We start from the raw sequence: 57671 nt of genomic DNA, 5'->3' as shown, positions 1-57671 counted from the left end.
CTCAAAGCCGTCGGGCCTAGCTTCGGTAAAAAACCTGAACCCGCCTACGCCAAATATCACGCGGTTTGGAGGTGGATGAATATGTCGGTTGTTGGCCCTGAAGCGAAGTCCGCGCGAGTTCTGAAATGGTCTGCTTATCTGGGCAAAACGGAAGCGACTGGCTGCCTTCCTAAACGGCGCTTTTGACCCCTTAGCGGACATGCTGTTTGTAAGCTTCGATGTCGGCTTTGCGCTGTTAAGCGGACATGGACCGCGCGGCTCGACTGAGGTCAGCTTTGCGCCAGGAGGCGCACTAGCGCTCTCCAGAGACGGTTTAGCACCCCAAAACGACCGGTGCCCGCTGATTTCCTGGATCCCGATGGCAATTCACTTCCTGAAGGCAGCTTCAACGGAATTGGAACAATGTCCAGGCGATCTGATTGGAAATTGTTAGAGCCGGGCTAGACCTATTCCTGGTGAGGCGTCTTTATCAGGGAAGGAGCATCAAATGGAAGACGAACGAAAATCATCAAAAGCGGGGGATCGGGCCGCTGAAGACTTGCGCGAGGCGACTGCTAAGGAAGAAGCGAAAAACGAGAGCAAGACGGGGCACGATCTAGCTAAGGGCGCTGATCGCTTCGAAGAACGCTCTAAAAGCTCCGATGGAAAAAGCGCAGAAGAAAAGCAAAAAGGGTGAATGTATACAGCAGACCGGGCGGAGCGTTTCCTCGCAAAAGGCCTCCCCAGTGACGCCGGAGACCTTCACTACGAGGGCCTCGCAAGCCGTTCGGCCCTCGCTTAGAAAGCGTCGGCGGCTCGCTTGCGCTCTGCCAATGTTTTCTCCGCTTCGGCCCGCAGCTTTTCTTGCCTCGCCTCCCTCGAACACCTTAGTGGCGGCGCTTGTCTGGCATTCGTCCAAGGCTGATCTGAGCTGGCGCCAGCCAAAGTCCGCTTGTGACCGATTCTGTTGAAAAAGTCTTCGCCGCTGTCGGGGCCAAATTTTTAAGGGCCGCTGATGCGTTTGACGCCTTCAGACACGGTGGACCGCATCGACCTGAACAGAACCTTTCGACGACGTTCTTCTTCGCATGAAGAACCTGTCCTCAGAAAGAAATCTGCCGCCGGCAAGTTTTTGCGAGAATTTTGCCTTGGCAGCATTTTCGACTTTTTCATAATCGACCCTAATGCGACACAGCCAAAACCCTGACCAGAAGTTAATTGTTCGTAAAGGCTAGTCATCCGCCACGTGCGCAAGCACGGCGTCGAGCGGCGGCCGTAGCATTCGCCAACAAGAAGAGTCGTGTTGCCTTTGTGAAATTGATGACCGCCGCGCTACGCACTTTTCGCTGCACGGACCGTGGGTTCCCCTCCCAAACAACCGACGGTCAGTCCGAGTGATGCCTAGAAGACGCCTGGAAAAAGTCGTGAACAAGGTAGCAGATAAGGCGTCAAACCTGCGACTCAAGGCTTTGCCCGTTGGGGCTTGGGGCTTTCATCACTCGACCTGGGGAGGGTTGTGATGGACAGACTGAAGCACTCGCTGGAAGACCGTGAAGCGCCAACCTGCCCAACCTGCGGCAGCGAGATGCAGTGGTGTCGATCGGAGCTTGTTAGATTTGTCCCCGCAACCAATCTGCATCTGTTCAACTGTCCGACCTGCCTTCTGTTGGCAGAGTCAGAGACGGTTAGCGAGCCGGTTCAGGTATCTCCCGACAACCTCGCGGTAGCCGGTTTCCGGTTTTTTGCCGTGGCGGCATAGGGGGCAGCGGGTTACGAAGAGCGATGTCCGCTGTTACGTCCGGTTTAAGAGAAGACCGCGGCTAAATTGGCTGCCGAGATGCGGGCTGGCGTGCCCTCGATGTTCTTCCGGCGTCTATAAGCCGGAGCGTGTCGCCGCGGCCCGCGAGGGCGACGCCTGCAATGGCCGGGGCAACCAACTCGCCCTTATTCGCGCCGGTGCCGAAGCCGACCATTGAAACCGGTGTTGAGGCTATGACACTTGCCGTGCTGAGGGTGTTCGACCAGCACGCGCGGGCAAAATAACTGTCGGCGACGACTGATCTCGTTCCAGCACTGCTCGTCAGGCGCCCGGCAACGTAATCGAAGAGGACAATTACTGCGATGAAGGAGTCCGGTGATGGCCCGTTTGAGACGCGCCGAGGGACACCAAGAATGTCCGGTTATTGGGGAAGACGAGAAGTAGACGGCGCCTGTTGAATTCGACGCGAATGACCCGAAGCCGACTCCGGCGAGGCAGCGGAAACTTCAGCACGTTCGACGAGTGTGCGGTAGCGCGCGGGCCGCGAGCTGTCGAAGACAATCCCTACAACTTCTCAACCGAACCCCGCACTATCGAAGACAATCCCTACAACTCCTCAATCGAAATTCGCACGGTCATCCAACGCATTGGATGCTGGATTCTGAATTTTTGGTCTTGTGATTGGCGAGCTTCGTTCCAACTACGCCGATGCAATTCCGCCACCTTGGAAGCCCATCCGATCTATCAAAGGAGTCTCCGATGTCCTTGCATACCTCGCTGTCACGACGCGGCTTCTGCACATGCTGTGCCGTAGCCGCCGCCGCTTTCGCAACCAACCGTGGCTGGTTGAAGCCTGACGAGGCCTACGCCGAGTCACGCAACATCGTCGATACGATCCGCGACGCCGCCGCAACGATGCCCCTCCAGGTCCACAAGCTGCGTGGCAACGTGACGGTCCTCGAAGGCTCCGGAGGCAATATCGCGGTCCTCACCGGCGAAGACGGCAAGCTGTTCGTCGATGCCGGCATTACCCCGACACGGCCGCGGATTCTGGAGGCGGTCAACAGCCTTAGCCGCGATCCGATCAAACACCTGATCAACACCCACTGGCACTTCGATCACACGGACGGCAATCAGTGGCTAAACGAAGAAGGCGCTGCCATTCTGGCTCACGAGAACACGCATAAGCATTTGCTGACTGCCCAGAGGGTCGAGGACTGGGACTACAATTTTCCTTCGCCGCCCTTGGCCGCGGTGCCGACCGAGGTGTTCGCTTCGGAAAAACGCCTCAGCCTCAATCGCTCCACCCTCGATCTGAAGCACTATAGCCCCGCGCATACGGACAGCGACATCTCGGTTCGCTTCGCTGAGGCTGATATCCTCCATTGCGGAGACACTTACTGGAACGGCTTCTATCCGTTCATCGACTATTCGACCGGTGGCAACATCGACGGGATGATCCGGGCGACCGAGCAGAACATCGCCGCCACCAGCGGCGAGACCATCGTCATTCCCGGCCACAACATGCCGGGCCAAGCCAGCGCCGTGAGCAACAAGGACGAGTTGATCGGCTATCGCGATATGCTCGTCGCCATCAGGGAGAAGGTCACAACGCTCAAGCGGTCGGGCCGCTCGCTCGATGAGACCATCGCAGCCAAGCCAACCGAGCAGTTCGACGCGAAATGGGGCCGGTTCCTCATTACGCCGGCCTTGTTCACCAGGCTGGTCTACGAGGGCGTCTGATGGCAAATCCTGTCGTAGGTTCGAAGGCCCCGCGTTGGCCGGTCGCACCATCAGCGACGGCACCCGCGACGGCAACGCCGCCGCCGCTGCTGGCATTGCCGGTGGCGTCCGTAGCGAGGACAGCTTCCGCGGTTTCCCGCTACGCGGCTTGTGCGCCGGCATCGGCACAAGATGGCGATTATGGGCGCTCACCTGACCTGCTCGCCGTCCTGAAATGCAAACAATATCTCCGCCGCGGTATGCACGGTGAAGCGGCTTTCGTCATTGAACGAACGCATGAGTGCCCAATCCTCGGCGGGCGCCTTCTTGGCGAAGGCCGCCACACGGTGCTCCTGCCCGCTTCTAGGCGCCGGGATTCCCGCACTTGTGATCGGACTAGGCTATGGCGCTTATTGGCTCGTCCGCCGCCGCCGTAACGCTAGCTGATTTTCCGAGAGACTTACATAAATTGAAACGAGGCCGCTCTTTGGCGGCCTTTTCGTTTTTCCTTTGCGAGCGTGCTGTCCGTTCATGGCCCGAATGCGAAGTCCGCGCGGGATCGGAAATCGTCTGCTTATCGGGGTAGATCGGAAGTGACTGGTCGACCTTCCAATCGGCGCTTTTGACCCAAAGGCGACGTGGCAAGTTGCCACTGCAATCAGGCGAAATCATAGATGTCCGGAGTACCTCGATGTAGAGGATAGCATTTTCGCATCGGTATCGCCTGCAGGATCAGGAAGGTTCTGCTTGTTCCATCAGTCCAGCGAGGCTGCGTCTTGGGCGGCCTCTGCCTTCACGGCGCTCTTCAGCGAACGGATCCATTCCGTGTCGCCCACCGATTGAGAGAGAAGCCGCGCTCCGATCATGGCCGCGAACAGAACCTTGGCTTCCTGATCGGACGACGCGCCGTTCGTACCGCGCGACTTCGCCAAGTGATCGAGAAACTGTGCGTACAGAGCCTCCGTCCCGTCCCTGTAGGACTCGCGCGAGGACTCGTCGGCGGCCTCGGCCGTCACGTGAGGAGCGAAGGCGATCATCGGACAAGCCTGATCGGCCCCTTCCTTCGTCAGATAGTAGTCGACGATGGCGGCCGACCGGACGCCCGGATCGTCGTACTTGCGTTCGCAGACCTGCCGCCAGGCGGCGGATGACTGCTCGAAGGTCAGGGAGAAGACTTGCTCGACGAGGGCGTCCTTGGACTTGAAGTGCTTGTAGAAGCCGCCAACCGTCATGTCAGCGGCGTTCATGACCTCGGCCACCGAAACGCTGTCCACACCGAACTCGCGGAAGAGGCGGGACGCGCACTTCAGGATCTTCTGCCGATTCTTCTGCGCCTGCTCCTGCGATGAGCGACCCATGTCCGTTGTTCCTTTCCGAACTCGATCGAGATCCGCGACTTTACGCCGGCCTCGGTCGTAAGAAACCGCCGTCCCGCAAGCAATCGTGACTGGCTAGAATAGATTATATATATTATCTATTTTTTTGAAAGTCTCCAAAGCCACGTTTTCGCGAAGGAACTCGACATGGCGACCACCTACGACCCCAAGATCACGGCGCTTCTCTGCATCGATTTCTACAACGATTTCCTCCATCCAGACGGCAAGCTTTGGCCTTCGGTCAAGGACGTCGCCGAGCAGGTGAACCTGCTCGACAATCTCCGTGCGATCGTCGTCGCCGCGCGGGAGGCCGGGATCAAGATCATCCATGTACCGCATCACCGCATGGAGCCCGACACCTACAAGGACTGGAAGTATCCGTCGCCCTATCAGTTGCAGGCGGCGAAGAACATGATCTTCGCCCGCGGTCAGTGGGGCGGCGAATTCCACGATGATTTCAAGCTCCGGCCGGGCGATCTCTGCTGCACGGAGCATTGGGCTTCGAGCGGCTTCCCCAATACCGACCTCGATCAACTGCTGAAGCGGCACGGCAAGGAAAAGATCATCTGCGTGGGTCTGCTCGCCAATACCTGCCTGGAGGCCACCGCCCGCATCGGCATGGAGCTTGGTTATCACGTCACCTACGTGCGCGATGCCACCGCTGCCCGCTCGCCCGAGGCGATGCATGCGGCGGTCAACATCGACGCGCCGACCTATGCCCATGAGATCGTGACGACCGCCGAACTGATCGCGGCGATCAAGGCTTCCCCGGCGGCGGCCGCGGCGTGAGAGGAAGCGACGTGACTGCCGATATCGAGACTGCGGTCCACTATCGGTACGTGGAGCCGCTGCCAACCGAAGGAGGTTTTTGAGATGCCCGTAGCCAAGATTCATGTGCACGAAGGTGCGTTCAAGGATAGCGAGCTCGCCGCAATCGGGACGGCCGTACAGGCAGCACTGGAGGAAGTGCTCTCGGTCCCGCCGGAGGACTACTTCCGCATCACGCACGTTCTTCCGAAAGGACAGTTCGTCCACACGCCGGCTTTCGTCGGCTGTACGTACAGCGATCGCTTCGTCCTCCTCGAGCTGACCTTTATCTCCGGTCGCCCGAAGGAGAAGCGCCTGGCGTTGCTCGCCGCGCTGAACCGGCTCGTCGTGGAGAAGGCCGGCGTGAGGGCGGACGACCTCGTCGTTCTGATCTATGAGATGCCCGGCGAGAATATCTCCTTCGGCCAAGGGCTCGCGCAGCGAGCGCATATCTCGACCTGAGGGGCTCCGCGCCCCGTCATGTCCGGCCGTGCAGACGAAATGATCGAATAGCTCGACAGTGTGCTGCAGTGCATGAGTCCGAAAATGGCCCTTCGCGACAGGTTGCGCAGCGCGGAGACATGTCCGCAGTTTGGGGTAGACCGGAAGTCTCGGGCTGCGGGGGAAACCGGCGCGATTGACCGCACCGGACATCGCGCCCTATCGCTGCCATGCCGCGCTGATGAACGGCGCGGAAGCAAAAGCCAGCGCCCGCTTTGCAGTGATGCCCTTCCCCTGTACCATCATGAAGACGACCGGCGTTCAGCGGTCGCTACAGCAAGGGGAGGGTTTTCATGCGTCGCAACATTATCGCCACGCTCGCGCTCCTGTTGTGGGGAGTGGGGCTCACCGCCTCCGCGGTCTCGCAACCTGTTAAGCTTGGTGTCCTCAACGACCAGACGGGACTGTACGCGGATCTGACCGGCATGGGCTCGGTCCACGCCGCGCGCATGGCGGTCGAGGATTACGGCGGCAAGGTGCTGGGCCGGCCGGTCGAAGTCATCTTCGCCGACCACCAGAATAAGCCCGACGTCGGCGCCAACATCGCGCGGCAGTGGATCGAGACCGAGGGCGTCAACCTCATCCTCGACATTCCCAATTCGGCCGTTGGGCTCGCCGTGCGCGAGGTGACGCGCACGCACGACGCCGTTGACATCAATACCGGCGCCGCCACGTCGGATCTTTCCGGAAAAGCCTGTTCGCCGCACGGCGTGCACTGGAGCTTCGACACCTACGGCCTTGCGGCGACGATCGGCCAGGCGTTGGTGAACCAGGGCGGGGATAGCTGGTTTTTCATCACCGCCGACTATGCATTCGGGCATGCCCTCGAGCGTGACACTTCAGCATTCGTCGTGGCCGCCGGTGGCAAGGTGGTGGGGGCCGTGCGCCATCCGCTCAATACCGCCGATTTCTCGTCCTTTCTGCTGCAGGCGCAAGCCTCGAAGGCGAAGATCGTCGCGCTCTCGAACGCTGGCGGCGACACCATCAACGCGATCAAACAGGCCGCGGAATTCGGCTTGACCCGCAGCAGCGACCAGCGCGTGGCTGCGCTCCTGCTGCAGTTTCCCGACACCCACGCCCTTGGGCTCGAAGCGGCGCAGGGTCTGACCGCGAGCGAGACTTTTTTCTGGGACCTCGACGACGTGACCCGCGCCTGGACCAAACGCTTCCTCGCCCGCAACGGCGGGAAACCGCCAAGCATGATCCATGCCGGGACCTACGGGGCGACGTTGCATTACCTCAAGGCGGTGGCGGCAGCTGGCATGACCGATGCGACCAAAGTCGTCGCCAAGATGAAGGAACTGCCGGTCGACGACTTCTACACCAAGGGCACGGTGCGCGAGGACGGGCGTGTGATGCGGCCCTATTATCTGCTGCAGGTGAAGAAGCCCTCGGAATCCAGATACCCGTTCGATTATCTCAAGATCCTTGCCACAGTGCCGGCTGAGAAAGCGGCGCGGCCGCTGAGCGAGAGCGCTTGCTCGATGGTGAAGCACCTCTGAGATTGGTCGCGGTGACGTGTCGGCGGCTCGCACGCCCGTCGGGCGTCGCTATCATCGGTTGTTCTCTGACCTCGACGGGCCTCCGTTCCGCCCGCGCACAAACGGGCGCTGTTCTGTAGCGGCCTTCGAAGCGCGGCGCCCGGACCAGAGATGGATTGGTTCGCCTGCGCTCCGCTCGGCGCCCCTGGAATGGCTCGCTCGCGACCAGAGCAGTTCGGGCATGACCGCTTCTGGCCCTGATGCGAACTGCGAGCGGACTTTAAAATGGTCCGCTTATCGGGTGAGACCGGACGTGACTGGCCGACCTTCCAGACGGTGCTTTTGGACCCACAGCGGACGTTGCCCATCGCCCGGCGTCCCGTTACGGCATTGTCCCTGACCGGTTCGGGCAGGAATGACTTCGGGGGACATGTCTAACACGGGCTACGCACTGACAGGCTTCGTCTTGTGGGCGCTGTTTCTGGCACTAATGCAAGCCATCCGAACCTATCTCGTCGCGACAGGAAAGGTCCCGGCCAACGCCTTTCACGCCAGACAATGCCAGACGTCCCCTCCGGGGGTGCCCAGCGGAACGATGCATAATCACGCGGCCATTAGACGCACTATGCAAAATCGTTCTGTGCAGTCCTCCCTGGAACGAGTGGTATGATCGGCATCGTGGAAACTCGATCATGGAGGTATTTGCTCCGACTAGATTTGTAGTCTGTAAACCTGCAACCCATCTGGGAGGAAACCATGAGGTATCATCTCAATGCATCGCGGATGTGGGGTTGTGTTGTACTTGCTTTGGCGTTCCCGGTGAACGCTGACCCCGCTGTGGCGGAAGAAGCAGGCCAATGGTTCGGTCGAGCCGTTCTGGTCACCCTGTCGAATAAGAGCGTGAAGCTCGAAAACCGGGCCGACCATACGGTGTCGGTCACCGAATACGATGGCGCCGTGTTCAATGCAGACGGCAAGCCCTTCCTCGACAAAGCTCGCTATCAGGTGGTTGATCTGACGGATGCTGGCACTTCCAGCGGCGGCTACAAGACATTCACAGAGGCCGACGGGTCCAAGGTCTTTGCCAAGTACGTTCTGAAAGACGCGAAACTGCCGGAGCTACGCGGCACCTTCGAGTTCATTGGCGGCACGGGGAAGTATGCGGGGATCACGGGCCGCGGCGACTACCACGTCGTCCTGATCAGCGACACGGCGTTATGGGATGAACTCCGCGGCGAGTACAAGATTCCAGGGACCGTTGGAAGGTCGCGACCTGATCCGGCCAGATGAGCGTTGAGAACTCGCTATGGCGAGCGCCGTGCATTCACGGGAGAGGTGCTCAACTTGGGCACAAAACCAACATAAGCACCCCACTAGATACGAGCGGGATGTAATGACTAAGGGTCGGCAGCGGTCGGTCTGGCACCGCCCAATCTGATTTCCGCTGTTGGCCCATGGCCGAAATCTGGATTGAAGATCGCCACGTCAGCTCACCGGGGTAGACCGGACGCCGCTCAGCGCGGCGTCAAATGCCGCTTGTGACCCAAAGCGGGCAAGAGTTGATCTAAATCAACACAAGTCGTCGGCCGCCTCCGGAAACTCGATGTCGGAGAGCACACGAAGCCGCGGTGCCGCCCAAGGATGAAATCGTCGATGATAAAGATCACTCTGATGATTTGCGTCGCCCTCATGCTGTTGGCGTCGAGTGCGACTGCGCAAAAGCCAGTAGGACCCTGCACAGCGGACGAGATGAGGTTGTGCGCCGGAATACAGCCAGGTCGAGACAGTCTCCGCGCCTGTTTTCGAGAGCACATCCAGGAACTTTCAGATGCGTGCCTCTTGGCACTTGCTAGGCTTAGTGCGGTTGACAAGACATGCAGGGAGCGGCTCAACCGAGAGTGTGCCAGCGTCGAACCCGGACAGGGCCGCCTCGAGTCTTGCCTGAGGTCTGCTGCCGCCAAGCTGGACGATTATTGTAAAGGTGCTCTTAGTCGCGCTATCCCCGGCGCCGGCAGTACCCGGTGATGATCGCGGAATTGGACCTTCGTTGCTGCGAAGTCCGGAAATGGCCCGACTGCGAAGTCCGCGCACGATCGGAAATCGTCTGCTTATCGGGGTCGATCGGAAGTGACTGGTCGACCTTCCAATCGGCGCTTTTGACCCAAAGCCGACGCGGCCATCGAACAACGGCACGCCGCCAAGACTCGGCGGTTGTTGCCAGCAGCATCCTATGACACCATCCAGGTGCGTTTTTATGGCTTCTGGATGCCTATGCCACGTCGGAAATATACTTGGGAAAAGCTGTCGGACGAGCAGTTGCTCGAGCAACGCCTCAGTAGCCTGAAGGTTTCGGTCGAAGACACCTGGCTCGAGGATTGTCTCAGAACTCTATACGAAGAGCTTCAGGCGCGGGGCATCCGGCTGCGGCCACACGCATGGATATCGAGCGAATGGTTTAGTCCGGCAAATGTGCCGGGCATCGCCATCCCATTCTATCTCGCCCATCCCCGACTTATGAAGATCGAGAAGAAAATGATGCTCGACGTGGAGGGTGGCACCTGGTCCGAGTGCATGGCCATTCTCCGTCACGAGGCAGGCCATGCCGTGCAGCACGCCTACCAGCTGCAACGCCGCCGGCGTTGGCAGCAGTTGTTCGGCCCGTCTTCGAAACACTACCCCCTCTACTACCGGCCCAATCCGGCTAGCCGGCGTTATGTCCAGCATCTTCGGCTCTGGTACGCGCAGAGCCATCCGGACGAAGATTTCGCCGAAACCTTTGCAGTGTGGTTGCGGCCGCGGTCGAACTGGCGGACACGGTATGCCGGTTGGCCAGCGCTGAAGAAGCTTGAATATGTCGACGAGCTGATGGGCGAGATAGCAGGGAAGCGGCCGCCAGTCACGACGCGCGAGCGTACCGATCCGCTGCATAAGCTCAGTCAAACGCTTGGCGAGCATTACCAAAAAAAGCAGGCGTTCTACGCCTTCAAGCCACCGAAGACATACGACCGCGACCTCTCCCGCCTGTTCTCTGCTGACCCACGGCATCGGCGGCAGCAACCGGCTTCGGTTTTTATCAGACGGCACCGCGCCCAGATCAGACAGCTGGTTGCGCGGTGGACGGGCGAGAACCAGCTTACGCTCGACGCCGTTCTTGACGATATGATCTCCCGCTGCCGCGAACTCGATCTGCGTGCCCCCGGCTCCGAACGGAAGCTTGTGCTCGACTTCACCGTCCTGTTGACTGCCAAGACCATGCACGCGCTGTTCGGCCCGTCGCGGCGCAAATGGATCGCGCTATGAGACGTCTGCGCATTCTAGTGCTGATGCATCCGGACTGCGTGCCCCCGGACTCGACCGACGGATACACCGCGCGGGAAGTCAACGCATGGAAAACGGAATTCGACGTCGTGAGCACCTTGCGTGGGGCTGGCCATGACGTTCACCCGCTCGGCGTGCAGGAGGAAATCAAGCCGGTGCGCGACGAGATCGAAGGTTTCAAGCCCCATGTGGTATTCACGTTGCTGGAGGAATTCCACTATGCGTCCGCGTATGCCCAGCATATCGCCAGCTATCTCGAGCTGATGAAAATCCCGTATACCGGGTGTAACCCGCGCGGCCTGATCCTGGCGCGCGGCAAGGATCTATCCAAGACACTGGTGCACCATCGCCGGATCGCGGTGCCCGCCTTTGCCGTGTTTCCGATACGCCACAAGGTCAAACGGCCGGCGCGCCTTGCGCTGCCGCTGGTCGTCAAGAGCCTGAACGAGGATGGGTCCTTCGGAATCTCGCAAGCATCCATCGTCGATACGGACGAGCAGCTCGCAGAGCGCGTCGCGTTCGTTCACGAGCGGCTCGGTACTGCCGCCATCGCCGAACAGTACATCGAAGGACGTGAACTATATGTCGGCGTGCTCGGCAACAATCGGCTGCGCGTTCTGCCGGTCTGGGAATTGAAGTTCGGCAGCATGGGCGGTCAGGGGGCACGGCAGATAGCCACCGAAAAGGCCAAACACGATCCGAGTTATCAGGAACGCGTCGGAATTGTAGATGGGCCGGCCAAGGACCTTGCGCCGGAGGTATCCGCCGGCATTCAGCGAACGGCGAAACGCATCTACCGGACGCTGGGGCTCGATGGATACGCACGCATCGACTTTCGCCTTTCTGCCGACGGCACTCCGTATTTCATCGAAGCCAATCCCAACCCTGAAATAGCGAAGAGCCAGGAGTTCGCTACAGCCGCTCGGTATGACGGGCTTGATTACCCCGACCTGTTGCATCGCATTCTGGTCCTCGGAATCAGCCGGGCAAAGGCAGGCGCATCCGTAGGCTGAAAGACCACGCGAAACGGGCCATTGCGCGAGCTGGTCTGCTTCTGGCCCCGAGCCGACCAACGCTCAAGCCGTTGTTACGTCGGCTGTCGGTGGCAGACCGGACGCCTGTCCATGCTGGGATGCACCGCCGCTTTTGGACCCAAACCGGACACTGGGGCTTGCTGCCGCAAGAGAATGGTCACCCCCTGAACGCCTCCAGCGGCATCCTTAGTTTGCGGAAACAAGTTTCAATCCGATCACGCCTGCCACAATCAAAGCAATGCAAAGCATCCGCGCCGGCGACGCAGAGTCGCCCAGCACTGCGATACCCAGAACCGCGGTACCGGCGGCGCCGATACCGGTCCAGACGGCGTACCCCGTTCCTACGGGAAGTGTGCGGAGCGCCTGCGAGAGAAGAAAGACACTCGATAAACCGGTGGCAGCCGTAAACACCGCGGGTATCAGCAGCGTGAATCCTGCGGACCACTTCATACCGAAGGCGAATCCGATCTCGAGAAGGCCGGCGGAGACCAATATCATCCATGCCATGTGGGTCAATCCATTCGCTAGTCGCCGGGGTTACGGCCTGGCGGCGCTCGTGAGGGGCCCGGATGCGCATGGACGAATCTCCGTGCGCGACGCGTTGCTGATGGCGCCTCAAGCCTTACTGGCGGCGGCAGGGATCGAGCGGAACGAAATTCCCAATCGATTGAACGCGCTCATCAAGCCGATCGCATAGGTGAGGTCAGCAAGTTCCTTGTCGCTGAATTCGCGAGCGGCGGCCTCATAGTCGGCATCGGGAACGCCGGTTTCGGCGACCCGCGTCACAGTTTCGGTCCAAGCCAGCGCAGCGCGTTCGCGCTCACTAAAGACATCCCCTGCGTCGCGCCATACAGGCACCAGCACGAGCTTGTCTGCGGCGACGCCAGACTTGAGCAGATCGCGGGAGTGCATATCGATACAGTAGGCACAGCCATTGATCTCCGACACCCGCAGGTACACGAGATTGACCAGTTGCTTTGGAAGGCCGCTTTTTTGAAGATAGACGTAGACACCTCCGAAAGCCTTGAAGCCTTCCGGTGAAGCCTTGGCGTAATCGATGCGCTTGTTCATGATTGAAATCCTCATCTGGTTGAAGGATTCCATCGTCTCGTATCTTGGCCTATTCAAGAAGGTCCAAGATCGGCCTTTGTAGCTGGGCCATGATTCCAGGCTCCAGAAGATCGGGCCCAAACTGCCGTTACATCAATTTTAAGATGCGCCGTCCGAAATTTTCGGCCGTGCGCCGAGAGTCAATATTCGTAAAATTCAGAAGAAGGGCCGAAACTCCGTCGTTACGCGTCGTCCAGTCCGTGAGCGCCTCCGCGTACAGATTCTGTTCCCGCATGCTTGCAACGAGCCGGCGGTCTGAACGGTTGCCTCGCAGACGCAAGATCAGGTGCATGCCCCCGGGCTGCAAATCTATGCGCACATATTTTCCCAGCACGCTTTCCAGGCCTGCCGCGGTCGCTTCCCGACGCTCCGCATAGAGTTTTCGCATCCGCTGGATATGGCGTGCAAAATGTCCCTCACCGATGAATGCAGTGACGATGGTTTGCGTCAGCCCGGGACAGCCCGCCGAAAGGCTTTCAGTGACCTGCTCAAACTGCTCGACCTGCCCTTCCGGCACCACGAGATAGGCGAGGCGGATGCCTGGAAATAGCACCTTGCTGAACGTGCCAGCATAGAGCACCCGCCCATCACGATCGAGGCTCTTCAACGCAGGGAGCGGGCGGCTGACATAGCGGTATTCGCCGTCGTAATCGTCTTCGATGATCCATGCCTTGTTTCGCGCGGACCAGTCCAACAGCGCGAGGCGCCGGGGTAACGACAAGGACATGCCGAGCGGGCTCTGATGCGCAGGTGTGACCACCGCCGCGTGCGCCCGGGGCGCCCGCTTGACGGCATCGGAAACAACCATGCCCTCCCCGTCGACCGGCACGGAGACGCCTTCAATGTGCATACGGTTGAATATTTCCCGTGTGGGCGGGTAGCCGGGGTCTTCGAGCCAGACGCGATTACCCGCTTTCAATAGGGCATGACCAATCAGTTCAACAGTTTGACGATATCCCGAGGTAACGAACACCTGTGATGGCGAGCAGCTGAGTCCCCGCGAAACCTGGAGGTACCTGGCGATTTCCGCACGCAGCAGCGGCAGGCCGTACACAGAAGGATGGATCATATTAGAAGGCTGCATGGCTCGCACACTGCGCGCGCCAAGGCGCGCCCAGATCTTGCGGGGGAACGCATCCAAGGCCGGCAAGCCCATCTGGAACGGCAGGATGGAATCCGGGCGAAAACTGGCAGTATCGATGTTGGGATTCGGCAGCGGCACCGGGCCAGTAATGGCCGTTCGCGGCTTGAGCTCCGGGCTGACAATGGTCCCTGCCTGCCCCCGTGCCTCGATATACCCCTCCGCGGCCAGCAAGGAATAAGCAGTTTCAATGGTACCTCTGGCCAGCCCCAATTCCTTGGTCAGCGACCGCGCCGAGGGAATGCGGTCACCAGGCTTCAGCATTCCAGTTGCGATAGCGTCGCGAAACCGATCGTAAATTTGCCGGTAGAACGGTGCGGCCGCCGTTGGATCAAGCGGGGAGATTTTTTCAGGTTTCACGGCAGGCATGGCCCGATCCGACCTGTGGAGGAACGAAACCTACTATGCCACAACGGCTCGGATCGGTCTCCACCTCTCGCGGGCTGCAACGCCGAGACTATCGCACGGGCAATCATGGACCACTCGCAAAGCTCATTTATGGCCCTTGGATGCAGGCTGCAATTGCTTATCGTTGATGAACAGAGTTAGACCGCAGCGATTGGAAAGCAGATGATGAAAATACTGCATTTGATTTGCAGCCCCCGCGGACAGGCATCGGAGAGCTACAGATTATCTCAAAAAATCATCGACTATTTGCTGGATAGCGAGCCCACGGCAACCGTCATCATTCGACCGATCGGCCGCGCCATCGCCGATCTCGATGAAAGCTACGCGACTGCTCTTGGCAGCACCGAGCGATCGTCCGCGGAACTGTTTGCCGAGGGCTCCATGTCCCGGTCAGAAGAACTGATTCAGGAACTGGAGAGCGCGGATTTCGTGGTCATCGCAACTCCAATGCATAACTTCACGGTGCCCGTCGCTCTGAAGGCGTGGATCGATCACGTCGTTCGAGTCCGTCGCACTTTCAACGTGACTGCCGAAGGAAAACTGGGCGCACTGCGCGACCGTCCAGTCTTTGTCGCGGTGTCCTCGGGCGGAAGATTTTCTGGCGAGCGCACGCACCAGCCGGATTTTCTCACGCCGTATCTGAAAGCTATCCTGAGCACCATCGGCCTGCATGACCTGACGTTCTTCTCCGTTGAAGGCTCGGCCCTTGGTCCTGATGCGTTCGCCAAAGCCCGCACCAGAGCCGATCAAGCGATGCAGGGGTTCTTTCTCCGTTTTGCGCGTAATTCAAAGGTGTCGTTCCAGCAAGTGGTATGAGCAGCGGTCGCATCGATTCAATTTGCATTCGTGGAGAACAGCATGACTATCGTCAAAGCCGCTGCCGTACAGATCAGCCCCGTGCTCTACAGCCGGGAAGGAACGGTGCAAAAAGTAATTCAGAAGATCGGGGAACTCGCCAAGCTGGGGGCTCAGTTCGCCACGTTCCCCGAAACGGTGGTGCCGTATTATCCCTATTTCTCATTCGTGCAGACCCCTTTCGAGATCAGAACCGGCAAGGAGCACCTCAGGCTGCTCGATCAGGCGGTAACGGTACCCTCGGCCACTACAGAGGCTATCGCCGAGGCTGCGAGGCGGGCCAGGATGGTCGTGTCGATAGGCGTCAATGAGCGGGACGGCGGCACGCTCTACAACACGCAATTGTTGTTCGACGCAGACGGCGACCTAATCCAGCGCCGTCGCAAGATCAGTCCCACTTTCCATGAGCGCATGATTTGGGGCCAGGGCGACGGCTCCGGGTTGCGCGCGGTGGACAGCGCCGTCGGTCGTATCGGCCAGTTGGCATGCTGGGAGCATTACAATCCGCTGGCGCGCTACGCTTTGATGGCGGACGGCGAGCAGATCCATTCGGCGATGTATCCGGGTTCATTCGCAGGTGACCGATTTGCCGAGCAGACACAAGTCAGTATCCGTCAACACGCCCTTGAAGCCGGCTGTTTCGTCGTCAACGCAACAGCGTGGTTGGATAGCGAACAGCAAGCGCAGATCATGAAGGACACCGGGTGCAGCATGGGACCAATCTCCGGCGGCTGCTTCACGGCAATCATTTCGCCCGAAGGTGAATTGATCGGCGAAGCCCTCCGTTCCGGTGAAGGTCAGGTGATTGCCGATCTCGATTTCGCGTTGATCGATCGGCGCAAGCAGCTCATGGACTCGCGCGGCCACTACAGTCGACCTGAAGTTCTCAGCCTGGCCATAGACCGCACAGCGGCGGCGCACATCCATGAACGCGGTACGCATCCTTTGCCGATCGTCGTTGAGCCAATTGATGAAGATAAGGTCGAGGCAGCTTAGTGCGGGCGCAATTGCGCGAGGGTGTGTTCTTTGGAGGTCCGGGCTGCAAATCCATTGTGCTCGTATTGAATGGCGGACTCCCGGCGCTCAGTTCGGTCACCGACACGTCCGTTCCTGGCCCTTCGCCGACTTCTCGACCGGCGGCGCCGGTGTCTGGTTCTGAGGTGGGTGCGGACAATAGGGTGCCGGAGTGCGCGGACGTCTCGAATACTCGCCTAGTCACTCAAAGGGCTAGTTCTTCCATAACGAAGGATGGGCGAATCATCTGACGGCAACGCGTCCGCGCCTGCAGACCGGAAGGAAGTCGCCTTGTGCGGACAGTTCGGTGGCTTTGCACTGGCCGCAGCAAACTACCCGCTTTACGTCAGCGTTTTGTGCAAATCCCCGCACGAATAAGCAACTTAGGCCGCGGCCGATCGCGCGGGCCGCGAAGCTCCTTTTCATTCTGGTTTCGAATGAATTCGTCCTGCAGGCGTCAAGTAACACAAGCCTTAGACGTTTTGCCTCCCGCACCGCCTGCAAGACCCTAGGTCGTCCTTCACATCTGTGTCTTGCTCCAGCTTTGCGTCCACGGGGATTAGATAATTGCCGCCGTCAATCTCGATACCATGACCCGCATAGAAAATGAGGCGATATCAGCTTCCGAGGCCCTGTCTTCGAACGCGCCTAGCGCTTGGAGAAAATCAGAGCGATCGGCGTTAGATACACGACTTACTTCAAAGGCTATTCGCAGAAATGCTTCTTCCAAGTCGGCTGCGCTCGTTTGAAGGATTAGCGAGGGAAGCCACGCGGTGGTCCCGTTGCCAACTATGAGTGCTACGCGTTGTTGGAATTCGGCCTGCGCAGAACTGGGAGCAAGTAGCAAGGTGTGCAAAAATTGCGACAGCCAGCGGTGCGATGCCGAATTGCTTCGATTTCAATAATCCCAACATGCGTGGCCCAACCCAGGTCGGGCGCCATGTGGCAGCCATGATACGTTGCCACCGAAACCGCAAGCTCTGAAACCGAACCGTAGCATTGAAACTGGTCCACTGCGCCACGGTCCAAAATGTTCTTTTAATATATTCGCGTAAAGCACGCCGGCAACTGCTCCGGTTAGTGAACTGCTCGCGCCTCGATCTGGTCGGGTCCTGTGCTTGCGCCTGGGATCTTGCTCGTCGGAACGCCATTGGTTCAACGAACGATCTGTACCTCAACGCGACGTAACAGTTGCTTTATCTGATCGTCGTCAAAGCTCTCAGCGTTTTCTAGTCTGATCGGCTCGTGATAGCCTTTGCCGATGGTCGTTATGCGGTCAGGTCCGTAGCCGCGCGTCATCAAAAAGGACCTCACTGCGTCCGCCCTTCTTCGGGAGAGCGCCAAATTGTAGGAGTCCGAGCCGTCATGGTCGGTATGACCAATGATGAGCAGCTTGGGGAGCTGCTTGGTCCGCAGATACGCGATCAACTCACCGGCGTATTTTGCTCCGAGCGCCGTCATTGTAGCGCTATCGCGAATGAACTGGATGGGGACAATCGTGGATTGAACCTCAATACCGCGAGCAGCGATTCCGAAATTGGAACCCCGTACGAATACCGGCGACAGAAAACGCGATTGCTGTGCAAGATGAAAGATTCTCAGAACGTCCTCATCTGTTGCGAGCGCACCCGCTTGCGCCTTTTGAACGTCCACCAGCGCCTCCTGGAACAGCTGGCTCGCTCCAGAAAAATCCTGCTCTGCATCCTGGCGTTTGGTCTGCAACAACAACCCCATGACCTCGAGAAGCTGCCAGGGCCGCCCGAAGCGGGTGGCGGACTCATAGATGGCTAGCCGCTGATCGAGCGGAAGGTGCGAGGCAATTTCGATATGCGCCAGGACAGCGTCTTGAGCAATCGTCCGCCGCTGTTCCGAAGAGCAGGACGCATTATCAAGAGCCTCGATCACCTTCCGTCGGAAATCCGCAAGCTTGAGGTGAGCACGCGCGCTGTAGAACTCACCCCAATTCTTGTCGCAGTCGTCGGAAGCCTCGCTCCGTGTGACCATGCATGTCAGACATAGGGCGGCAAGGACGAGGACGAGTAAGAACGCTTTTCTACAAACGCGCAGCTTGCTCATAAGGAAGCCAGTCTTACTAGGCGTCCAGCGGCAGTCACTTTTTGTCCGCTGCCACCGTAACAATGACTAATGCTGCCCCCTGGGACTCGGCAGGTGCCGCGGCGAGGTCTCGCAAGAACTCGTCGTCCGATCGATCTAGATTCGCAAAGGCCTTCCCGTTTTGCCAATCCGAGAGCAGAGTTTTGCGATGCTTCTCCGGCAGCGGCGAGGTGGAGGCGTAGATGTAGAGAACATCCTTACCTACTGGCCCGCGGACATCGATCGTCCACTTGTCCGCATCCGCGGGGATCCGACTCTTCCCAGCCTTGACGAAGGCCTCTTTGTGATATGCGTTGGGAAAAAGCCAGGTGGTAGCCTTGCTCGTCCCCTTATTCAGTATGTACAGATAAGCATCCTTGTCGACATTGACGGTGAGCTTCATCTTGTCGCCCACCTTATAAGTGGCATTCGGACGATCGGTTTGCGCAACGACCTTGATCGTCTGCCTTTGCGTCTTGGTTGCCTCGATAAAAATCTTCTGGGACGCGACTAGATCACGCTCAAGATCGCCCGGTTGGTCGTCTGCGAATGCAGAGGAAGCCAAAACAAACGAGGCGCAAAAGGCAATGGCCGAAACTGTGCTGATGTAGCTCATTAAAACCTCCAAAAGGGTACTTATTTAACCAACTCATAGGTCAATTGCGCGATCGCGCGATTGATGGGGGCAACGGGTTCGACTTTGATCCCGCGAGTCTTCACCTCGCGATCCGCAAGCGAATCAAACAACGATTTTGGATCGGCTATCACGCCCAAGTCATCGTTTAGTTTTGTTAGATCGTCGATCGGGGTCTGCGGCGGCAGGACCACAGCGATGAGCGTATTCTTGCCGAGAGGGGGTGTGGCGCGAAGACGGAAGCTGTCTGCCTGGTCGGGCAAGATCAGGGCTGCACCTGCGCGGATTTTGCCGGCTACATCGTTCTTGATGAACTTGTTGGGATAAATTTGATAAGTCTTTCCATCAGGGTCGCGGTTGAAAACCACCAAATTTCCATCGATGGAGCTGATGACACGGAGCTGGATCAAGTCGCCGAGACGCGCGCTTGGGCCAGAGAGAAGTTCGATCGAGAGCTGAGCCAGAGTGCTGGGCTTAGACGCCTGAGTGTTTCCGAGGATCTTTGCAAGAGCCTGGCTAAGGTAGGCGGGAACGGAAGACAAAGCCGTCCCACTCCCGGTGCCTTCGTCCGAGGCTTGAGCGAACTTGGCGGTTGGGACGAGTTCGCGTATCCAGCCCTCCGCATTGGCCACGGAGGCGTAGACCCCATACGATCTCGGCTGGGCGCATCCTGCACCCCAACTTACCACTCCGATCTGGATCGTTTCCGCGAGTAGTCCTCGGTAAAGCAGAGGGCCTCCACTGTCGCCCTGGCAGGCGTCAGACTGGCCGTCCTCGAAGCCCGCGCAGAGATTCGCCGCCGTTATGCGGCTTTCGCCGTAGCGGCTCTGGCATCGCGCCGTCCCAACAATGGGGACGTCAGCCTGAAGCAAGCGGTTTGAGGCCATTCCGGTCTGGCCTTGTCCTGCCTGCGCCGGACGCGCAAGAATCCTTCCAAACCCAACGATGGTGGCTAAATCGCCCTCCCTAGGAATGGTGTCGCGAGCTTGCCCGCGCAGTAGCGTCTGTAGTGGCGAAAGCGCAGCCGTTTTAAGCTTTAACAGCGCAGTATCGTTGGTGGGCGGACCGCCGCGATATCGCGGGTTGATGACAATGTCTGCGATCGATATCCGTCGACCTGTAGTGTTGAGTTCGACCGTACCCTCCTCGATCTCGAACTCGGCGATATCTCGGTTGGCGACGCAGTGAGCCGCTGTAAGAACCCAGTACTTGTCGATGACCGTTGCGCCGCAAATAGGGCGATCGCGAAAGATCAACGCCACCATGCTCGGCCAGGCTCCGGGCCGCGCGGGTTTGCCGCCAACGATTCGATAGATGGGATCGCCTCCCCGCGTCGTCGATTCCGTCTCGGGAAGAAGGTTGCGGTACGTGGTCTCGTAGTCGATGTTGTTTGCTATTCCGGTTGGACGGCCATCACCCAGCGCGGGTGAGAAGCCCATCACGAACAGCGAAGCAATGAAAACGTTTTAACATGATCATTCTCAAAGCGGAGACCTGCTTAATGAGCAGGTCTCCAGGGTATTGCAACTACCACGGAAAAGGCAACTCGCTTACTTGACGGTCACGACGGTGGCTTCGGCAACCGACCATTCGTTCTTCGCCAGCCGATCGGTCTTCGCCTTGAGCGCCCGGCGAAACGCGGCTTCATCGACATCCAGCGAGTACTGTTTTCGCACGGAGGTTTCACCTGCAAAGCCGTTTATCTTGGACTTTGTGGTTACGAAGATGACCCGATCCTTGCCGAACGAGTGGCTTCCGCTGGAGGGCCCGGTCACATTCCACTCGAGATCGCCCTTGGGCGCGATCGGCACGTTCTCCCGGACCACGAAAGCTCTGCCCGAAGCCGAGAGCAGGTACAGGTGCCCAAAGCCATTCCGGTCGGCCTTGCCATGGATTCGGATTTGGTTGTCCACGGTAAGCGCGGAGGACTGGACGGTGACCTTCGGATGGGCGACAACGGCAGAGGTACCTAGGTACGCCGCGCCGATCGCGAAGAGGGCGAGGCTGGCGGCGGTGGCGAGGTTCTTCGCGGTGATGTTCATGGCTCTCTCCTGTATGTTTGATGTCGTCGATTGACGATGAGTGGATTATGCTCGGGTTTTTCGCGGTAAAAAGAGACGAGGAATTTGGAGAGCTCCAGTGCAATTTGTAGGCTCCAAATGATTTGGAGGGGGCGATGCCGGTGGTTTCAAAAGCGGGCACCGGAAAGCTGTTAGACTGGACTGCCGAGCGAGAGATCACCGCTGATCTCGAGTTGATCGGGGAGCTTCGCCGCGCGCGCCAAGAATTTCAGCAGGAGCTTTGCGCAGCGAGCGAAAGTCGCGATGAAGAGGTGCTCGAGCTCCTCAGAAGTGATGCGATGTATGAGTTCAGTGAATTCTTCTATTTATTGAAGGCCCGCAAGATTGAAACCAGCGATGACATTAGAAATCTTGCCGAAGCTCACAATGCATATCTGACCGAACTTACTCGTGATGATTCGAAGATGCGGCGAATTGGATTGAAGCGCGACAGGTTGCTTCTCGCCATCTTTACATCCGACACTCTGCCGAGACTGATCCAGAACTGGAAGGATCAGGCCGGAGCAATCGATCAATCGAACCTTGGCCGCTTGCTGGTTACTATTATGTCAGTAGAGACCACTAGAAAGCTGGTTGTGGGTGCGGCCAAGGCTGGCTTTCTACATCGCGAGAAAACCCCGTATGGCACCTTTATAGTTAGATCAAACGGGAAAATGGAAGACGTGTACGGGCGCGTTGTCCGGGATTTGCGCATCAATCTAGTGAGGCTGAAACACCCATGACCAAATCGGCAGCTCTCATATTCCTTGTTGCCCTGCAGGTTGCGCTTCCGTGCAATGCAAGGTCGGCGTCCGATCAATCGTTCTCCAAGGCCGAACTGAGCATCATTGACCGTAATCAAACCCTTCAAACATTGATGAAATCGCACCCACAAGCGGTCCGGCAAGCGCTTGATCTGATGCAGCAGAACCGGGTTGGCTCGCGTTCGACAGGATCTGAGGAGAGTCTGCAGTCGCGAGATGAATCGGTTGTCGATCCCGATTTGGACGAGCTCGAACGTTCAAACCCGGAAGCGGCTCGTGACCTGTTTCTGCTGATCAAGCGAGTAGCAGCGGAGAAAAGCAGAAAGTAGCCAGGACATTTCCATGCCGATCGTTTTTCGTTTTGCCCTTTTCGTATTGTTGGTCGTCTTTCAATTTCCTGAACTTGCGAAAGCCGAGGCTGGCGTTCCGAAGCGGGTAGCGCTGATCGTCGGAAACGGCAGCTACAGATACGTGGCATCACTCTCTAATCCGCCGAATGATGCTTCTGATATCGGAGAGGCGTTCAGGCGCGTTGGTTTCAAGGTGTCGATCGCGATGAATGCGGACCGGTTAGCGTTCCTGCGGGCGCTACGGGCGTTCGAGGATGAGGCTCTCGAAGCAGACATTGCCATCGTATTCTATGCGGGGCACGGCATTGAGATCGATGGCAGCAACTTCCTGGTTCCGATCGACGCAAAGCTCGATCGCGACACCCACGTGGAAGACGAAGCTGTTCCGCTCGCGAGAGTTCTTCAGGCTGTTGCTGGTGCCAAGAGGTTAAGGCTTGTATTTCTGGACGCGTGCCGAGCAAACAACTTTGAAAACACCATGAAGCGAACCGTTGCATCGCGTGCGATCGGGCGGGGACTAAACAACCTGCAGCCCGTGGGCTCGACCGTCGTCGCTTATTCCGCCAAACAGGGAACGCTTGCCGAAGATGGGGCAGGGCGAAATAGCCCATTTGCCAGTTCGTTGCTTGCCCACATCGAACAGCAAAATCTCGAGATCAACTTCTTACTGCGAACAATTCGCGACGATGTTTTGAAAGCAACCAATCATCGTCAGGAGCCTTACACCTATGGATCGCTCGGCGCCGAGCGCATCTATCTGAATGGCCAGGCTGAACCAGCCAATACCGCGGATGAGGCGGCCTGGAATTTTCTCGATAAATCTAGCGTCAAAGATCTACTTAAATTCATTCGTCAGTTTCCCACCAGCCAATATCGATCCGAGGCCGAAGCTATAATCAAAACACTCGATGGGGAGCGGTGTCAGGATGGCAGCCTGCGTGCCGGCACGGGCGGGTGCAAGCCGTCCTCATCCTCGAGATTGCCGGTTGCCCCGGGGAGCGTCGCAATCCCGGACAAGTGCTTTGAGCTGAAAGGCAAACGTTACTGCTGATGTTGAGGGGGCGCACAGTGATTAAGGTTTGCAGACCCAAGGCGCTTCGAGCTTTCTTGATGATCGCGGCGGCAACATTATGTTGTCAGGAAGCTGGTGCCGCAAACCGCGAAGAGGCTATAGCAAATTGTCGAATGAGCCTGGGGCGGCCGATAGTTCAAGCTTGCATGCAGAGGCTTGGGGGAGGTCCAGAAAATCTGGAAAGGTGTCGCTCAACTGCCTCGCCTGTGGTGCGAAGATGCGTCATGAAGGCAATGGGTGCAGATTCTGACGCAGAACGTTCGCCTCCATCGAATCGAGCAGTGCCCAATCCAGCTTCGAAGTCGCCTAAGCCTAGTTCAGAAAGAGTTGCCGGCGGCCCAATTTCCGACATTGCTCCTCTGCCTCCGGACGAAAGTCGCATCCCCATCGAATTTCGAGAGCTGGAAGCATCGGTTGTCTCGACGAAAACTTCATATGAGAACGCAGTCAGACTGAAGAATGGATCAGTGTTCGTTGCGCATGTCACCGAGGCCTTGAAGATCAAGGTTCTCTCCAACGACTCGATTGAGGTCGAGCGTGAGCAGAAGCGTTTCGATAAGAACGACAATCCGATTGGCTCACCGATCGCGGGTAGTCTTACCTTCGAATTGGGTGAGGAGAAAAAGAACGCTCGTGGCGGTGAGGTTGTCTGGAAATTTGAAGGCAGTACGTTATTCTACCAAGTGAGCCTGGTTCAAGGCGCCTTTCGCACGGTCATTCCGATCTACAGGCAGGGCGACGCGCTGAAGTGCCTCGTCATGTCTGGTTTTGCGCGCGAGAACGGCACGAGCCCGGTTAGAACGATCGGTGCCGATGGCTCGGTCGTCGAAATCTTGAGTTCGAAGAAACTCAATTCTAGCTGCGACGTCTCTCAGCGCTAGGCACTCCGTCTCGACAGTAAAGCTATCGCATAAGCTCTGTCTTGACCCTCTCGGGTGAGCGTGACTCCAATGCGTTTGGAGGCGCGCAAATCGATGGGGGCTTTGCGCCATCGTCAACTCCCCAAAAACGCAGTTGGATCGGACCATTGAATGGTTCGGCGGACGCCTTTCCCGCCCGCCCATCGTCTTTTTGGGGAGTAAACAATGTTCAATCGGTATAGAGTAATCCTTATTCGCTTCTATCTCGTGGTCACCCACGTCGGATTTGCGCTGGCGACATCATCTGCTCCCATGACCGGAATCGCCGCGCTGGCGCTTCTCACAGTGGCTAGGTTGCTTTCGCGACACTCAAGGATCAAAACCCTTGTTAGCTCCGCGCGGTGCGAACGCGGTGATCTCAACAAACTTGCAGCAAGCGCGAAGGTCGCGGATACAGCAGCCACCTTTTGATCCCGGAGGAATAGAATCGATCCGAGTGAGTCCGGATCGTCGCCGGCGGGCCTCTAAGTAAGATCCGAATTGTCGAAGTTTCAATAGCGAAGGAAAGCCTTGTGGTCATTCACTGGCCCAGTTTTTCCATAACAACGCATATCCGAATGACGTCCGATGTTGGGGAGAAACCAGACGTGCTGCCGGTTCGAACCGTCGTCCGTTATTGACCCATTGCGGACCTTCGCGAATGTTTGCTCTTCCGCCGCTTCCGAGGGTACACCGGACATCAACCGTCGTAACCCCCGCCGCCGGAATTTATGAGTACACGGCTTCGTCAATCGTTCAGTGGCTCCTCCGTTACGAATGACTATGCTCCGGAATTCTGTTTACTTCATCGCGCCATCGCTGTTGGAGATGTCGGCGGCTACTTTCCACTCGCCGCCGACCTTCGTCCAAACGGTAACGTATTTGCCGACGTCTTTCACCATTCCTTTATTGTCGTCGAAGCTCAGCTCATAAGTACCGACGTCATAAGCCATGTCGCCATCGTTCGAGACAATGAGCTGAGTGGAGGCGAAGGTCAGGTTGACATTCCTCATGCTGAGCAGTCTCTGCCAGGCGGCGGTGATGGCCACAGTGCCCCGCGCGAGTGGCGCATTGGCGTTGAGCATCGCACCGTCGGACGCATAGAATCCCGCGCAGGCGACCGCGTCTTTAGCCCGCACCGCCGCATCCCATTTCTGGCCCAACTCGCGAATCTTTTGCTCGTCAGCGGACAGGTCAGCACGCACCGGGAGCGCCGCTGCCTTGTCGGCGCAGACCGCGATGCCGATCAGGAGCAGCAGCGTCAAAATCGACAGCGTTCTCCAGGATAGCATCTTCACCTCCATCATCAATATGGGGGGCGGGACGACTGAAGCCTGACCGCTTCGTCGCTCCGGCATTCATCGAGATATCCACCACCCGACAAGAATGAGCTTGCAACGCCGGCGAGGGAAATCACCTCTCGCCATAGAGTCGATAGACGATCGTTATTGCCGCCGCGTGATACCGTAGCGACGAATGCCACCAGCCGCCTCTACAGAGACTTCTAAACCCGTTGCCGCCGTTGGACCAATCGAGGTTGCGCGTCCCGACGCGCCGCCGTCCTTGACCATGACCCCGGCATTACGGTGGATTTGTCGTGCGCCACGTCGCCGACGGGACGCCGGACCGAGGTAAGAGAGGGAAAGACATCGCCATTTGCAGATGGGGGCAGGATGCCTGCAATAGAAATTTCGGAAATCCGGAGTTGCGTTCAGGTGTGGTGGTGGCAGGAAGCCAAGTCTGCCGACCCGCCATTCGATCCGAGCTGAACCCGAACGCGCTAGGTCGCCTCTTGGCCCATTGCGACAGATTTGATCTGTCGCGATGTGGTCCGCTCTCAGAGGCAAACCGGACTCGATTCGCTCGCCGCAAGTATTACGGCTTTTGACCCGTATCGGGCCTTCGCGTCGGCCCGCGCTCTGCGCGGATGGTAATCAGAGACGGCGCACGCGGATCACAACCGATTGCCCGGGCGCACAGGCAACGTGAAGGCAAAAACGGCCCCTTTGGGCTCGGCCCCGGTTGCCCACAATCGTCCCTCGTGCGCCTCAATGATTGAGCGGCAGATCGAGAGACCCATTCCCAAACCGCTCGACTTGGTCGTGTAGAAGGGATTCAAAGAGGCGATCGATGCTCTCGGGCGCCATGCCGGGGCCCGAATCCTGCACCGCGATTCGTATTTCTTTCTGGTCGACTCTGTCCGTGTTGATTAGCAGCTGTCGCGTCCCTTCGTCTGAGCCGCTCATCGCTTCGATCGCATTGATAATCAGGTTGAGGACGACTTGCTGCAGTTGGACTCGATCCCCTTGAACAGGCGGCAGCCCCTCGGTGAGCTGCGTCTGAACGGAAACACGGTTCTTGGCCGCTTCGTGTCGGGTCAGTGCAACGACCTCGAGGATCGTTTCGTTAATAGCCAATGCGTCCCTTCGCGGAGGGGCCTTCTTGACCAGCGCGCGTGTCCGGTCGATGACGTCGCTGGTCCCGACGCCCGCCTGTACGATAGCATCGAACGCGTGCCGGGCCTCGTCCAGATTTGGCGGTTGGGCACGGAGCCAATTCAAGCCGGCGTTGGCGCAAGCGACGACCGCTGCGAGCGGCTGCTTGATTTCGTGGGCAATCGATGCCGTCAGGTGGCTCATCGTTGCGACGCGGTTCGCGTGCGCGAGTTCCATTTGTGCCTGAGTGTATGCCCGTTCGGCTCTCTTCTGAGCGGTCAGGTCGAGCACGAAGGCAACACCTTCCTCTGACGCTTCTTCGAACATCGCCATTCCGACCAGTACCGGCACGCGGCCACCGTTCCTTTGGACGTATTCTGTCTCGTAGGGATGGACCACTCGGGTCGCCTTTAGCTCGGCCAAGCGTTGCTCGTCGACACTGCGCGTTTCGGCGGGAGTCAATTCCGTCCAACCCAGGCGCTTGGAGACGAGATCGTCGCGGCTGTATCCAGTAATGCGGAGAAAGGCTTCATTCGCGTCAACGAGCCGACCGTTAGGACCCCAGATGAAGATACCGACGATGTTGGCGTCGATCAGGCGACGCACTCTCGCCTCCAGTCTTTGAAGTTCGACGAGAAGTTCGATGAAGCCGATAGACATGGAAATCATCGCGAACAGAATGACCAGCCAGTTGAGGTCGCGATGAAGAGCCTCCATGGCCTTCCTTGCTTCATCCATCCCAGTGACCATCGGAAGAACGTACATGGTCGCTAGGTCGGCCGCATAAAATAAAGCAACAGCCAGCAGTCCCAAGTTGATGAGCAGCAGGCTGATTCGCGGCCGTTCGAAGCGCTTTCCATGACTGATCAGTCGGCAACGCCATATGCCATAGACGGTAACTGCTATGATCAGGAGATCGATAGCCGTCATCAGAGGCACGGAATCCGAGATCATGGCTTCGTCCGGAACTCGCGGCCGAATGAACTTAGCCGATCGTGTCGCACGCGCAGAACGTTAATCTAGTCTCAATTATTCGGAACAGCTAGCGGGTGCTCGCACTCTGTGACCGACGAAATGTCCGGTCATGGCCCATCGCGTCATTTCGCTGCAAAGCAGCGCGTTCGTCACTTTCAGATCAAAGCAGACATCAGATGCCAGACTGGACCGGCTGGCTTTGTCGAGAATGACCCAAAGCGGACATCTCCACATCCGCGAACTGTTTGGCCAATTAAGCAAGTGCTTCCCCACAGGTCCGTCTGCGTATTTCCGGCACTGCGCCGGCACAGGAGCACCGCTTCTGAGCCAACATGGACGCTAGCCAAGGACGCCGTTCAACGTGATCTTCGAAGTGCGTTCTTGATCAGAGCAACGGCGCACATCAGTCCGGATGCCGCCGGAAACGCGGCTTCGAAAGCCCTGCATTCACACCGTGATGCATCGGCTAATTGTGCGGAAACTTGGTCATGCCCCCCATCTCTGATGCAAAAGGCTAAGGGCGCCCACGCTCGTCAAGCGAGTCAATTTGTGGGATGGCCATTTGCGCTCCCGTGTCTTCACCTTGATCGTATCGATGTGCAGATCGGGGATTCGTACATCGAGAAATCTACAATCCAGCAGAATTCGAACACATCCTTTGTCAGCAGGCCGAGCTTTTGCCCCAGTCGCGTGCGCACAACGCCAGCGAGCTTGGCGGCCTTTTTCTCGATGTCGCAGGCGAAGAAGAAGCGCCAGCAATTCTCGCTCGAAGCAATCATGCCGTCAACGAGCTTGCCTTTGATCTTGATACGCCACCAGAGAACTTGATGACGGATAGGGGACAATGCGAAGGCGAGTTGACTACAAGGAGGAATGGCTCAGATCGTCGGAGACATGCGCGAAGCCGGCGCTGCGAAACGTACCTACTGGATGGTCGCCGACATCAGAACACGGCGTGGCCGTCGTCGTGCGCCTACGGCGCACGATTAGCAGTACTGAGGTGCACTAACCTTCATTGATCGATTGATGAGTATGATTTGGGGGCGCCCTATGCAGATTTATTGCTTCGTTCGAGTCGGGCGATGCGGGCTGGACGCAACCGCAAGGCAGCATTCTCGTCGGCGGCCTTGCGGCAGTCCGCTCGAAATGGCGTGCGCTATTTTCCCGCCGGGATTCGTCAGATATCGTTTGCGAGCGATTCAGATCCGAATTCCTACGGCGCACCGCACGATCGTCGCGTGCGCGATCTCCGCGAAAAGAAGAGCGATCGCGAGGGCAACAGCTCCGATGAGACTGAGGAGGTGCCGGTCGACAAACAGAAGTATGATGCCGCCGAACAATCCCGAGCAGGCCATGCCGCCATACGTCGCCGTGTTGTTCAAGGCCAGCAGCAGAGGAGCAACTTGCGGCGCAGTCTTCACGGAGCCGATGTTGCTGAGGCACCATCAGGCCCCAGCCGCAAAGGCCCCACTGTTGGCGAATTCATGAAGCTCTTCGGGTACGGCAACCTGGCACCGGAAGCAAGCCTTCCGGTCTCGATTGCCTCCCGGATCGCCCGATAAATCTGATCGATGAGCGGTATTTTCTTGGCGCGGTCGATTGCGACGGAAAGAGAAGCCATTGGTCCATGGTGCAGCCAGAATCGCTGATCTCGGTACTGTTTTCTGCCCAAGACCAGAACATATTTCGCTGCAACAACCGCACGAGCGGCAGGCTTCAGTTCCAACTCCGTAAATCAGGAGCTTGGAAGGCGATCATTGATTCATAGGTGAGATCGCTGGATCACCCGACTTGAGAGATGTCAGATGACGCAACAAATGCGTATCGCAATGAACGGATGTGCCCACTGCACGGACGCGCCGTCGCGCGTGCACGCGACGCAAGCCCATGCAGACACCAGTTCATGTCCATCTTTCAGTGAAGGAGAAAGCCATTGACCAGCAACTCAAAAATCTCGTGGCCAGGGACGACAAGATGATCCCGCAGTCAGCGCAATGGCAGATGTCGAAGCGCGCGGGCTCGACGGCCGGCGAGGTCCCGGGAAGTCACGCGATTTACGTCTCCAATCCCCGCACCGTGGCGGTGCTGATTGAGCAGGCGGCGGACGCCAGCTCATGATAGTCTGCGGCGGCCCGGGGCGTTATTGGTGCGTGTTCTCAGTTGGCGAACGCGCTTTCGCCAAACGATATCGGTGGGTGGGCGAGGGGGTGCTAATCATCTCAACAGTCCGGAGAGGCTTCCGGAGCAACGGTGTCGAAGGGGCAGGCTCCCCATAATAAGCGCAGTAGCGCACGGAAAAGATCCGATGCAGTCGAACGTTCATCGCCTCAGCGAGGCGGACTTGGACTATGAAAGCTGGCGCAGCGCCGCACACGCTGTTGCCTGCTGCCGCCATACACCGCGGATTGCCCAATCCAAGTCTTTTGTCGGCCAAGCCAATCCCGGGAGCCTCTATGGGCTTCGGACGGTGGATATTGGCTTAAACGTGGATCGCGTCGATCGGACGCCGCGCGACATCCGCCTCGACGACGCCGATTATTATTATGCGGTCATTCAGACCGACGGCGAATCGAGCGTCACTCAAAATGATCGGACTGTCGATCTTACCCCGGGCACGGTGGCGTTGATCGATGTGGCGCGGCCCCTGACATACGCCATTGAGAATGCCAGTGGACGGTGGCGGACTTTGCACTTGCCGCGCCAGGCTGTGGTCACTCATCTTGGTTTCGAGCCGCGGGGTGGCGTGAGTGGGCGCAAGGACACTCACGCGGGACGTATCCTGGTCGATCTCCTGACTTGCAACGAGGATGAGGAGTCAATGCCCGAAAGGGCCAAAGCCTCTATGCAGCTGGTGATCTATGATCTGCTCAGCGTACTGTTTGCTCCATCCGATCTGCCGTCCATATCAGCTCACACGGATCGATTGTTCGGCCGGGTTTGCGACATCATCCAGCAGCGGTTCTCCGACCCCGGCTTCGGTCTCTGGGATATAGCCGCAGAATTGAAGATCTCGCCGCGCTATCTTCAGAAGCTGTTCGCGGCACGCGGCCTGGCCTGCAATCGCTTCGTCCAATCAGTTCGATTGGATCACGCCGCGCACCTTCTCCATCGCCGGACGACGCTGAACACACGACAGCCTCTCAGCGAAATCGCGTACGCTTGTGGCTTCAATGATTATCGGTATTTCTCTCGCCGATTCCGCCAACGCTTTGGCCATTCGCCGAGCCTTGATGGAACTGATCGCTATATCGCGGACGCCGCTGAACGCGACGCGCATGCTTCCGAAGATTGAGCAGCCATCCTAGCAGGCCATGACCGTTCTTCGAAAAAGTTCGGTTGGGAGGCAGGTACCTAGCGCAGGCGCGTTTGATCCGGCTGCCGTTCGTTTGGTCTCATCACAACAAGAAGACCTATGCTGTTGCCGCCTTATCCGAGGCGCGATCGTATAGGAGTCGTCATGCCAGAGCATTTTCAGCTGGATCACTATCTTGCGCGCATTGGCTTTGCGGGATCGATTAAACCAGATTGGGCGACCCTCTCGGCCATTCATGCCGCTCACGTAAACGCAATCCCTTTCGAAGGCCTCAACCCGCTACTGAGACGCCCGGTCAGATTGGATCTGGCTTCGTTGCAGCAGAAGCTTGTTTACTCTCGCCTTATCGCAAAAGCGGAATGGATTCATGTCGATTATCGTCACCACGCGATAGGCCGAGAGATTACTGAATCGAGTAGCGTGTTCAGCGCACCCAACCGATAGGATAGCCGCACCTCGGGCTACGCGGCGCTTCGGGCCAATAGGCAACACTCTAACGAGCAGGCATCCAACTGAGGCGGTCGTAGCCGTCGCTCTCCTCCTGCAAGAGGCGATCCAGATCATCCTCGAAGATGGCCTGTGTTGCCTCGAACAGAGCTAACAGCTTGCGGGCTTCTGCTGTGTTTACACGTCTCTTGCGGACCAGCAGTTGCTGCCTTTCGACGATCTGGCGACCTCTGGCAACATGGCGACGAGCAAGGATGAGACGGTCGGAAATTTGAGACATTGGCGGCTTCCCGTTGCAGGCGGGAGCGCGATCGGTCTCTCAGTCATCGGCACCTACGGCAACGCCTTAGCCGATTATGATCAAAGCATACTCCGTTTGGCGAACTCGGAAATTGTCCACTTCAACCCAGGTCAGTTAAATACGATGGCATGGACGGCCTGAATGAAGCCGCTTGCGGAGCTTCTTGATGATCTCCGCAGATCGTTCGCGTAATCTTCGATGACTCGCCGCGCCTCCTACAATAAGCGATGACTTGGGCTTCGGCGTCTCGTGACCTGGACATGGCTCGTCAGGCAGGTTCATGGTCCGATGGTTCACGCGCCTCAAAGTAGAGCATTGACCTAAATCAGAGAAGGCGTTTGAACCTTAGCAAGGGATGGAAAAGCGCCAGCGGCCCCGGGCGGCCATGGCCCAAAACGCTCAGGGACAACCAACCAGCTCGCAAAGGCAATTGCCCACATAGCCAGTTGCGAGTCCTGCATCAAAGACGGCCGAACGTCCGTTGAAGGTACGAAGCAAACGTGAACCGAAACAGAGGCCATATGCGCTAGGGGCCACTAGCCCACATCGCAAACGCGCGTTCTGGCGTTGGTGACGGATCATCATTCGACCTCATACCGGTATCCCTGGCCACGATTTATCGTGCGTGCCCGTGATGATCATCGAGCAGCTTCGCTCGGGGTTCCTAGGGTAGGTGTGAGGCTCTGCGCGCCGGTAACGCGTTAGCGGATGTGCGCTTACATCCAACTGAAAGGGCATCTGTGTCTCACGACATCAGCAAGCCGGATCATTAGTACTGTGCTCAGAGTAAAGCATGCTGTTTGGACGGGGTACTCGCAGCTTCGCTGCGCATTTCATGTTGGAGTAGGCGATGAGCGAAATCTGGCAACTCTCGGCCAATGAACTGGCGCAGGGCATTGCGCGCCGGCAACTGAGTTCGGCGGAGGTAATAGATGCCCATCTGGCGCGTATCGATGCGGTGAACCCGGCGCTGAATGCGGTGGTGCACGTGCTGGTCGACGAGGCCCGCGCGGCTGCGGGCCTCGCCGACAAAAAGCTCGCCGGCGGCGAGACCGTTGGCCCGCTGCATGGCGTGCCTTTTACCGTGAAAGAAAACATCGACATGGCCGGCCTGCCCACGACCTGGGGCGTGCCTGCGCTGGCCCAGGCGGTGGTGCCAGTTGATGCGCCGGTCGTCGAACGCATGCGCGCCGCCGGCGCCATCCCGATCGCCCGCACCAATCTGCCTGACATGGCGCTGCGCTTGCACACCGACAGTTCGCTGCACGGCCTGACGCGAAATCCCTGGCATCCCGGCCGCACCGCAGGCGGCACGAGCGGCGGCGAGGCCGCGGCGCTGGCCAGCGGCATGAGCCCGATCGGCCTTGGCAACGACCTCGGCGGCTCGCTGCGAATTCCCGCGACCGCCTGCGGCATCGCCTCCATCCGTCCATCCGCCGGCCGGGTGCCCGACGCGGGCTTTGTGCCGGCCGAAGACCGCTTGCTGGCGGTGCAGCTGATGAACGTGCAGGGGCCGATGGCCCGCCGCGTGGCGGATGTGCGCCTCGGCCTGCTTGTCCTGATGGGCGCGCATCCGCGCGACCCCTGGTCGATCGATGCCCCGTTCGAGGGGCCGGGCTTGGCGGGGCCGGTTCGCGTGGCCGTGCTGCCCGAGCCGCCCGGCGGCGGCACCGATCCAAAGGTGGCGGCTGTGGTGCGGCGTGCCGCTCACGCACTGACTGACGCCGGCTATGTCGTGGAAGAAGCCTGCCCGCCGCGCTACGACGATGCGATCGGCTGCTGGCGCCGCCTGATCGTGGGCGATTTCGGCTCGGTGCTGAATTTGCTGTCCCCGATGATGGGCACTGACGCGTTGGCCTTCCTGAACAACTTCAATGAGGGCATACCGCCTTTGGCCGACACCGCGTCATGGTCGCAATTGATGGCCGAACGCGACGGTATTGCGCGCGCATGGTCGACCTTCATGGCGGACCGGCCGTTGCTGCTGTCGCCGACCTGGACGCAATTGCCGTTCGAGCATGGTTTTGATTCGGCAACCCCCGCCGGCGCGGCCGCGACCAAGGAGATGATGCGCCCGGTCGTTCCGGCCAATCTGCTCGGGCTGCCTTCGGCCTGCGTGCCGGCCGGACGTGACGAGGCGACGGGGTTGCCGATCGGCGTGCTGATCACGGGCCAGCGGTTGCGCGAGGATTTGTGCCTTGAAGCGGCCGAAGCCATCGAGGCCCGCCTGGGCGTCGCGACGCCGATTGACCCGGTGCGCTGAAGGCCGGGGCAAGCAGAGTAACAAATACTCGCTGTCGTTCCTGCGAAAGCAGGAACCCCGAGTGTGAGCGCAATTTCAGCTGAAGATCATCTGGGAAGAGATCCTGAAGCGCCTCGACACAATTGAAGTCCTCGACGAGCCGAACCGGGTATATTCGAACTTGATCAAGGGGTATGAGACCATGCCGGTCCGCATTGAAGGCTGAGCCGGGAGCATAACGCGATAGATCGGTGCCGCCTCCTGCGGCGGCACCCTCTGATTCGAAGGTTTTTTGGCTCGGGTCCGAGACTCTAGCCGGCCCAAACAGCGCATTCCGAGCCGCTTGGACGACCCTCTATAAACATTCAAACTTCCCCAGACCGCTTTTTCTGAGACGTGGTTTCTCGTTCCTCAGCGCAACGTCCGGTCCTGGCCCTTCTGAGACCTGCCGACGGACACCAAGAATGTCCGCTCATCGGGCAAGACCGGAAGCGACTGGCCGCTCGCTTTACGAACGCCCGTCGGCATAGTCTCTGCCATCCACGTGGCGTATGGAGGTTCTACTACTTTGGGTCCGTCGCAATTTCGCGAGCCGACTCGACCGGCACCCCGTAGTAGTCGGCTCCGGCCGATCTGAACTTCTTCGCAAGCTCACCCGCCTGACCGAAAGCCTTTACTGTATCGTCGGCCGAGAGTGCCACCGTCGTGGTTATGTCGGACAGGCTTCCGCCAGCTGCCGCCGCAAGCACGGCCGACACCAGTGTACGCTCGTCGGGTGCTTCGGCTACTATCAGCCAGTCGTACCGTCCCAAGGTGAGGTACCAACTGATTAGACGACCGCCGGCGGCGGCGAGCATCTCAGCGATCGCCTCAGAACGGTTCTCCGGCTTCGCGGTCATTGCGCGGATCGCCGCCGGGGTGTACCGCCCTTGCGAAATGTAGATTGTCATATTGTTCTCCTGTCTAACGCGCTCCGTCGTCGCTCATTTTAGGTCGCCGACCGCTCGCGCGGATCGGCCTTGAACCTTAGCCGTAGCCCGCAGATCTTAGCCACCGGTCGCAATACGGAAATCCTGCCGGCCTCCGCTTTCTGATCGCTCCTGATTTTTCTGCATCATGTTCTCGCGGAGCTTCAGCCCGTTAAGCGCGCTGACCTCTACAAACCGGCGGCATTTTCAGTGAAATACAAGGTCACGCCTTCCAGTCGCCGACGCAGAGCATCGCGATTTGCTGATACTCGACCACCACGTGCCTTCAGGAACTTATCTTAACTCACTCCACGCGGCATCTCCTGAGCGTGCAGATGAGGACATCATCGCACTGGGATTTCCAGACTACGGTCCGCACGACGAGCTCAGCAAACGCCTTGGAAAGATCATTGCAAGGCCGACCAAACACGGAGTGAAATTGATGGAAGTGTCCGCGATGCTGCCTGGCGGCATTGGCGGCGGCCCAATCGTAAATGATCGCTATCAGGTTGTTGGGGTCGCGCAGCGGGGCGGTCATTCAGAACCCGGCAAATCGCGGTAGATCCATACGGCGGAGGTACCGTTATAGGTTAGTAATATTGCCAATCTGCGATCTGCGGCGGGTCGTCCATCGTGTTTGCCATGATGGCCTAACCGGCTTTAACTTTCACGCGGAAGCTGTGGTAAAGGAACCAATTCACGCGAAGGAACTTGGGTTTGCAACCGAGGTCGTGTTCAGCTTGCATCGTAAGTGTTCAGCTTGCATCGTAATCTAGCATCGGAAAGCCTGTCCCTAAGTCAGATCCTGCGCCGACGGCAGCCGTGATGTCTGTACTGCGGTGCAGCGGTGTCTTGTCTGTAGGAGCTGGTTTTGAAGGGTTGACCTTGCCGCTCAGAAAATGCGGTCACACGGCGCGACCCGCAATTGACTCCCATCGGATCAGAGCCAACCGATTGGCAGCAAAATGAGTGCCCCCAAAGTGATCCGGGCAGGCCGCCCAAGCTCCACCGACACGGAGGTAACGGTGTCATGGACGAGATCGAAGCAAGGACGATCCGCAAGATAATGTGGCGTTTGCTGCCCTTCCTCTTCATCTGCTACTTCGTCGCGTACCTCGACCGGGTGAACGTCGGTTTCGCCAAATTACAGATGAATTCGGCGCTCGGCCTGTCGGAGGCTGCATACGGCTTCGGTGCGGGCCTGTTCTTCATCTCCTATTTCCTGTTTGAAGTACCATCCAACCTTGCGCTCGATAGGTTCGGCGCTCGGCTCTGGATCGCCCGCATCATGCTGAGCTGGGGTGTCATCTCTGGATTGTTCGCCTTCATCCCCTCGATCTCAGCGGCTACCGGGATCTCGACCGAGTGGGTGTTCTACATCCTCCGTTTTCTGCTCGGTCTCGCCGAGGCGGGCTTCTTTCCCGGGATCATTTTTTACCTGACGCTGTGGTTCCCCTCGATCTACCGCGCCCGGGTCGTCTCGCTGTTTATGCTGGCAATACCGTTCTCGTCGATTGTGGGCGGCCCGATTTCCGGGGCTCTGCTGAACATCGTCGGCGCTGGATTGGATGGCTGGCAATGGCTCTTCATCCTCGAAGCCTTGCCGTCGATACTAATGGGCTTCGGGGTCGTCTTCTACCTGACCGATCGACCGGCGCTTGCCACGTGGCTGGCCAACGACGAGAGGGGCTGGCTCGAACAACGGCTAGAATCCGAACGGCAGCATAAGGTGGCCGTCGAGCACCTGGGCATCGTCAGGGCGCTCACCGACCTCCGTGTCCTTGCTTGCGCGTTCGTCTACTTTTGTCTGAACGCGGCGAGCTATGGTGTGGCGTTCTTCTTGCCGACGATCATCAAGGACTTCGGCGTGAGCAACTTCCAGACCGGTCTGCTGTCCGCTGTGCCGTTCTTGTTTGGCGCCGTCGGAATGGTCCTCCTGGGCCGCAACTCCGACCGCACATTGAGGCGTCGGGAGCACGTTTGCTTCGCCATGCTTCTCGCCTCGATCGGTCTGGCCGGCGCGGGTCTCGTCTCCGCCCCGGCGCTGGTGCTTGGCTTCCTCTGCCTGAGCCAGATCGGCGTTTCCGCGACGCCCCCTCTGCTATGGCCGATACCCAGCGCGTTCCTGACGGGAGCTTCGGCTGCAGCCGGGATCGCGGGGATCAATGCGCTCGGCAACCTGTCCGGGTTCGCCGGGCCTTTCCTTATGGGCTACCTCAAAGATGCGACCGGCAGCTTCACCGCCGGGCTGCTGGCCTTGGCCGGTTGCGCCTTGGTCGGTGGCCTCGTCGCCCTGACGCTTAAAGTTAGTCCGCGACTAGAGATGGCCGGCGCTGCGCCGGGCGGGCCCGCACCGGCGGCGGCCCGTTGAGAGGACCAGGCGATGAGAGTCGATGAGTTTGGGATGTGGACCGATTCCAGGTGAAGCCGTTCCCGGTCGCCAAGGCATCTGCGTGAGAGAGCGCTCCACGCCGCCGGGAAACGAGATAGCCGCTGTGGTAACGCGCAGCCATCCCATCAGACCGGCAGGTGAGGGTTCTCCTTCAGGAGCCAGACTCCGGTTCAGCCTGGATAGAACCGCGGGGGCAACGATCACTCCCATATTTCGCATGCGACCGAAGGATTCTTTGCACAAAGCCGAGGCCGGCAGGTTTCACGCAGCGCTACGCTCTACACGAGCTGTCGCCGCCCAGAGTTCCGAAGCGGCGTAAATTTGAGAGCGGCAGCATCCGCCGCTTCGTACGGCCGGGCGGCGGCTCAAAGGCGGGATCGGGCCGTGCTGGTCTTGGCCTCTGCGTCCTTTACAGAGGCCGGGATTCAGTCTGATAGGGTCGCGGAGCCCTGTCTGGACCGCCGCTCATCGCTGAGCTGGGCCTCGCGCGGCATCCGGCCGCGTAACCCGTTCTAAGGGATCAAGATGGCGCCTGAAGGTCGGCTTCAGGCCCTCTAAGGCTGGCGGCTCTGCACGGGAGAAGTCCCGAAAGGTGGGTTTCTCTCGCCTACCGAGAACACCTGAGCCGTAGCGATTGAGCAAGTTTCTTTACAGGTTCTCTCCCTCCAGCGAGGGTAACAGCCTTCTAAACCTCACTTAGGATCACGCCTCGTCCATCTTCGCCAGCACGCGCTGCACTAGTACTCGCGCCGGATTGCGATAGTGCTGCGCGGTTTCAATAGCTTTCAACCTCCGCGGTCCTCGAACGGCAACATCAAGACGCCACGGCTGTTGGGGGCGCCTGGCCGAACGTCAAAGACCCCTTTCCAATCGGGGGCGTCGTCGGGGTATTCAATGTCCACTCTGCTCCGAAAGTGACCGAAGTGCTGCGTTACCGCAAATGCGGCGATGGACCTGAAATCTGCCCAATGCTAAGCCGGTAGACGCGTCGCGCGCCTTGCCCGTCGCGGAAGATTCGACTTGTCGCTTTGGCAGGGTCTTTGCGAGCTCGCGAGCCCACTTGGAAAACAAACGACGTCAAACGATTGATCGAACGAGGTGCGACGTTCCCATCAGTCGCAAGACCCAGGTAGGCAGATCCTAAACCTTGGTTTGCTCTTCTCAGCCGATGGTACCGTACGAGATCGACCTCTGTGCAATGGTTTGGTCTATTTCTCGTGACTATGCTTGGGGTGTAGCCGCCCGATCTGTCGAGCGGCAAGGGAAGAGTTCAGCGATGAGAATCATAGATGCAACCGCATCGTCAGGTTTTGCTCGCAAGACGGCTGAGTCAGCCTCCGAGTTCGCCAGCGTCGTTCACAACCTGATCATGGACGCGCGCGACAGCTACCGGCCCGAACTGCACTACATGCGTGGCCCCGGCCCAAAATGGCGCGCCAAGCATCAGTCCTGGCTAAAATTGGATTCTCAAGCCGTACCGCCCGGCCGGGCAGCACAAGCTGTCGCCGCTCTATGTACGCCGTCGCGACGCGGCTAGCCCCACCCGATAGCAGGCCGAGGTTACCGAGTCATGCTCGTGATACGGGTGTTGCCGTTGGCCGTCTCGCTGTCGATTAACCTGCCGACAATCTCGAGGGCCGAATCCTCGGAGTGCGCACGCATCTCCGATCTAACCTCTGCTCGCGCTCGTTGGGCGGAAATCCGAGGTTGGATGCTGCTCATTGGCGCCGCTCTTTGCCTCGCATTGGTGGCTATGCTGAGCGGTTCGGCGCACGCCGGCGCCTTCGAAGAACGCAAATTGCCGATGAAGTTCAGCTGGGTCGCTTGCCAGCCGAATTGTCGGGGCTGGGTCAGCGCGGTCGGCATCGTGACCGCCGATAGTCCAAGGGATTTCGATGAATTCGCGCGCGGCCGACAGCTCGGCGGCGCGACCATCGTGCTGGATTCCAGCGGCGGTTCAGTCAACGACGCGATCGCGCTTGGACGGCGCTGGCGCAATCTCGGGGCGCTGACCACCGTCGGCATCAGCGTCCAGACCAATACCGCGCAGAGCGCTAATGCCAACATGGCGCCCGCGGCGTATTGCGAATCGATGTGCGTGTTCCTACTGCTGTCGGGCAAGACGCGTTACGTGCCCGAGACTGCCCATGTTCGGGTGCATCAGATCTGGATCGGTGACCGCGCCAATGACGCCAAAGCCGCGACCTACAGCGCAGATGATCTGATGATCGTGGAACGCGATATCGGGCGTCTCGCCAAATACACCTTCGACATGGGCGGCGCGGGTGATTTGCTGTCGCTGGCGCTGAACGTGCCGCCGTGGGAAGATCTGCATGAACTGTCTCGGGAAGAATTGCAACAGACCAATCTCGTCACCAGCGATATGGTTGCTGAGCCGGGCCGCCCGAACGCAACAATGGTCGAGCTGACGCCCAAACCGGTGCTGGGTCGCTTCGTCGGCAGTGCGGTTGCGACCGAGACAAATCCAGAGCCGGCGAAATCAACCAAGTCGGCTGAAGCTATGGGGCGTGCGGACGGCGTTAGGGCGGCGACCCCGCTTGGACAAGAGTAGCGGGTAGCCTCTCTGAGGAACTATTAAGGACTTCCCACGAAAGCCAACAAAGGCAAAACGGCATATTCACAGCAATTTCCGAAATGGGTCGATTCTATTGAAAAAGGCGGCTGTTGCGACGCAGAGAGATCAGTGATTCAGTCCGTCTAATTGGCAGGACTGAAGGTCATGATGGGACATCGGGCAAGTCGAACAGGCTGCGTTATTCTATGAGTTCTCGCTCGAAAGGCACATCCCGGCCAACCATTTGCTCCGGTCAATCGATAGGTTCGTGGAGCTTGAAGACCTGCGACGGGAGCTGGCGCCGTTCTACAGCAACATCGGACGGTCTTCGATCGATCCCGAGCTGATGATCAGGATGCTCCTTCGGCATACGATCGAAGCGGCGCCTGTGCGATGAAGTCCACCTCAATCTGGCGTACCGCTGGTTTTGCCGGCTGGGTCTGGACGGGGCCGTCCCCGATCACTCGACGTTCTCGAAGAACAGGCACGGCCGTTTCCGGGACTTCTTCTGGAAGCGCAGCATTAGAGCCCGCAGAAGAATGGAATTAATCGTTCGTTCCGGCGGCCGGGATGCGCGACACATAATTGTGAAACGGGCGGGAACATCTGCCGTGGTGGGCTAATTTTACTCCCTCTCTGGGCAATCACGAGGAGGCTACCATGAGGACACCTCAGCTCTCCGCATTAGTGTTTGCTATGCTTACCTTTAGTGCCGTCGCCGCGGAACCTCAAAAGCTGTGGGAGACGAGTGGCTTCAAGCAGCCCGAATCAGTCGTCTTTGACCGAGCCGCGGGGGCTATTTATGTGTCGAATGTCAACGGCGAGGCGATGAAAAAGGATGGTAACGGCTTCATTTCAAAGCTCGGGCCGGATGGAAAGGTCGTGACAGTGGAGTGGGTCAAGGGACTCGACAGTCCGACCGGGCTCGCGCTTGCCAACGGCAAGCTGTACGCCGCAGACGTGGATCAAATTGCAGAAATCGACGTCGCCAAGGGCGAAATCATCCAGCGATACGAGGCACCGGGATCCAAGTTCTTGAACGACCTCACGGCTGACAAGACGGGACGGGTCTATGCATCCGACATGGTGACAAACAGCATTTGGGTGCTCGACGGCGGCAAGCTGTCTCTCCTGATGCAGGATGACGCGCTCGACAACCCGAACGGGCTCCTCGCCGAGGACGGGAGGCTTGTGGTCGCGTCGTGGGGAAAGATGGCCCCGGATTTCTCAACCAAGGTGCCCGGCCACATGAAGGTGGTCGATCTCGCGACGAAGAAAGTGTCTGCTCTTGTTGACTCGACACCGGCCGGCAATTTCGATGGTGTCGTGCCCGATGGCAAGGGCGGCTATCTCGTCACCGACTGGATGAGCGGCGGCCTGTTCCACGTTGCGAAAGATGGCAAGCCGACGCGCCTCCTTCCGCTCACGAAGGGGAGCGCCGATCTCGGCGTGGGGCCGGACAAAATCATCATTATCCCGATGATGATGGACGGCACTGTTCTGGCTTACAAAGTCGATACGCAGTGATGATCGGTGTGCCAGCAAGGGTTTCGCAACAGAGCTTCAACTCGCAATTTGCGCAGGCGTCAAAGCGGGTCAAGTTCTGCGTGGATTGTGCGGCACATCTCGCGTTGTCGAAAATGAGGTGGTTCGCTGGGTGACTGCTTCGGGTCATCCTCGATCGCCTCTGCTGGTTTCGGCTACCGTGCGATGTCTGCTCTTCCCCGAAAGCGTCCTGCTTACTGCGTGGCAACGAAATGACGCGAAGGGCCAAGAGACGACATCAGCGACCTTTATTCAATCACCGATCATAGCCAATGAATAGATGAACAATCGCTACGCCAATACGTCTCGCGTTTGGGAAGCCGCTTGATAGTTCGGCGAGCACGAGAAAGAACAAGCCGTAGAAATAGGGCGTATAGCGCGGCTCGAGTGCCAGAATAGGTGCCGCGAGGAGCTTCCTGACGGGCTCTCGATTAATGATGGCGCTGGTCGCAATCCCGATCAAGGCACCGACGAGCACGTCACTCGGGTAGTGAATGCCAAGATACACGCGTGCCATCGCAACGAAGCCTGCGAATATGCCGAAGAACAGACCCCACCACCGTGAGATAGGCCAGAAGCCGGCGGCAATGGCAAAGAGATAGGTTGCATTGTCGCTCGGGAAACTGCTCCAGTGCTCGAGGTCTGCATGCCATTCGAAGGTCGGCGCATTGGCGCCGATGCTGTACATCGGGCGGTCGCGAAAAGGCGCCAACAAGGAGACGACGCGATTGAGGACCAGTGACACGGCGACTGCCAGGATGATCGTGAGGATGGTTTCGCGCCGTCGCGTCATTTCCTTGTCGGGCCAATACCACATCAGCCCGACAATCCCCATGAAGAGCGATCCTTGGAGGACTTGAAAGTGAACGGCGACACGGTCGAGTGTCGGGCTTGAGCCGCAGAGATCATTCAGGGCCCGGAAGATGGAAACATCGAGCCCGGCTAGAACATCCATTAAGTGTGACATTGCCAATTTGCGTGAGACAGCAATGTGACGAGCTTGGGGCGGAAGGCGGCGCGGTCGACGCTTCGACGAGAGTTCCGCTTGATCGTATCGGCAAACGACTGCAACGGTTCCACGATCGGAACCGAACTGAGGAAGAGGGGTAAGCGCGCCAGGAGTAGCATAAGCACTGTCGAGGTCAGCACCGGGTCATTTTCGACCGATTCGGCCGACTTTGGCTGCCGGTTCACATCCGCTTCGCCCGAAAAGCGGACGTGAGCCTGGAGGGACGACAAGCATAAAGGCGCGTGGCCTGAGAGTTGTGATTCAAGTCCCCAACGGGGAGCTTCGATTTGTACGCCAAGAACTCGAGGAATCGCGTTCAACCGGACGATGCTTGCCGAGGAGCCGCGCTCACGCGCAGGGAGCGCCGATGCAACTGAAAGGCGAACGACAGAAATCATTGTTCAACGGCGGCCGGCATCAATGACTTGAAAACCGCCGATCGTGTTTCGCGGGTAGGCCAGGGATCGCGCAACGAGTGGTTCACCATTCCGGTAGCGAACCAAGCAAGGACGCGAGACCCTCGATCCTGCCGATCTCGTCGACTAAATTACGCACGAAGCCCGCGCTTCTGGGTCGCTGTCGGTGCAAGCTATGAGTACGCCGATGCGCCGCATTCGCTCTGGCTGCTGCGCGCCGCCGCAAGCGGCGAGACCGCCGCGCCGCCAAGAACACGTCTGTTGTCCGGGTACATCAGCATGCAGCCTGCGCCGCGCGCAACAAGTCGCGAAGCGGTCTGACCAACGGGCGAGGGACGCAATCGACTGGAGGATCATCAATTCAACAGAAAGCAACCCATGTGGTTACCGTCGCAGTAAACCGTCCCTGCCGGCCGACCTGCCTGCAGGCTGGCTCGAAGCGATGGTGTTTTGTCCTCGCGCTGGCGCTGGTCGCCTGGGCCACCGTTACTATCACCAGGGCCGGTTCGAACGTCCCCACGAACCTGCCGACTACCACATGTCGAGAGCGGACCGTACCGCTTCACGCGCGAACCCCACCCCGACAACTTCGAGCCGGCTGCTGCGATATAGACCTGCGATGAAACTGAGAAATGGCTGCGGCGTAATCGTTAGAGGAGAGGATCGCACTTCTCGTGGAAGCTTGTCACCTTCTCACGGTTACATGGCTTGCACGACACCGACCGCATCACCAACTCAAAGCTAATCGTGTCAAGATCCAGATAAACTAATCCCGCCTTCTTTGTTGCCCCGTTTCCGACGTGGCGGATCGCGAGAGGCATCGCGTGTATGAATGGAGAATTTATGGGAACACTGTTACCGAATCCGAGTACCTCTCGGTCCAAGAAGTAGCTGAACGTTACGGCGTTAGTCAAAGTACCGTCAGGCGCGAAATTAATCGGGGTCGATTACGCGCTCGGCTTATTAAAAGTGCCTATGCAATTCGACCTTCTGACGCTGAGAATTGGCTTGCTCAGAACGGGAACATGGCTCGCGTGTTTAACCTGAGCAAACCTGGTAGTCCTTCGATCGCTATCGCGCACGACCTACTGCGAGTTCTTGTCTGGGCGTCGCTCGGCGGTCGGAGAGGCTATCGGATCAGGTCAGATGCTGACAAAAAGCTAGTGGAGCGCCTCCGAGTTTTGGGCTTTGAAATCGAAGTTCGGCACGCTCACGGGCGGCCGGCCGAGGCCCGAGCAAAAGATTTTGTAGAGGTCTGCATCGGCGGGGGGTGTCATAGCCTGCCCGGTCCAGGTCCGCGGCATGCATATTCGGCAAACCCGAGGATTAGCGAAGCAGTGAAGGCGACTGTCATGGGCTATTGGGCGCCGTACATGCGCGATAAGGGTGGTTCAGGCAAGTAGCAGCCGCCGTACCGGTTGCTACAGGTTACCCGCGGGCAGCGACGGATGTCGCCGGGATTCGAAGGGTGCAGGCGGGGCTCAGATCGCGCGGCGGCACTACTTGCGGGCTTGCTCGAGATACCCGCGCCGCGTGAACTCGCGAGCGGGCACCCGCGATCCAGCCAAGTTCAGTTGTCACCTTTGCAAGATGTCGATCGGTACCTGCCGTGCGCTCGCGTTGAGGGACCGCAGAACGTCCCAACAAGTTTTGAATGCTGGTCCGCTCCCGCCCATCGAAGCTCCTCTTGCCGCGCAAAGGATGACGATCGAACAGCGCTACAGCGAGGGGCTGATCGGATGAATGGTGCGCGCTGGATTGTGTACCTTGGTACCTTATACGCATGGTGGCCACTGCAACTTCAGTCGCTCCGCCGCCACCAGTCAATATCGGCATCAATATCCCACGACAACGCATCGGCGATCGGACCGGAGTTTGGGTATCCTTGACGCATGTGGCGATCGGCCACGCGCTTAGCCTCGGCGACCGAAGAAAATGTGGCGCGGTGCCAGTGCTCGTCGTGGAGTGAGCAACCGTTTCGCGACGCCTGATACTTCCGAACACCGGCCTTGGTTATCCTTAGCTCGCCGTACTGTGTCCATCTGGTCCAGTCTCCGTCGAACTCACGCTCCCAACGATGAGGATGATGTCTGTGATGGTTCGCGATCGTGGGCACTGAAATCGACAGTCTGAACGCTGGCAATGGGATCACCGAGATCGTCATATACCACCGGGTTGCCGGCATCGTTCGGGCTCGCGGACCCGGCTAGGGCACCTGTGTCGCCGTTGAAAATTTCCCACTTTCCCGGTGCACGCGGTGTTGGCCGGAGGTCATATTTTGGCTGGTATCTTAGTTGATGGGACCGCCGCCGCGCCAAGCGCGTCTGCCCTGTTTGCTTGCTTCTTAATGCATCGAGATCGATGTCAAAATCCCCAACACTCATCTTGGTCTTCCTTGCTTCGGTGAGACGGCCGTTGGGGAAAGCCGTTCTCAGGACGCTAAGTCCGAATTGGTAAATAGTGTGTATTGCTGGGCCGAACCCAACGTCACTTGCGTACTTCCACGCTCGGAGACGCGGCCGCCATCGCCGCTGGCGGCCGCGCCCGCCGCTCTCACGACGTGAGAGAATCGCTGACAAACTCGAATGTCGCCATGGTGTGAGTGACGGTAAGAACGTCGAGTGCCTTGTTCAACTCCTCGGGGTCTTCTTCGTCTCTCAGCCAAATATCCACGACACGTTCGAGTGCCCTGTCGCGCTTGCGATAGAGTGAGCACGCACCGCCAATTTGCTCCTTGTGCTGACCGCGAGTGAAATCGTGTACACGCTGACGTTCAGCCGAGTTCAGCAATCAAGGCCGCAAGGTGACGATACGTGCTGGCTGTCCGATCACGCTAGGAATAACGCCTTGTCGCCTCGGCACTGTTGGGCGGGTCGATCGAGACGCGCTGGCTTTTTGATTGTTCAGCCACGCCCTGAGCCCCGCCAGTTCTTTTTGCTGCTCCGCTAATTCGTTAGAAAGCGCGTCGTCCAACCATTGGAGCACCCAACTCAGCAGCTTTTGTCGTTCGGCATCATTCAGATCCGGGTGTCGCTTGCGCATTTCCCGCATGCCATATGCCTGTGCGGCTCCAGAGAAGGTCAGCCGTGGCTCCGAAGATATCGGGTTTGCGAAGTATGGTTCTTCGACGCGATTAGTGGCGTCAAAGCAACCAACGCGGCTGACCCACCATATCGAGGAAAGTTCTGCGAGTGATCCGGCGAACTTTTCCTTTGTTGCGTCAGTTAGACCCTTCGCAAGCGCTTCACAGAACGCGCGCGCAAAGGCCGCGGCGCTGTCCGCGAGGAGGATGCCGAGGCGGCGTTCGACCCGATCTACGTCGGCGTTCCGCGTCGCACCCTTCAGGTCAGGGAAGCCATAGTGCTTTTCATGGGCGGCGACGGCTTGGGCCGCACATCGAATTGGAAATTCGCACGTGAGGCTGGTCGGTGCTGCCAGCTCCTGTCCCGCGTTGTTGAATATCCTGCAGACGTCGAAGCTGGTGCCATCGGGACGGACAGCTTCTCCGTAAAAGGCATATCCTACCTCGCAATCGGTCTCGACATGCTTAATCAGGAAGTAGTCTCGTTCTTGTTCTAGCCGATAATAGATTTTCATCTTTATCTTCTCCCCTGGCGCTCGCCAGCTTTCACCTTCAAACCTTGAACTGCGCCGAGTCTCAGGTGGTCACCTATGTCCCGCCCGGTAGTCTCACCTTGAAATCCGCGTGGCAGCGGCATTTGTCTCACCTGTCCCAGCAAGCGCGGCTGGGCGCGCACAACGCCTCTGCTCGCCGAATTTCGTCTCCATCTCTCAACTCATGCCGAATTTACTGAGACAACTGGGACAACTGAGACAAACCCTTATTTGCGTGCCGTCTTTGCGTGCGGAGGCTGGGCCAGTTAGGTGGGACAGGTGAGACGTGAGCGGACGCAATATTCGGCAAACGTCGCTGCTTGCTCACTTGACGCCCAAGCGCCTATCCACCTCCAATTGCCAGTTCTGGGCCGTCGGCACGTAGTAGCCCCAAGGCCGCTTGTTGGTTCCGGCTCCGCCGGCGCCAGCAGGTAGCCGGCTTCGTGGGCCGAACATTTCAGCGCACGCCCTGCCGAAGACCTCAGGCCCGACGGCGCGTTGACCAGTCTGCTTACAGAACCCCGTGTAGGCGTTCAGGAGGTCTGGGAATGAAATCAAAGCTCTAAGGTCGAAGTAGGGACCCGGATCTGCCCCGATGATTGCGTCTGCGATGATGCAGGATTGCGACCATTGCGATACGCTGTCGCCGCTCATGCGCTGCTGCTCTTTGGTTTCCGCAGTCCTGATCACCATGCGAGGGTGCCAGCTCTCCAGCTTTATGCTCCGCAGCAGCCATAAGAACTCGCTGGTGCCGCCGTCGGCGAGGTCCTGATACAACGCATCGAACCATTCCTTGTCTTCTGCGTGCTCGCTACCGACGTCGTAAACGACATAGCGGCGGTCACCGGTGCCGGCTACGATGGCGTGATCATGGTTCGTGGTCGCGACGACCTTCATGCGGTTTTGCACCTGCCGACAGCTCCCGTATTTGCGCTCGAGCTGAAGCTTGTCGCCCGTGATCATCGACTTCATTTTGTCAGCCGATTTGCGATCGCCCGCGAATAGGATTTCTTCGGCTAGAACGAAGCATGTCGTTTCGAGGTGGTCAGTAAACCGACCGAGTAACCGCTCCTTGTCATCAACGAGAAGGCCGTGTTGCCCAAAAATCTCAAGCAGAACCTGGCCAACGGTGCTCTTCCCCGTACCTTCTTGGCGGCTTTTCAAGACCAGCACTACGCCCGCGTGCTTGTCTGGGTTTTGAACAAACCAAGCGAACAAGCGCATTAGGTATTTGAACTTCTCCCTGTCGCGGCGGCAGATGACCCTTAGAAGATGTCGCAGAAAGCGCCGTTGCTTCTGCCAGCCCTGCTGCGGCTCGACACCGAACCCACGCCAGAGATTGAATTCGCCGGGTTGGGCTGCGCCGCCAGGCTTAAAGACGAGCGTCCGTTCGTGTCGGTACGGGCTCTCTTTCCAGAATTTCTCAATGGCGACAGGCTTCGCAGACCCGCGGCCGTGCACGACAAAGATATTCTGAACTTCCAGCCTGAACTCTTCATTGGGGACAACGGTCGCCGATCCGTCATCGTTGATCCGAAAAATGGCGGTCTCGCCCTTGCTCCTGCCGATGAAGTAATGCTCGTTCATTCGCGCTATGGCATCATTCTCGGAATAAACGCCGCCCGTCAGCGGCAGGCGCGTGACTGACATCGCCTTGCCTCTAGCCGGCCCGCACCCCTCCGAGACGATCGGGGTGTTTTCGAAGTTTGCTGCTGCCGGCATGGTGGGAGAGCTTGGTGCACGCCGCGCAAGTAAGCTGGCAACCAGACTGTCCAGAGACATCTGCGGGTGTGCTTCGTTATCAGCTTCCCGAGGCTCGTGCGGATGCAGTCCGGTTGCCGCGATGGACTGGAATGGGCTTGTCGTCATTGCGCTTCTCCGTCCTGAGGAGCGCGCGGGAGAGCGTCGAATTCCTTCAGTAGCTTGTGGTCTTCACCCAGGCTGATCGAGATGATGAACCTCTCTCCCCTGTCACCTGACGTTCCAAGTCCGCTGCCTGCTACCTGCCGTAGCTCTTTCGCCGCTTCAATGCGGTGCCGTGGCGAAACTGTCTGGTCGTGAAGGATTTCGTTGAGGACGGATGGCGCCTGAGCGAAATGCTGCTGGGCGGCCTCGCGGGCGGCCTCGCCGCTCCGGATGCGCCGCTCCCGTTCGATCTTAATGGCGTCCAGGAGAGAGGCATTCTCGGCGAGCCCGGCCCACCCGTGCTCATCCAGGCCCCACGTCTCCTTGAGCTCCCAGTCGGACCGCAATCCTTCAATGTTACGTGCGCAGTCAGTGACGAACGCTTTGCCCGTCTCATCATCGAGGCTGACGGAGGTGCCGCGGACGAGGACATGCGCGATAGTGCTCGGTCGGACTGCCGGCGCCGGCTGGCCAGGTAGGGAGGTACAGTCGGCCAGTGGGGTTACCGTGGCGGTAACTCCGGTGCTATTGCCTGGGGCCGTTGCTTCCGTGTAGCTCGGCAAGACGGTCGATCTCGTCCCGGCTTCGGGGCTAGAAGTTACCGTGGCAATAACGTTGGGCGCCAGGTTTTCCCGGCCATCCTGCGCTGGCGCAGCGGCGACGACTCGGGAGCTAGCCATGGCTCGCCCCTGACTCTCGACACGGCTTTTGTCCCGGCCGTAACGAGTTGATTGGCGCTCCGGAACCATTGTCGAGAGGGTCGGGAATCTTGGCCGCCGGCGTGAGCCGGGGCCCCTGGTCCCCAGAGTAACCGCCGTAACCTCCGATCCGACGAGCTGTGCGAGATGCCAGCCAGCGCTCGACGGCTGATTTCCGGTAGCCGATCCGGCGCTCGCTGAGCTGAACGAATTCCGGCCCACTTCCATCGGACCGTTGGCGTTGCAAGGTAGGACGGGAAGTGTTCAGCCAGGCAGCGAGCTCTTGCTCGCTTAAGATCGGGTCTAAAGTGTCGAGAGACATGGAAAGCCCTCATGATGTTTGTTGAGGGCCTGTAATAAATCGCTCTTTGGTGGACGTGGGACGGGGGAATTTAATCGCCGCCTGACAGAAGCGCCCTAATTTGCCTTAGCAAGGCTCGAACCGCGCCGGCTGTGATCTGCTTTCGTCTGGACTTTCTGTCGTCCGTCGTTCGGGCTGCCTTTGCATTGAGCCATTCCCGGACCTTTCGGTTCATTAGGCTGTTCGGCCCTACTGCGAACGGCGTTCCATCCGCCATCGCGCGCTGAATGAACACGTCGACCGCGCGCAACCTGTTTATCATTCCGGGCTGCTGGCGTTTTCCTCTTCCGGCAGCTTCCAGGCTGTCGAGACGGCGATCTCGCGCGTCTTGAACGTCTTGGTCGGTGACAGCAGTCCAAATGTCGAGGCGCCAGTCCTCGGTTCTACGTATGGGGGCTTGGCTCGTCTGCTCGACAGCGGCTTCGCCTCGCGCGATGCTTGCCTGAACGTCCGCTGGTATGACCACATTGGGATCAACCTCATCCCTCAGAGGAAAGCTTGCGAAGGCGGTCTTTTCTTCGGTCAGATGAGCATCCGCGCAATTCCCGATCTTTACTGCTTTCGGCGAGCGCTGCCGCTCAGAATGCTCCGCAGCAATGGCTGCTCCCTGAGCCGCGTCTGCGATGGTTCTTTCCGAACAGTCCATAAATGTTTACCGTGACAGTAATTTGCACTTCAGTGAGACCTGATGATCTCTGCCAGCAATTTGTGCCAATGCAACAAAGCAGACATCTTCGCCTCACGAAATGAAGCCCGGTTGTAAACTGCAGCAACCCCCTGCTGCTTGTGCGCGAGCAGAGCCTCGATCACGATCGGCTCGACGCCAGCATCGTGTAGCCGCGTTGAGACTGTTCGCCGTAGGTCATGGAGGCCCCAAGGCGGCATGTTTAAGCCGGACTTCCTAAGCTTGGCGTCCAGCCTCTCCTTGCTACCACTGAAGCCAGAGAAGCCAGTCTTTCGCCTGCCAAACACGCATCCGTCTGCGTTCTCCGGGCGCGCCGGTAGCGCGGCTTCAATCATCGGCATCAGCGGGACCTCGTGAGCGAGCTTGCCTTTCATGCGGTCTGCGCCGATCGCTATCCTGTCGGCCAGGACCTCGCTCCAACGCAGGCCAGCAATCTCCTCACGTCGGCACCCTGTCAAAAGGCACAATCGCAAAATGCTAGCGTAATCTTCGCCGGTATCGGTCGCTCGCCATATCTCCCTGATTTCCATGTCGCTAAGCGTGCGTTCGCGCGCCCTTTCGGGGTGGTGGAGGGTGAAGGCGACGGGATTGGTGTCCCCCTCAATGCGACCTGTCTTGAGGCCCCAGCTCCACAGCGCGCTGAGCGCTGCGCGCACACGGTTGGCGGCAATTGGTCCTGATTTCTCGGTGATGCGTTCTAGCACCGCGGAAATATCGCGCCGACGCACGGCCTCGACGCGTTCGTGATGCAGGCTTGCCGCGTGGATGTGCAGGTTGCGTTCGGTTTCCTTATAGGAACGCTGTCGAAGCCGGGCTTTTGCCTGCAACAAGTAAGCCCCAATTAGCTCTAAGACCGTCCCTGCGGTCCGCTTTGCCTTTCGTTCGACCGAAGGGTTTGCGCCATGCGCGACACTTGCTGCTTTTCGCCGTGCCTCTTCACGAGCATCGTCCAGGCCGACCACGGAGACATCGCCGAGCGCAATGCGTCGTGTTCGGCCATGCTGGTCCCTATACTGGAAGATCCACGACCGTCGCCCCGACCTTAGGGCTCGTATGCCCAGGCCGCGACAGTTCGCATCCCAGAAGAATTGTTCAGACTGCCCCGATGGGCAGCGGATCTTGCGGACGGTCGCCTTAGTGAAGGCGCCGCGCTCTACCACGCGTGGTCGCCTTGCCTTCGGCGGCGGAATAACTTCCGCAGTTGGAAGCAATGTGGAAGCAGAACTCACATGAGAAGCTGAGGACTCGTTAGGGTTCATGACTGCTCTTGATGTGAACGCACTGGTGATGCCCGAGCTAGAAGTGGTGTAGCGCTAGCAATTGGCAAGCCTCGCTACTGCTCCTGATGGTGACTGAGTTAACGTGAGGCTTAGCGCCGAAAGCGCTCAGCGCTGACTACGAATCTGAGGGTCGGACGTTCGAATCGTTCCGGGCGCGCCATTCCGCGATGTTGCACGATTTCGTGGCCTACTAGGGCAAATGCCGCATCAAACGCCGAGGGTCGCAGTGGGGCAGCGCACGAGTCTCGGACAGATATCGGGTGTAGTGGACAACGGCCGAGAGAGCGGACCCGACAAGCTCGACGCGGACGTTAATCCCGCTTCTCCAGGCCCCGCCAGAAGCCAAGTACCGTCGATACGATTGCTTCCGGCGCGTCTTCCTGCACGAGATGCTTCGCATTGGGTACGATGTGAAAGGGAGCGTTTCGAACCCGGCGGGCAAGCTCGCGACGGTCTTCAAGTGGAATCCACTCGTCCTTCTCTCCCCAAAGGATGGCCACGGGACAGCGAATCTCGCCGTATCGCCACTCGACCTCCTCCGAGTATCTGTCGTCCATCTGCGCGATCTGGCGCCAAAAAGCTTTTTGGCCCTCGGCTCCCAGCCACGGTGCAAGATACAGCTCAATCTCGTCGTCTCGTAACGCGTTCGCAACGGCGCCGCTGATGTAGGCACGCAGGATTGCTTCGTGAACGTAGGATGGCAGGCCGCTAAAGACCGCCTCGTGTTCCTTGGCGGCTTGGACGAGCAGCGAGCCTTGCGGGCTGATTGCGACCGGATCGATGAGCACCAACGATCGATAGTTCAGCCCGTTAAGCAAATGAGCGCGCAGCGCCGCGGAGCCACCGAAATCGTGCGCGATGACATCTGGGTCTTGTAGGCCCCAATGACCGTAAAGGGCTGCGAAAAGCTCATTCTGAACGCCACGGGACACGTCGCCGTTGGGCTTGTCGGACCTACCATAGCCAAGCATATCGAAGCAGAAGACACGTCGCTGTCGGGCCAGCAAGGGTCCAATTCTGCGCCACTCCGATGATGAAAAGGGCGTACCATGCAGCAAAATTGCGTGCGACCCCTCGCCCATTGCTCCCCAAGCGATCGAATGCCCCCGAAACGTGAAGCGCTCCGGAAGAGGCCAATCCGCTGTCGTCATTGATCCGACCTTTGATCTGCTGCAGCTAATCTGTCGGCAACGATCGGCCCGATCGCAGGTTCCAATGGATCGACCCTGGGGCCATGCGTCGATAGCGGGAAGATCGAGAGAGCAGCCATCGAAAGGGCAGCCTTCTGGGGGATAACGGGACCACCCTCCGAAATCGCGCCCGCCGCCGCACGCAAAGGCGTAGGGAAAAGTCGTGAGGAGTCGCGAGCTTTGCCGGTTGGAGCGCGCAACGGCCGCCCCATCATAGCGCCACGGCGAAGCGATAGTGCCCATCTTCATCGGCAGCGGCCTCCCATGCGATCATGGCCGGACATCCCGCCGAGCACGCGCAACAAGACGCTATGCTGTGAACGATGGCGCTCGGAACGTTGATTTTGAATGCTTTCGCGCTTCGAGCGGCACCAGACCGCTTCATACGGTGCCGCTGCAGTGCCATCTGAAACAATGTGCAGACAAACACTTACGACCCCGGATGGCACAGAGCGACACCGTCGCTTTTATCTTGCCGTCCTAATCGGTCGAGATCCACACCCAGCTCTCGGTCGGTAAGGTCGGGTATTGTCGATAGCGGACCAGAAGGCGGACATGGCAATGCCGACGCGAATGACCCTGAACGGACATGCTGTCGGCATATCCTAGCGCTGTTTCAGTGCGGACCGATTATTGTCCAATTGATTTTGAAGGTAAATTTTCATGACCTTCACAGGCTCGACCTCGGCCTCGCTTCTCCGTCCGGAAATCTAAGCTGACCTCGCCGGCGTGGGCCTGGCGTCATACCGGACCCTTGCTGCGGAGGATGGAAGCCACAGGGTTGGTCACGCCGGGTTCAATCATTGTTGACTTGAAATAAGGGGATATCCCCTCTAAATGCCCTCAAGCGCGATATGGGGATATCCCCGTAAACGGTAATCGAGGGCAAATCGGCGACCCGGCTCAAGTAAACCGGGCGTGCATGATGGAGAACCGATACGTGAAACGCTCATTTCGCTCGGAAAGCCCGTGCATCGTGGCCGCGATGCGTGCAGCCACTCGCCGACTGACGCAGCTGTATGATGAAGCGATGGCGCCAACTGGCTTGCGCGTCACTCAATTTCACGTTCTCTCGGAGCTTGAACGACGATCAGCTGATCCACCAACCGTTGGTGACCTGGCTGAGATCCTGACCATGGAGCGGTCCGCGCTCGGTCAAACACTTCGACCCCTTGCACGCGACGGTTACATCGACTTGGGCCAAGACGAGCGGGATGGGCGCCGTCGGCCCATCAAGTTGACGAAGGCCGGCAAAGATAAAGTGGTCCGCGGACGGCGCTATTGGGCCGGCGCGCATGAAAACTTCAAGCATTTCTTCGGGGACAATCAATTGGTTGGCTTGCGGGAGACTCTGCGCGACATCGCCGAGAGCGCGCAACTTCCTGAAGCTTTTCAGTAGGTCAATATGGCATCCGGGAGAAAGTCATGATCGAGCCGATCACCGTAGAGCATATCACCTTTGTCAGCTACCGGAGCTTCCAGGACGTTGTTCGTGCCTTCGAGGAACAAGTCGGAACGCTTGAAGAATTAGGTTGGCCAGCAATTCCTGCAGCTTCACGTGATCAGGATGATTTCGAACGTCGAGTTCGTGAAGTGCTGGGCCCCAGCGGCTTCACACGTTTCCTGACAATCGATCACGGCGAGTGGGTCAGCAAGCAAGAGCGCCCGACCCGGTTTTTGATGTACACGATCGGAAACCCGCTGATCGCGATCACAATGATGCGGCATGACATCGAGGCGGGCCTCGATGTGCCGGTCAGACTGGCGATCTATGAGCATTCTGACGGGAAGACGAGGTTTGTGTTCAACAAGCCATCAAGCCTCATGAGCGGGCTTCGGAACGTGGCGGTCCAAGATGCAGCTTATACGCTTGATGCGAAATTGATGGCGCTCGGCGAAGCCGTGACAGGCGTAAGAGCATAATTTCCGAAAGAAGCCGAGACGTGGATACGCATCAGAAGCCGCACGGCGATGAACCTCTTGAGCCCGACAGTGGGGTACGAGAAGGCTTGATAATGGGTCACAGTGGCTCAGAAGCGTCGCTGCATAACGAAGCTAAGCAGTTTTTGACGCCAATCTGGGTCATCTTCGGACTTTCGATGGGCCCAGCGATTGCGCTTGGGCTCGCTCGGTTCGCTTACGCGCTGTTGCTTCCATCGATGAAAGCTGATCTCGGCTGGAGTTTTGCCGACGCAGGCGCCATGAATACCGCTAACGCGGCTGGATATCTTATCGGGGCCCTCGTAGCTGCCCCTTTTGGTCGTTGTACGGGCGACAAAGCCGCATTTTCCCTTGGCCTTTTCCTGACATCCGCGGCCATAGCCGGGGCCGGTCTCACCGCTGACTTTACGAGCCTGCTTCTCTTGAGAGCCGTCTCTGGGCTTGCAGGAGCTGTGTCTTTTGTCGCCGGCGCAGGACTCACATCTGCGGCAGCCTCAGGAGGGTCTCGATCGCGCGCGCCTACGATGTTGGGCATCTACTTTGCCGGGGCGGGTATCGGCATTACGGCCTCGGCCCTCGCAGTCCCTCCGCTTCTTTCCGGCATGGGCTGGCGCGGCGGCTGGTTGGCTCTTGGCGCATTAGGCTTGGCTGCGACCATTTGCGGGTCGCTGGTTCTAAGTCGCACACCCGAACCTTCCTATAAGGTTCATATCGCCGCTGGCGGCTGGTCGGCCCGCTTCATGGCACGCAAACTACTATCATACGGGCTATTCGGCGCCGGATACATCACCTATGCCACATTTATCATTGCGCACTTGCGCGCCAATGAAGGTTTCGACAGCGGATCGATTACCGCCTTCTGGGCGATCCTAGGTCTAGCAGCCGTTGTCGCCGCGTTCGCGTGGGGCCCCGTACTCGCTCGCCTGAAAGGTGGCTGGGGAGCAAGCGCAACAATCGCGATGGTCGCGGCCGGTGCGGCCTTGCCGCTGATCTGGCACGGACCAACGAGCGCCTATCTCTCCTCCATCCTTTTTGGAGGGTCAGTACTCGCGGTCATCGCCGCAGTCACCTCATTCGTGCGGAAGGCGGCGAAACCGCACGCCTGGACAGCAGCGATAGCAGCACTGACCATCGCGTTCGGGACCGGGCAATGCATCGGCCCACTCCTCAGCGGTGCTTTGTCTGACGGACCGAACGGCGTTCGTGCCGGTCTCTGGTTGTCCGTCGGCATCCTCGCTGTGGCGAGCGTCGTCGCGGCTTTCCAACCGGAGCCGGCGGGCGATTGATCATCGGCATCCAGCCGAGAAGCGGTACGCAGCCAGCAAGTGAATCAAGTGAACCGAGCTAAGGCAGGATGAGGATCATGACCGATAATATCATTCAGATGGACGCCAGCCGCATCGCGGAACTCGTTGCCGATCGGGAGCTATCGCCGGTCGAGGTCATGAAGGCCCATCTCGATCGTATTGCCGAAGTCAATCCTAAGGTAAACGCCATTGTTACGATGGCTGATGGCGCACTTGACGCTGCCAAGAAAGCCGAGGCGGCGGTCAAGTCGGACGCTCGATTGGGCCCTCTCCATGGCGTTCCGTTCACGGTCAAGGATGGAATCGACACGGCGGGCGTGCTGACGCAGCGCGGTTCGCCCATTTTCAAAGGGCGCGTGCCCGATACCGATGCCACCGTCGTAGCCAGGCTGAAGGCCGCCGGCGCCATCTTAATCGCAAAGACGAACCCGCCGGAATTTTCTTACTCGATCGAAACGGATAATTTCCTGACGGGCCGAACGAACAACCCCTGGAACCTCGACTACACACCGGGTGGATCGAGCGGTGGTGAATCCGCCGCCATCGCGGCTGGCATGTCGCCACTCGGCGTGGGCAGTGATCTCTCGATCTCATTGCGCGGCCCGGCGGCGCATACCGGTATCGTTGGATTTAAAGCTACTCACGGTCGAATGCCGATGACAGGTCACTGGCCCCGTGTGCCACGTCGCTTCTGGCACATCGGCCCGATGGCCCGTTCGGTTCGCGATGTGGCGCTCGCTTATTCTTTGATGGCGGGACCCGACGGTGCCGACGGCTTCTCAATCAGCCCGCTCGGCTTCGATACAGGGGTGGGCACGACATCGCCCCATCAGGTTCGTGTGGGCTGGTTAGCCTCTCCGGGCTTCTTCGGACCGACCGATCCAGAGGTTATCGCGACCGTGAAGGCCGCCGCTCATGCGCTGAGCAATGCCGGCTGCCAGGTTGAGGAAGTCCGGTTGCCTGTGCTGGAGCAGACCGATGCCAACACCGTGCTCTGGCAGCTCCAACAGATGGAAACCCGGCCCGAGTTCGAGAAGGTCACCGCCGGCCACGAGGCCCAGATCTTCAGGCATGCCAAATTGATCCTTGAAACACCTGACACGCCGATAGGCGACTTCGTCGCCGCCGAGCAGGCGGTGGAGCGCCTGCGCGACAGCTTCGTCGAGTATTTCCAGCGATATGACGCGCTGCTCTGCCCGGTGACCCCGTTCCCCGCGACCAAGCATGGCCTCGCTGACCTCGTGATTGATGGCGAAACGGTTTCCCCGTTCCACGTGATGAGCGCGACATCACCGTTCAGCCTGACCGGCATGCCGGCCCTGTCGATGCGGTTCGGAACAAGCCACGACGGTCTTCCGATCGGCGTACAAATCGCCTCCGCGTATTGCCTCACCTGAGGATGTTACTTTCGCTTGACGGATGTAGCTCCGACTGTCGGCCGGTCCGAGGTTGCGTCATTGCTCGCAGGATCGGAGGGACTGGGGACGTCGCGGAGTGCCCATCACACGCAGCGGCGGCCCCAGTCCCGGCATCACCGGCCAGTGCCGCACCCTCAGCCGTGCGCGTGATAATCGTCTCGGCTGCTTTGCGTCTGAGCGATCGCAACAAGCGCTGCACGATGGTGTGCTGCGGCGGACCGAACTGTTCGGGGCGTTGTTCGGCGAGGCGACCGAGAATTGCCAGCGCGGTCAGA

General features: G+C 58.9%; 53 protein-coding genes and 2 pseudogenes. 33 read left to right on the top strand and 22 right to left on the bottom strand.

Annotation, left to right across the window (positions count from 1 at the left end):
* Nucleotides 1–487 precede the first annotated feature (487 nt).
* The 4 genes from ACZIRK_RS33480 (at nt 488) to ACZIRK_RS33465 (ending at nt 3677) form a co-directional block, all read left to right on the top strand.
* Nucleotides 488–676, top strand: coding sequence for a hypothetical protein (locus ACZIRK_RS33480; protein WP_130226096.1), 189 nt, complete (start codon nt 488–490; stop codon nt 674–676).
* A gap of 822 nt (nt 677–1498) precedes the next feature.
* Nucleotides 1499–1738 carry a hypothetical protein gene (locus tag ACZIRK_RS33475; protein ID WP_130226097.1) on the top strand — a complete coding sequence of 80 codons (240 nt, stop codon included), beginning with the start codon at nt 1499–1501 and terminating at the stop codon, nt 1736–1738.
* A gap of 759 nt (nt 1739–2497) precedes the next feature.
* Nucleotides 2498–3481 (top strand): MBL fold metallo-hydrolase, encoded by a 984-nt coding sequence (locus ACZIRK_RS33470; RefSeq protein ID WP_028167735.1) that lies wholly within the window; start codon nt 2498–2500, stop codon nt 3479–3481.
* A 34-nt stretch (nt 3482–3515) separates the two neighbouring features.
* A complete protein-coding gene (locus tag ACZIRK_RS33465; RefSeq protein WP_165435228.1) occupies nt 3516–3677 on the top strand; it encodes a hypothetical protein in 162 nt (53 codons plus the stop codon).
* Here ACZIRK_RS33465 and ACZIRK_RS33460 read toward each other — a convergent pair.
* A complete protein-coding gene (locus tag ACZIRK_RS33460; protein WP_283813261.1) occupies nt 3670–3804 on the bottom strand; it encodes a hypothetical protein in 135 nt (44 codons plus the stop codon). The two genes, ACZIRK_RS33465 and ACZIRK_RS33460, sit on opposite strands and share 8 nt — an antisense overlap.
* Before the next feature lie 411 nt (nt 3805–4215).
* Nucleotides 4216–4818 carry a TetR/AcrR family transcriptional regulator gene (locus tag ACZIRK_RS33455; protein WP_474418911.1) on the bottom strand — a complete coding sequence of 201 codons (603 nt, stop codon included), beginning with the start codon at nt 4816–4818 and terminating at the stop codon, nt 4216–4218.
* Nucleotides 4819–4983: 165 nt separating this feature from the next.
* Between ACZIRK_RS33455 and ACZIRK_RS33450 the strand changes: the two genes are divergently transcribed.
* The 6 genes from ACZIRK_RS33450 to ACZIRK_RS33425 all read left to right on the top strand — a co-directional run bounded on the left by ACZIRK_RS33450 (nt 4984) and on the right by ACZIRK_RS33425 (nt 11956).
* On the top strand, nt 4984–5625 hold the full coding sequence (locus tag ACZIRK_RS33450; RefSeq protein ID WP_028167737.1) for a cysteine hydrolase family protein: 642 nt from the start codon (nt 4984–4986) through the stop codon (nt 5623–5625).
* 84 nt (nt 5626–5709) lie between these two features.
* Entirely contained in the window at nt 5710–6105 is a 396-nt protein-coding gene (locus ACZIRK_RS33445; protein WP_028167738.1) for a tautomerase family protein, read from the top strand.
* 332 nt (nt 6106–6437) lie between these two features.
* Nucleotides 6438–7646, top strand: coding sequence for an ABC transporter substrate-binding protein (locus ACZIRK_RS33440; protein ID WP_130226098.1), 1209 nt, complete (start codon nt 6438–6440; stop codon nt 7644–7646).
* Between the two features lie 735 nt (nt 7647–8381).
* The gene (locus tag ACZIRK_RS33435; protein ID WP_130226099.1) at nt 8382–8915 is read left to right on the top strand and encodes a hypothetical protein; all 534 of its coding nucleotides are present in this window, start codon (nt 8382–8384) and stop codon (nt 8913–8915) included.
* 921 nt (nt 8916–9836) lie between these two features.
* A complete protein-coding gene (locus tag ACZIRK_RS33430; RefSeq protein ID WP_245474730.1) occupies nt 9837–10925 on the top strand; it encodes a putative zinc-binding metallopeptidase in 1089 nt (362 codons plus the stop codon).
* Nucleotides 10922–11956, top strand: coding sequence for a D-alanine--D-alanine ligase family protein (locus ACZIRK_RS33425; RefSeq protein ID WP_028166633.1), 1035 nt, complete (start codon nt 10922–10924; stop codon nt 11954–11956). Before ACZIRK_RS33430 ends, ACZIRK_RS33425 begins: the two co-directional genes overlap by 4 nt.
* Before the next feature lie 207 nt (nt 11957–12163).
* Here ACZIRK_RS33425 and ACZIRK_RS33420 read toward each other — a convergent pair whose 3' ends face one another.
* The 3 genes from ACZIRK_RS33420 to pdxR all read right to left on the bottom strand — a co-directional run bounded on the left by ACZIRK_RS33420 (nt 12164) and on the right by pdxR (nt 14597).
* Nucleotides 12164–12484, bottom strand: a complete 321-nt coding sequence (locus tag ACZIRK_RS33420) for a DMT family transporter (protein WP_028167233.1) — start codon at nt 12482–12484, stop codon at nt 12164–12166.
* 108 nt (nt 12485–12592) lie between these two features.
* Nucleotides 12593–13048: a carboxymuconolactone decarboxylase family protein gene (locus tag ACZIRK_RS33415; RefSeq protein WP_130226101.1), complete on the bottom strand. Its 456-nt coding sequence runs from the start codon at nt 13046–13048 to the stop codon at nt 12593–12595.
* A 127-nt stretch (nt 13049–13175) separates the two neighbouring features.
* Nucleotides 13176–14597, bottom strand: a complete 1422-nt coding sequence (gene pdxR / locus ACZIRK_RS33410; RefSeq protein WP_474418910.1) for a MocR-like pyridoxine biosynthesis transcription factor PdxR — start codon at nt 14595–14597, stop codon at nt 13176–13178.
* 201 nt (nt 14598–14798) lie between these two features.
* Between pdxR and ACZIRK_RS33405 the strand changes: the two genes are divergently transcribed.
* Nucleotides 14799–15452 carry an FMN-dependent NADH-azoreductase gene (locus ACZIRK_RS33405; protein ID WP_245474731.1) on the top strand — a complete coding sequence of 218 codons (654 nt, stop codon included), beginning with the start codon at nt 14799–14801 and terminating at the stop codon, nt 15450–15452.
* A 42-nt stretch (nt 15453–15494) separates the two neighbouring features.
* Nucleotides 15495–16487 (top strand): nitrilase-related carbon-nitrogen hydrolase, encoded by a 993-nt coding sequence (locus ACZIRK_RS33400; RefSeq protein ID WP_474418909.1) that lies wholly within the window; start codon nt 15495–15497, stop codon nt 16485–16487.
* Between the two features lie 1173 nt (nt 16488–17660).
* Here ACZIRK_RS33400 and ACZIRK_RS33395 read toward each other — a convergent pair.
* The 4 genes from ACZIRK_RS33395 to ACZIRK_RS33380 form a co-directional block, all read right to left on the bottom strand.
* On the bottom strand, nt 17661–18581 hold the full coding sequence (locus ACZIRK_RS33395) for an OmpA family protein (RefSeq protein ID WP_474418908.1): 921 nt from the start codon (nt 18579–18581) through the stop codon (nt 17661–17663).
* Nucleotides 18582–18615: 34 nt separating this feature from the next.
* Nucleotides 18616–19215: a DUF4384 domain-containing protein gene (locus tag ACZIRK_RS33390; protein WP_130226105.1), complete on the bottom strand. Its 600-nt coding sequence runs from the start codon at nt 19213–19215 to the stop codon at nt 18616–18618.
* A 20-nt stretch (nt 19216–19235) separates the two neighbouring features.
* On the bottom strand, nt 19236–20672 hold the full coding sequence (locus ACZIRK_RS33385) for a trypsin-like serine protease (protein WP_474418907.1): 1437 nt from the start codon (nt 20670–20672) through the stop codon (nt 19236–19238).
* Between the two features lie 111 nt (nt 20673–20783).
* Complete coding sequence (locus ACZIRK_RS33380; protein WP_474418906.1) at nt 20784–21275, bottom strand: hypothetical protein; 492 nt, start codon at nt 21273–21275, stop codon at nt 20784–20786.
* A gap of 134 nt (nt 21276–21409) precedes the next feature.
* Between ACZIRK_RS33380 and ACZIRK_RS33375 the strand changes: the two genes are divergently transcribed.
* From ACZIRK_RS33375 to ACZIRK_RS33360, 4 genes are all read left to right on the top strand, one after another.
* A complete protein-coding gene (locus ACZIRK_RS33375; RefSeq protein WP_130226108.1) occupies nt 21410–22036 on the top strand; it encodes a hypothetical protein in 627 nt (208 codons plus the stop codon).
* On the top strand, nt 22033–22386 hold the full coding sequence (locus ACZIRK_RS33370) for a hypothetical protein (RefSeq protein WP_130226109.1): 354 nt from the start codon (nt 22033–22035) through the stop codon (nt 22384–22386). Before ACZIRK_RS33375 ends, ACZIRK_RS33370 begins: the two co-directional genes overlap by 4 nt.
* A gap of 13 nt (nt 22387–22399) precedes the next feature.
* Complete coding sequence (locus ACZIRK_RS33365) at nt 22400–23458, top strand: caspase family protein (RefSeq protein WP_130226110.1); 1059 nt, start codon at nt 22400–22402, stop codon at nt 23456–23458.
* A 245-nt stretch (nt 23459–23703) separates the two neighbouring features.
* Nucleotides 23704–24360 (top strand): hypothetical protein, encoded by a 657-nt coding sequence (locus ACZIRK_RS33360; protein WP_474418905.1) that lies wholly within the window; start codon nt 23704–23706, stop codon nt 24358–24360.
* 818 nt (nt 24361–25178) lie between these two features.
* On the opposite strand, the gene ACZIRK_RS33355 is transcribed toward ACZIRK_RS33360, so the two are convergent.
* The 3 genes from ACZIRK_RS33355 to ACZIRK_RS33345 all read right to left on the bottom strand — a co-directional run bounded on the left by ACZIRK_RS33355 (nt 25179) and on the right by ACZIRK_RS33345 (nt 27767).
* Nucleotides 25179–25670: a YybH family protein gene (locus ACZIRK_RS33355; protein ID WP_245474733.1), complete on the bottom strand. Its 492-nt coding sequence runs from the start codon at nt 25668–25670 to the stop codon at nt 25179–25181.
* Nucleotides 25671–26332: 662 nt separating this feature from the next.
* Nucleotides 26333–26458: an ATP-binding protein gene (locus ACZIRK_RS33350; RefSeq protein WP_130226112.1), complete on the bottom strand. Its 126-nt coding sequence runs from the start codon at nt 26456–26458 to the stop codon at nt 26333–26335.
* Nucleotides 26427–27767 (bottom strand): sensor histidine kinase, encoded by a 1341-nt coding sequence (locus ACZIRK_RS33345; RefSeq protein ID WP_474418904.1) that lies wholly within the window; start codon nt 27765–27767, stop codon nt 26427–26429. Before ACZIRK_RS33345 ends, ACZIRK_RS33350 begins: the two co-directional genes overlap by 32 nt.
* 1058 nt (nt 27768–28825) lie before the next feature.
* On the opposite strand from ACZIRK_RS33345, the gene ACZIRK_RS33340 reads away from it, so the two are divergent.
* From ACZIRK_RS33340 to ACZIRK_RS33325, 4 genes are all read left to right on the top strand, one after another.
* Complete coding sequence (locus ACZIRK_RS33340; RefSeq protein ID WP_165435231.1) at nt 28826–29350, top strand: hypothetical protein; 525 nt, start codon at nt 28826–28828, stop codon at nt 29348–29350.
* A gap of 355 nt (nt 29351–29705) precedes the next feature.
* Nucleotides 29706–29906, top strand: coding sequence for a hypothetical protein (locus ACZIRK_RS33335; protein WP_349645078.1), 201 nt, complete (start codon nt 29706–29708; stop codon nt 29904–29906).
* 187 nt (nt 29907–30093) lie between these two features.
* The gene (locus tag ACZIRK_RS33330) at nt 30094–31080 is read left to right on the top strand and encodes a helix-turn-helix domain-containing protein (protein WP_130226115.1); all 987 of its coding nucleotides are present in this window, start codon (nt 30094–30096) and stop codon (nt 31078–31080) included.
* Between the two features lie 165 nt (nt 31081–31245).
* Complete coding sequence (locus ACZIRK_RS33325; RefSeq protein WP_130226116.1) at nt 31246–31545, top strand: arylamine N-acetyltransferase; 300 nt, start codon at nt 31246–31248, stop codon at nt 31543–31545.
* A 49-nt stretch (nt 31546–31594) separates the two neighbouring features.
* On the opposite strand, the gene ACZIRK_RS33320 is transcribed toward ACZIRK_RS33325, so the two are convergent.
* Nucleotides 31595–31828: a hypothetical protein gene (locus ACZIRK_RS33320; protein WP_474418903.1), complete on the bottom strand. Its 234-nt coding sequence runs from the start codon at nt 31826–31828 to the stop codon at nt 31595–31597.
* An 871-nt stretch (nt 31829–32699) separates the two neighbouring features.
* Here ACZIRK_RS33320 and ACZIRK_RS33315 point away from each other — a divergent pair.
* Nucleotides 32700–34112, top strand: a complete 1413-nt coding sequence (locus ACZIRK_RS33315; protein ID WP_474418902.1) for an amidase — start codon at nt 32700–32702, stop codon at nt 34110–34112.
* Between the two features lie 67 nt (nt 34113–34179).
* Nucleotides 34180–34317, top strand: a pseudogene (locus ACZIRK_RS33310) (cytochrome P450); the annotation flags it as partial.
* A 337-nt stretch (nt 34318–34654) separates the two neighbouring features.
* On the opposite strand, the gene ACZIRK_RS33305 reads toward ACZIRK_RS33310, so the two are convergent.
* Entirely contained in the window at nt 34655–35041 is a 387-nt protein-coding gene (locus ACZIRK_RS33305; RefSeq protein WP_130225955.1) for a GYD domain-containing protein, read from the bottom strand.
* Between the two features lie 277 nt (nt 35042–35318).
* Here ACZIRK_RS33305 and ACZIRK_RS33300 point away from each other — a divergent pair, with 277 nt between their 5' ends.
* The 5 genes and pseudogenes from ACZIRK_RS33300 (at nt 35319) to ACZIRK_RS33280 (ending at nt 41553) form a co-directional block, all read left to right on the top strand.
* Nucleotides 35319–35621 carry a hypothetical protein gene (locus ACZIRK_RS33300; protein WP_130225954.1) on the top strand — a complete coding sequence of 101 codons (303 nt, stop codon included), beginning with the start codon at nt 35319–35321 and terminating at the stop codon, nt 35619–35621.
* Between the two features lie 468 nt (nt 35622–36089).
* The gene (locus tag ACZIRK_RS33295; RefSeq protein ID WP_028169386.1) at nt 36090–37430 is read left to right on the top strand and encodes an MFS transporter; all 1341 of its coding nucleotides are present in this window, start codon (nt 36090–36092) and stop codon (nt 37428–37430) included.
* A 1732-nt stretch (nt 37431–39162) separates the two neighbouring features.
* Nucleotides 39163–40023 carry a COG3904 family protein gene (locus tag ACZIRK_RS33290; RefSeq protein ID WP_130225952.1) on the top strand — a complete coding sequence of 287 codons (861 nt, stop codon included), beginning with the start codon at nt 39163–39165 and terminating at the stop codon, nt 40021–40023.
* A 168-nt stretch (nt 40024–40191) separates the two neighbouring features.
* Nucleotides 40192–40529, top strand: a pseudogene (locus ACZIRK_RS33285) (transposase); the annotation flags it as partial.
* Nucleotides 40530–40686: 157 nt separating this feature from the next.
* Nucleotides 40687–41553 carry an SMP-30/gluconolactonase/LRE family protein gene (locus ACZIRK_RS33280; protein ID WP_130225951.1) on the top strand — a complete coding sequence of 289 codons (867 nt, stop codon included), beginning with the start codon at nt 40687–40689 and terminating at the stop codon, nt 41551–41553.
* A gap of 274 nt (nt 41554–41827) precedes the next feature.
* Here the strand turns inward: ACZIRK_RS33280 and ACZIRK_RS33275 are convergent, their stop codons facing one another.
* Nucleotides 41828–42406, bottom strand: coding sequence for a phosphatase PAP2 family protein (locus ACZIRK_RS33275; RefSeq protein WP_165435212.1), 579 nt, complete (start codon nt 42404–42406; stop codon nt 41828–41830).
* A 1390-nt stretch (nt 42407–43796) separates the two neighbouring features.
* Between ACZIRK_RS33275 and ACZIRK_RS33270 the strand changes: the two genes are divergently transcribed.
* Nucleotides 43797–44399, top strand: a complete 603-nt coding sequence (locus ACZIRK_RS33270) for a helix-turn-helix domain-containing protein (RefSeq protein ID WP_130225949.1) — start codon at nt 43797–43799, stop codon at nt 44397–44399.
* 398 nt (nt 44400–44797) lie between these two features.
* Here the strand turns inward: ACZIRK_RS33270 and ACZIRK_RS33265 are convergent, their stop codons facing one another.
* The 7 genes from ACZIRK_RS33265 to ACZIRK_RS33235 form a co-directional block, all read right to left on the bottom strand.
* The gene (locus ACZIRK_RS33265) at nt 44798–45160 is read right to left on the bottom strand and encodes a hypothetical protein (RefSeq protein WP_474418901.1); all 363 of its coding nucleotides are present in this window, start codon (nt 45158–45160) and stop codon (nt 44798–44800) included.
* Between the two features lie 626 nt (nt 45161–45786).
* Nucleotides 45787–46593: a hypothetical protein gene (locus tag ACZIRK_RS33260; protein WP_474418900.1), complete on the bottom strand. Its 807-nt coding sequence runs from the start codon at nt 46591–46593 to the stop codon at nt 45787–45789.
* 342 nt (nt 46594–46935) lie between these two features.
* A complete protein-coding gene (locus tag ACZIRK_RS33255) occupies nt 46936–48480 on the bottom strand; it encodes a primase-helicase family protein (protein WP_130225946.1) in 1545 nt (514 codons plus the stop codon).
* Nucleotides 48477–49079, bottom strand: a complete 603-nt coding sequence (locus ACZIRK_RS33250; RefSeq protein ID WP_130225945.1) for a hypothetical protein — start codon at nt 49077–49079, stop codon at nt 48477–48479. The genes ACZIRK_RS33255 and ACZIRK_RS33250 overlap by 4 nt, the downstream gene beginning before the upstream one ends.
* A 527-nt stretch (nt 49080–49606) precedes the next feature.
* Nucleotides 49607–50221 (bottom strand): hypothetical protein, encoded by a 615-nt coding sequence (locus ACZIRK_RS33245; protein ID WP_130225944.1) that lies wholly within the window; start codon nt 50219–50221, stop codon nt 49607–49609.
* Between the two features lie 29 nt (nt 50222–50250).
* A complete protein-coding gene (locus tag ACZIRK_RS33240) occupies nt 50251–51519 on the bottom strand; it encodes a tyrosine-type recombinase/integrase (RefSeq protein ID WP_130225943.1) in 1269 nt (422 codons plus the stop codon).
* A gap of 332 nt (nt 51520–51851) precedes the next feature.
* Nucleotides 51852–52691 (bottom strand): alpha/beta fold hydrolase, encoded by an 840-nt coding sequence (locus tag ACZIRK_RS33235; RefSeq protein ID WP_474418899.1) that lies wholly within the window; start codon nt 52689–52691, stop codon nt 51852–51854.
* Nucleotides 52692–53670: 979 nt separating this feature from the next.
* On the opposite strand from ACZIRK_RS33235, the gene ACZIRK_RS33230 reads away from it, so the two are divergent.
* The 5 genes from ACZIRK_RS33230 to ACZIRK_RS33210 form a co-directional block, all read left to right on the top strand.
* Nucleotides 53671–54129, top strand: coding sequence for a MarR family winged helix-turn-helix transcriptional regulator (locus ACZIRK_RS33230; protein WP_165435209.1), 459 nt, complete (start codon nt 53671–53673; stop codon nt 54127–54129).
* 26 nt (nt 54130–54155) lie between these two features.
* Complete coding sequence (locus ACZIRK_RS33225; RefSeq protein ID WP_130225940.1) at nt 54156–54653, top strand: DUF302 domain-containing protein; 498 nt, start codon at nt 54156–54158, stop codon at nt 54651–54653.
* Between the two features lie 20 nt (nt 54654–54673).
* The gene (locus ACZIRK_RS33220; protein ID WP_474418898.1) at nt 54674–55957 is read left to right on the top strand and encodes a YbfB/YjiJ family MFS transporter; all 1284 of its coding nucleotides are present in this window, start codon (nt 54674–54676) and stop codon (nt 55955–55957) included.
* 77 nt (nt 55958–56034) lie between these two features.
* Complete coding sequence (locus ACZIRK_RS33215) at nt 56035–57375, top strand: amidase (protein ID WP_474418897.1); 1341 nt, start codon at nt 56035–56037, stop codon at nt 57373–57375.
* A 97-nt stretch (nt 57376–57472) separates the two neighbouring features.
* Nucleotides 57473–57671 (top strand): hypothetical protein (locus ACZIRK_RS33210; RefSeq protein WP_474418896.1); only part of this gene is annotated, 199 nt, incomplete at its 3' end.

This window comes from Bradyrhizobium sp. Leo114 (genome assembly GCF_055229415.2).
This window is presented reverse-complemented; position numbering and strand designations above follow the sequence as displayed.

Bases quoted from the DNA above. Each gene is read 5' to 3' on its own strand.
- ACZIRK_RS33435 (WP_130226099.1), top strand. From the start codon at position 8,382: ATGAGGTATCATCTCAATGCATCGCGGATGTGGGGTTGTGTTGTACTT.
- ACZIRK_RS33395 (WP_474418908.1), bottom strand. From the start codon at position 18,581: ATGAGCAAGCTGCGCGTTTGTAGAAAAGCGTTCTTACTCGTCCTCGTC.
- ACZIRK_RS33245 (WP_130225944.1), bottom strand. From the start codon at position 50,221: ATGGACTGTTCGGAAAGAACCATCGCAGACGCGGCTCAGGGAGCAGCC.
- ACZIRK_RS33260 (WP_474418900.1), bottom strand. From the start codon at position 46,593: ATGAAAATCTATTATCGGCTAGAACAAGAACGAGACTACTTCCTGATT.
- ACZIRK_RS33255 (WP_130225946.1), bottom strand. From the start codon at position 48,480: ATGACGACAAGCCCATTCCAGTCCATCGCGGCAACCGGACTGCATCCG.
- ACZIRK_RS33320 (WP_474418903.1), bottom strand. From the start codon at position 31,828: ATGTCTCAAATTTCCGACCGTCTCATCCTTGCTCGTCGCCATGTTGCC.
- ACZIRK_RS33385 (WP_474418907.1), bottom strand. From the start codon at position 20,672: ATGGGCTTCTCACCCGCGCTGGGTGATGGCCGTCCAACCGGAATAGCA.
- ACZIRK_RS33400 (WP_474418909.1), top strand. From the start codon at position 15,495: ATGACTATCGTCAAAGCCGCTGCCGTACAGATCAGCCCCGTGCTCTAC.
- ACZIRK_RS33305 (WP_130225955.1), bottom strand. From the start codon at position 35,041: ATGACAATCTACATTTCGCAAGGGCGGTACACCCCGGCGGCGATCCGC.
- ACZIRK_RS33290 (WP_130225952.1), top strand. From the start codon at position 39,163: ATGCTGCTCATTGGCGCCGCTCTTTGCCTCGCATTGGTGGCTATGCTG.
- ACZIRK_RS33420 (WP_028167233.1), bottom strand. From the start codon at position 12,484: ATGGCATGGATGATATTGGTCTCCGCCGGCCTTCTCGAGATCGGATTC.
- ACZIRK_RS33470 (WP_028167735.1), top strand. From the start codon at position 2,498: ATGTCCTTGCATACCTCGCTGTCACGACGCGGCTTCTGCACATGCTGT.
- ACZIRK_RS33450 (WP_028167737.1), top strand. From the start codon at position 4,984: ATGGCGACCACCTACGACCCCAAGATCACGGCGCTTCTCTGCATCGAT.
- ACZIRK_RS33380 (WP_474418906.1), bottom strand. From the start codon at position 21,275: ATGAACATCACCGCGAAGAACCTCGCCACCGCCGCCAGCCTCGCCCTC.
- ACZIRK_RS33295 (WP_028169386.1), top strand. From the start codon at position 36,090: ATGGACGAGATCGAAGCAAGGACGATCCGCAAGATAATGTGGCGTTTG.
- ACZIRK_RS33440 (WP_130226098.1), top strand. From the start codon at position 6,438: ATGCGTCGCAACATTATCGCCACGCTCGCGCTCCTGTTGTGGGGAGTG.
- ACZIRK_RS33375 (WP_130226108.1), top strand. From the start codon at position 21,410: ATGCCGGTGGTTTCAAAAGCGGGCACCGGAAAGCTGTTAGACTGGACT.
- ACZIRK_RS33350 (WP_130226112.1), bottom strand. From the start codon at position 26,458: ATGGGTCTCTCGATCTGCCGCTCAATCATTGAGGCGCACGAGGGACGA.
- ACZIRK_RS33330 (WP_130226115.1), top strand. From the start codon at position 30,094: ATGCAGTCGAACGTTCATCGCCTCAGCGAGGCGGACTTGGACTATGAA.
- ACZIRK_RS33360 (WP_474418905.1), top strand. From the start codon at position 23,704: ATGAAGGCAATGGGTGCAGATTCTGACGCAGAACGTTCGCCTCCATCG.
- pdxR (WP_474418910.1), bottom strand. From the start codon at position 14,597: ATGCCTGCCGTGAAACCTGAAAAAATCTCCCCGCTTGATCCAACGGCG.
- ACZIRK_RS33215 (WP_474418897.1), top strand. From the start codon at position 56,035: ATGACCGATAATATCATTCAGATGGACGCCAGCCGCATCGCGGAACTC.
- ACZIRK_RS33475 (WP_130226097.1), top strand. From the start codon at position 1,499: ATGGACAGACTGAAGCACTCGCTGGAAGACCGTGAAGCGCCAACCTGC.
- ACZIRK_RS33425 (WP_028166633.1), top strand. From the start codon at position 10,922: ATGAGACGTCTGCGCATTCTAGTGCTGATGCATCCGGACTGCGTGCCC.
- ACZIRK_RS33370 (WP_130226109.1), top strand. From the start codon at position 22,033: ATGACCAAATCGGCAGCTCTCATATTCCTTGTTGCCCTGCAGGTTGCG.
- ACZIRK_RS33390 (WP_130226105.1), bottom strand. From the start codon at position 19,215: ATGAGCTACATCAGCACAGTTTCGGCCATTGCCTTTTGCGCCTCGTTT.
- ACZIRK_RS33345 (WP_474418904.1), bottom strand. From the start codon at position 27,767: ATGATCTCGGATTCCGTGCCTCTGATGACGGCTATCGATCTCCTGATC.
- ACZIRK_RS33415 (WP_130226101.1), bottom strand. From the start codon at position 13,048: ATGAACAAGCGCATCGATTACGCCAAGGCTTCACCGGAAGGCTTCAAG.
- ACZIRK_RS33405 (WP_245474731.1), top strand. From the start codon at position 14,799: ATGATGAAAATACTGCATTTGATTTGCAGCCCCCGCGGACAGGCATCG.
- ACZIRK_RS33455 (WP_474418911.1), bottom strand. From the start codon at position 4,818: ATGGGTCGCTCATCGCAGGAGCAGGCGCAGAAGAATCGGCAGAAGATC.
- ACZIRK_RS33325 (WP_130226116.1), top strand. From the start codon at position 31,246: ATGCCAGAGCATTTTCAGCTGGATCACTATCTTGCGCGCATTGGCTTT.
- ACZIRK_RS33355 (WP_245474733.1), bottom strand. From the start codon at position 25,670: ATGCTATCCTGGAGAACGCTGTCGATTTTGACGCTGCTGCTCCTGATC.
- ACZIRK_RS33265 (WP_474418901.1), bottom strand. From the start codon at position 45,160: ATGACGATCTCGGTGATCCCATTGCCAGCGTTCAGACTGTCGATTTCA.
- ACZIRK_RS33235 (WP_474418899.1), bottom strand. From the start codon at position 52,691: ATGACGACAGCGGATTGGCCTCTTCCGGAGCGCTTCACGTTTCGGGGG.
- ACZIRK_RS33225 (WP_130225940.1), top strand. From the start codon at position 54,156: ATGATCGAGCCGATCACCGTAGAGCATATCACCTTTGTCAGCTACCGG.
- ACZIRK_RS33240 (WP_130225943.1), bottom strand. From the start codon at position 51,519: ATGAACCCTAACGAGTCCTCAGCTTCTCATGTGAGTTCTGCTTCCACA.
- ACZIRK_RS33445 (WP_028167738.1), top strand. From the start codon at position 5,710: ATGCCCGTAGCCAAGATTCATGTGCACGAAGGTGCGTTCAAGGATAGC.
- ACZIRK_RS33365 (WP_130226110.1), top strand. From the start codon at position 22,400: ATGCCGATCGTTTTTCGTTTTGCCCTTTTCGTATTGTTGGTCGTCTTT.
- ACZIRK_RS33280 (WP_130225951.1), top strand. From the start codon at position 40,687: ATGAGGACACCTCAGCTCTCCGCATTAGTGTTTGCTATGCTTACCTTT.
- ACZIRK_RS33480 (WP_130226096.1), top strand. From the start codon at position 488: ATGGAAGACGAACGAAAATCATCAAAAGCGGGGGATCGGGCCGCTGAA.
- ACZIRK_RS33275 (WP_165435212.1), bottom strand. From the start codon at position 42,406: ATGGGGATTGTCGGGCTGATGTGGTATTGGCCCGACAAGGAAATGACG.
- ACZIRK_RS33315 (WP_474418902.1), top strand. From the start codon at position 32,700: ATGAGCGAAATCTGGCAACTCTCGGCCAATGAACTGGCGCAGGGCATT.